Consider the following 57,671-nt stretch of genomic DNA (forward strand, 5'->3'; position numbering starts at 1 on the left):
GCTTGCGGGCACTGGTTGAAACGCTGAAGGATGTGAAGGCGGGCTGACTGGCAAGCGGCGCGGTTGCCGATCGCAGCAGTGGTGCTGGGTCGAGGTCCGCGGTGAGTAGTTTGCGCGGAGGCTATAACCGCGGCTGGACAAGCCAGATCCACAAGGCCACGGCGAATCCGATCCAGACCAGCACGATCACGACCGCAGCAACCCGGCTGCGCGGCTTTGAGCCCTGCGTCTTCACCCACTCATCGGCCCGTTTACGGCAATCGGCGAGCACCTCTGGGGGCAAGAGCCTGATGGTCAACCAAATCAGCCCCGGGAGCAGCAAGGCATCGTCCAGATATCCAAGCACCGGGATGAAATCGGGGATGAGGTCGATGGGGCTCAGCGCATAGCCCACGACGAAGAGCCCAAGCGCCTTGGCATACCAGGGTGTTGCCGGGTGCTTGCCGGCGAACCAGAGCGTCAATCCATCGCGCTTGATCCGCCTGGCCCAATTGTCGAGTTTGCCGCGCACTGTCATGCGCACAAGCATGCCACAGCGATTGGAATGATCACATCGATTGCAACGATCCGTCGGTTTGCTGACTGTCGTTTACCAGGGCCCGTCGAGGATCCGGGGAAAAGTATTGAGTTTTGCGAGCCGGTCCGTGTATGCCCTACCTGTCAGTTCTGACAGGGGGATGAGGGTTGTGATCGGAGCGATTTGAAAAGTCACAGGCTTTGGGAATTTCCAAAAGACCCGATGCTCATTCGCGAGTTTGTAAGGCGTAATAGGTATCGACGACCAGACAAGAGCAGTCATCGCCACACAAGGTTTGTCAGAACTGGTCAGCACTGGCAAACGCCAGCCGTATTGGCGAAAGGCTGTCCGGCTGGCCCGTGAGAAGAGGCAAACAATTCCTGGGGGAATCACCGCACCTCGAATGCAATTCACACATTCTGCTTACAGAAGTTTGAAGCAGGAATTCAGTGAATAGTTGCGTCAGCCTTCAGTGCAGTTCAGCAGCCAGGTCAATCAAGAATTTTCGGTACTAATTGCTCCTGCAATTGGAGGATGTGAGGGGGTGGCAATTCTCTTATGTTTGCGCTTCCAGGCACTCGGTTTCTTCTTGCTTCCTCGCGAAAGCAGGCAGAAGCCCCTGAAGTAGCCGCAATAAAACGGGGGATGTTGATGAGTGCAAGATTCGGCTTCCAGTTGCTGGGATCTTCGGAATCCCTGGCGAAAGTGCGCACGCAGATCGAGCGTGTCGCCAGAGTTGATGCGGCGGTTCTCGTCGAGGGTGAGACAGGCACCGGAAAGGAAATGGTGGCACGGGCCATTCACTACGGAAGCAAGAGGGCCGACCGCGCTTTTGTTCCGGTCAATTGCGGGGCGCTGGCCGAAACCCTGGTTGAAAGTGAGCTCTTCGGCCACGAGCGCGGGGCTTTCACTGACGCAAAAGTTGCCTCGCTCGGCCTTGTCAGCGAAGCCGGCGGCGGCACACTTTTCCTTGACGAGGTCGACGCGCTCAGCCTCAAGGCCCAAGCCGCATTGCTGCGCTTTCTGCAAGACGGCAGTTACCGCCGCGTCGGCGGGAGTTCGACCAAACAGTCTGACGTTCGTATCGTCGTAGCCAGCAACGCCAACCTCAACGAGCTTGCCGAAGCACGCCGTTTTCGCAAGGACTTGTTGTATCGCATCAACGTGTTATCAGTCTATCTGCCAACGTTGCGCGAGCGCGGCGATGACGGGATCGAACTCGCCAGGATTTTCCTGACGCGGCTCGGCCACCATCACGGAAGGCCGCAGGTTCGCCTGACGCCCGCATCTATCGCATTCATCCAGAGCTACACGTGGCCCGGTAATGTGCGTGAGCTCGAAAATGTTGTCCAGCGGGCTTTCTTGCTCTGCGACAGCAACGAAGTCGATATCAGCCAGGCAATGTCCCAGCCCCGCGGCGAGCGTTCCGCTGCCGCCGAACCGGCGGTCTTTCGCACAGCCAAGCAGCAGGCCGTCAAGGAGTTCGAGCGGCTGTATGTGAGCCGCTTGCTGATGCAAACCAACGGCAACCTGACTCAGGCGGCACTGATCGCGGGACAGGATCGCAGCGCTTTCGGACGGCTGGTGCGCAAACACAGCCTGAGCCCCAGCCGGGCCCAGGCCCCCATCGCTGCCCACACCGGTGAAGCCTGAGTCCGAGCGTGCTTGCGAAGTACGGACTTGTCCTGTTGACCCTGGTATTCGGCATGGTGGCCTTCGCCGCCGGGTTGCTTGCGCCTCCCTCATTCAAGGAAGGTGTGGCAAAAATAGCGCAACAAATCGGAGCAAAAATCCCGGGCCGCGCCGATCCCGGTACACCGGCGGCTTCTGCACCCGCCGCAACATCTGGCAGCACACCGGGCGCCGGTGCCGCTTCTGCAGCCGCTGCGGCCCCGGCAAGCGCGCCGGCCGTTGCGGCATCGTCACCCCTGCCAGCGGCCAGCCTGATATTGCCGACAGTGGCCACGGCTTCTCCCAGCTTCGCGCTGCAGGCGGCGCAGTTTTCGACGGCGCAGCCCGCCAGCCAGTTGGCTTCGTCAATACAGGCACAAGGTGTCACCAGCACGGTCGTGCTGATGGGCGAGCCCGAGGGCGGTTCATGGTCAGTGGTCACCGTCGGGCGTTTTGGCAGCGCGGACGAGGCACTGTCGCAACGCAACTACCTATCGCTCAAGCTCGGGCTGCCACCCAATATGGGCACCATCGCATTGCCGCCCCCACCCAAATAACAACTCAGCGCAGCAAGTGCGCTTGCGGGTGCCGCTGCTGTTTGTTAACCCAACCGGCCTGGCCGTAGGTGTCGACATAGCAGACCGCGAGCTGCGCCATGCCGAGCGAGCAAAAGTAGACGTACAGGTTCGCATCCTGCTTCGGGGCCATGTACCAAAGCCAGGGACGCGTGGCCAGGCCCCAACTGCCGACCCGGTGCACGAGAAGGTCGGCCTGACCGAGGTCACTGACGAGCGCGACACGGATGTCGGCGTCACCCATCGTGGGGGATTCATAGATGCGCGGCATGTATTTCTTTGTGGTCGGAGTTTTCCTGCCGCCGCCGGCGAGCGGTCTGCCGGATCGGGGTCATTTGTTTTTCAGACCGCCGGCGACTTCGGCACGGCACTTCACACAATACTCCATCGCGTGACCCGCACTGACCTCGCTGGTGGCGTGGTGGTGCACATTGGTCAGCGCGCCGTGCTGCTCGATGTCGTTCCAGGCCATGAACGACGACTCCTTCGCCGCGTAGTCATGCCAGCTGTCCATGCCGGTCATGCTTTTGGCAAGGCCGTCGAGCGTAGCCTGGCGTTGCTGCACGAGCGTGCCATGTTCCGCAATGCGGGTCGCCTCGGCCGCCTGGTACTTGCTCATGAGCAGGTTCTTGCGCGCATTTTTGGTGTTGGCGCCGAAGGTCGGTGCAGCTGCCGGCACATAAGCCGGTACGGCTGGTACCAGCCCGGCCGTGAACGCGTCGAGGTGTGCCGCCGCATGGGTGTTGCCGCGCTGGTTCAGTTCCTGGTGCGCAGCGAGAAGGCTGTGGCCCTCTGCACAGGACAGTCCGCGCTTGTCCTCAGCCGGAGTCTGCTGGACATGCCGGTCCATGAGTTTTTGTGCAAGCGGATGGTCCGCGTGGTTGGCCTTCATATAGGCCACGCGGGCCTGGTATTTCGGTACGCCGGCGCCTCCATGCGGGACCGGTGTTTTGGCCCAGGCGGTGTTTTTTCCAGTCACAGACAGCGAAGCATCACCGCCCGTCAGGCGCCCTCCGCCTGGCGCTGTGACCGTCATCGTCGCATGTACGAGATCTCGCGGCGGAGCAGCGGTGGAAGGCGATGCCGTACGCGTCGTCTTCGGGCCTGACTGCGCTGTGACCGGCTTGGACAGCGCTGGCGTTTGTCGTTTGGATGCCATGGTTTACTCCTTTGAAAGCCTGGGGATGGCCGGTGCCAGAACGCTGAAACAGCATTGACAGCCCGGCGAATGCGCGTATTTCATGACCGATCCACGCGGAACGGCTCTGATACGTATTGAGTGATGTCGCGCGCGCTCCCGCTGGCGGGGGGAGCTTTGGAGGCTTTCCCGCCAATCTGTGAACCGTCATAGCCGCCGCCGGCAACCGCATTTCCGGCTTCCAGCGCGGTACTCCTGCGCGGCGAGCTGGGCTGAGCAGGATCAAGCGTGCGCGTCCCGCCGACGCTGATTGCCAGCGCCTGGAAGTGTCGCCGCACGACGGCTTTTTCTGCCGGTTTGAGTGCACCGTGGACCTGGGCGAGGCGCTCCTTGGCCTGGTTACGATCATCTTCCCAGGTTCCAAGCGCGCGCTTATCCTTGAGTTTTTCTGCTCCCTCTGCCCGGCTGGCCAGCGCGCCGGGAGCCATTGTAAAAACCGTGGCGGCCGCGGCAGTCACCGCCATGGCGGCGGGCGTCATCTCCGTGTCCTGCAACGCGGCCATTGAGGCCGCCCGCAATACATCATGCGCGGCAGCCTGACCGGTGCTGCGGACCCCGGAACCGCTGTGCCCGGCAACGGAACCGCCCGGTCCACTCAAAATAGTACGAGCGGTATCTGTTCTCGCACCGTCACCCGCCTCCATCATTGGTCTTACATTGCTTTCCGGGAAGGTAACTTGAGAAAAAGCTTTCCAGGAGGCTTCTTCCATGGCCGGCATGGCTGACATGCCCTTGGCATGTTTCACCCGCTTTTGCAACTTGGGAGTCATGTCAGTCACGACGAACGCCTCGTGATAGCCGCTGCTGATCCCGTGGCTCGTCGGGTTGGAAGCGTAACGGAAGGCTCCTTTGGGAAACGCCTTCGATCCGACGACCATATCTACCACCTGGGGACGAAAGCCCCCCTTGGCCTGCATTGGTGTCAGCGTGCGATCTTGCGAGGCCTTATAGGCCATAACATTGCCAAGCCATTGGTCGGTGCCCTGACGCCAGCTCTTTTTAGTGGGCATACCCATGAGCGCCAGGTCGCCAAGCTTGCGGGGTTTTGCCTTGCCGACCCTCTGGATCGCCGCCAGTTTCGCCACCTTTGCAGCCTTTGCCTTTTGGGGGGAAGGCGGGCCCGGCAGATCGGGCAAGGTCTTTCTGGACTTCGTCAGTTTGGTCGGCTTAGGCATCAGGCACTCCCCGCGGTCAGGGCAGCGGACCTGACACCGCAGGCCCAGCTGTCGAGCTGCCGGCGATCACAACGGCTTGAAGCCCGTGTAATGGCCCTTCTTCCTGAGATCAAACTTCATAAGCGACGGACCCCCAATCTGCTGGCTGCCCGTGATCTTGCCCTGGCTCACTGTCGTGTGATGCACCTGATCGGTGTACTCGTGGAGCACATCGTTCTCGATGAAGGACTTATGAAGCGAATCTTTGGTTGAAACACCCGATGTATTGGCCGGAATTTTGTTGCCTGCTGCCAGCCGCCTCTGCGTCAGCTGCAAGGCATTCATCACCCCGCCGGGCCCTCCCACCGGAGTCATATGCTTGGTCAACGCGTTGACCATTGCCCGGATCTTGTCGCAACCCGTCAGACCAGTCCAGACTTGGGAACCTATTCGCTGTCTTGCCATGGTGCTACTCCTTGTGATTAAGAAATGATCTGTCGGGCTATCGCTGGCCGAAACCCAGAAACCCCAGCGCCCGACTCATGAGACTGGGTCCGCGTGGTCGGTGCTGTGTGAAGACATCCAGTGGAGCCTCGGGCGACCCCCCGAGAAAAGTGCTGGTTTCCCCGCTAGCGTAGACCGGGCCAAAGCGATGCACTTCTGCGCGGCGAACAATCCGCAGGTTGCGGCCCGGTGAACTCCGGTCACCGCCTTCTGCGTGCGTGGTGTCCGGATCATGGGCGACGTAATCACCTGACTGGTTGTGCCCCAGCAACACAATTGCATGTCCCTGGTTGCCGGTGTGCCACTCACTTCGCGGTGTAGTGGTGCCAGTTGCCCGCACAAATGCAGGATTGCCTTGTGCCAGCGCATCATCGTGCGCTTGCGTCCAGTCGTTTGACACGTGCTCGCGCACAGCCTCCCCACCTGAGGCCGCCTGTTGACGTCTGCGGATATTGTTGTAAACAGCTCGCGAAACCCCGTCGCACACACCGTGACCCTCTCGCTGGCTGGCTCCGTCACCGAGCTCCTGCATCATGGCCGAGTAGTGCTCATGCATCTGCGGCGTCAGGTTCTCGCGCATTTCAGTAGCCGACATATAGGTGCGCGCGCTGACGCGTGGACGAAAGCTGGCGACGGGGCGCGACAAAACCGCGCTGCGCGCAGTTGTACGGGATAGCAGTCTGGACAACATTAAAAGCTCCTTTTTAATTAATTTGGAATTCAGAAGGTCAGCGGCACGCCACTGCTTTCGCAAATTCGCGCGAGTCGTTGGGCAAGCTCGGTATCGGTGCAGCAAGCAGCACCGGCTAACGCCAGATGCATGAAGAGATAGTCCCCGTCGCTGCCGCGGGACTCGTGCGGGAGCACCGCAAACCCTAATTTTTCGAGGATCCGGCCTGAACGCAAGTTGGTCTTGAAGACGGCTGTAAAGACATGGCGAACTTCAGTGTCGGGCAGGCCGCATAGAAGCAATTGGACTGCGCGCGTGCCAAAACCGACACCCTGGTAATCAACACCTATCCAGAAGTGGATGTGCGCCATATCGGCATCGTGGTGCAGGCCAATTGCACCTACCAGCCCAAAATCCCGATGGACGACTGCGTATTCAACGCCGTCGCCATCGCCGACACGGGCGAGATATGCCATGGCTTCCGCCTCGCAAGCGATGGAGGGCAATCCGGCCATGCCGGCAATATTAGGGTCACGGTACTGGTGCAGCCAAGCTGATATATGCAGAGCATCCAAAGGCTCCAGCACGAGCTCGCCATCGCGCATCCCATCAGCCATATACCAGTTGCCAGCTTGCCAATTGGCAATTCGGAGCGCCAGCAGTTCGTGCATATCCCGTACGCCCTGATGATCTATGCCTTGGCGCAGGCAGCCCCGCAGCAGCCTGGAGGCGATAGTGCTGCGTCCAGTATCCGCCTCCAGGCGTGCACGTAACAGTACCCAATCAGCTCGATCAGTTACCGAGTGATCGCAGTCTGAGATTTCAACGAGTACTTCGCGAGCCAGCTCCCACTCACGCGAGTGAACCAACAAGCCAGCCAGCCGAAGACCCATGTCGCATCGCTCCGACGGAGTCATCTGCTTCCAGGTACACGCCAGGCTGCGGCGCAGTGTTTGTCGTGCAGCGTCGTCTGCAGCTTGCAGGCCACTGAGATCAAGACTGTCGAGAATCGACCGCAGGGTCCAGGCGTCATGGCCGGAGCAGCGCAGACGAAAATTGATTTCGTCGATGCTTTGTACGGGTTCATGGCTTGTGGCGTGCCACCAGCGCTCGGCTGGATGGACTTCATCGACTTTGTTGACCAGGCTTTCCCAGCTCGCGGGATCCATGCCGATCGCGTCATCGCGGCACGCTATATGCTGCACGCACCCTGATGCATCCGACTCACGGTTTGAGATACGCGCCCCGGCGCTTTCCTGATGCATGCCAAGCGCATGGAAATTGACCGGCAGTCCCAGTTCACCAGGAGCGAGTTGTTCAGGAAGCGCCATGCAGTTAAGCCTGATTTGCCGTTCATCGGCAATTCCCTGGTCCGCCGCCAGCAGCAAATAGCGCCCGGCAGAAAAATCGGCAAGTGCATCCAGCAGGGATAGCGCGGAGTCCGAGAGTAGAACAGTGGCACTGATCAGGCTGGCGCGGTAATGGCCCAGCAGCGCGGAAGCGGCTGAGGCAAGCTCATCCTCCGCCAGAGCCTGCCATTCAGAAGCCAGCGTAAAACGGCCTTCGCTGCCTGGCTGCGCCTGAATCCGCGCCTGCAATAGTTCGCCGTAGTGCACACCGTACAGTTCTGCCGGCAATGCGGAGAACCCGCCTGCCGTCATCGCGACCACCGGGTTGCGTGATCCGAACAGGGCAAAGCGGTTCGCACCGAGCAAAAGCGGGTGGCCGCGCCGAGCCTGCCAGCTTGCCTGGTCAAGCCAGCCGCGCACGACAAAAGGCTGAAGTGCCGGCTGTTTGAGCAGCGCCAGTGCCGGTTCTTCACCGGCCAGCGGGCACAGCACATACCGGACGGGCCAGCCGAGCATGCCACAGGCATGCATCTCATCGCGCAAAGTGGTCAACACCACCGCAGCCAGGGCGCCGTCATCCGGACCCATGTTCAGGATGTAGAGTGGTTGGGACAAGTCCAGGCCACCCAGGCGTTCAAGCCTGCTCCAGTACATAACTACGGCACGCGCCCAGGCCCGCCCCAGGCGCGGGCCGGTCAGGGCGGCAGCAATGCCCGAACGCTCCTTAAACAGAAGGGGCGGCAGTTCGCAAAGGTTTTTCCAGGCCGAAGCGGCAATATCCACCGCCACTGACGGGGTCGACGGATCAGTCCCCAGGGAAACCGGTACGAAAATCCCCTGGGGTTCAGATGATGCGATCATGTTTCCTCCCGCGCTGGGGGTGTTTCAAGCCCTACCAATTCGAAGATATTGAGTTGGCCGCCAAGACGGATAAACACTTCCTTGTAGAGCTCTGCGGTGTTGAGCCGTCCCCATTCGATCGCACGGCGTATCAGGTACGGCGCCGGACTGTGCGGATCCATCTTCAGCAGCGCCTCCACCAGTTGCTCCAACATTGCATAGACCTGGCGCCGGTCATCGATGGCCCACGTCTGGTCACCCATCATGGCCGTCTCATCGGCCCCCGCAACGGTGCCAGGCCCCGGATCGGATTCCCCGCTCACCGTCGCCAGCTTTATCCCGCGCCGCTGCAGCTCGGATTCGGCCAATGCGTGCAGTTGAGCCAGCAAGCCGGCCAGCGCCGACAGACTCGGTCCGTCCACCGCGAAGTGGTGGTCGATGCTGTCCCTGAGCAGTTGCATCGCTCCCAGCGCATCATTCAACTGCTGGTGCAGCGCCTGATACCAGGCCAGGGGCGTCGCGGCCATCGCTGCAGTGATCGTTTCCGTGCTGGCATGCTCCTCCTCATCAGCGCTGTTGGCTGCGGCCGCGGCGGCCGGGGCCAATCGTTCTCGGTGCATGGCAACTTCCCAATCGGCGAGGTTGTAATTGCGATGCATGCCCGTTGAAGTCATGGCGAGCTGCTTGAGCACAAACGGCAAACGGTTGTTGAGCGAACGCAGGATGTTGGCTCGGTGTTCGCCGCCGGAGTCAGCGTCCTGGGGGTAGAGATCGTCCCAGTAATCACGCAACAAGCCATCAAGCAGCAAAAGGCTGGGAGCTATCGCGGAAAACCCATGCTGGTTCACTTCGGCCTCAAGCAGCCAGGCAGCGACCTGCAGGTCCTTGGATTTGGAACAAAGGGCCTCGGTGGCGACACGGCTCACTACTGGCCAGTCCGCTCGCTTGAGCTTGTGCTCCCACGGACCCAACGGCAAGCTCGCATCGTCCTCGCGTCTGGCGTTCTGGATGGTGTTGTAGACACCATTGCCTTTGACCGAATAGCCGGCGGGATTGCCCGCATCGATCGGGTCGAGCAGGGTCTCGAGCGAACATCCAAGCCGTTCGCCGAAGTAACGCTGTGATCGGGTCATCAATTCAGTGTTCATGGTTTTGCTCGCTTTTGCGTGGAAACATCTTGCCGCTGCGGTGCAGACTTGGGAAAAGGTCCCGGCCAGACCAGGCTGGTACTGGCCTGGGACTTCGGATCGGTGCCAGACAGGGTCAAGCCGAGGTAGAACGTGGCCTGGCCCGTCGTGACTGCCGGGGCTGTTGTGGGTGTCGCCTGGGTCGTGCGCTGTATCGGCACACTGAATTCGAGCAACGCCTTGCCCGGCTTGAGGGGATCGGCCGGTCGTGCCGGCACAGGCTGGTAGCGCTGCAGCATGCGCAGCAACGCCCAGTTCCCGCTTTCAGTGAACGAAGCTGTGCTGCCTTCGACCCGGTAGCCACTTTGCACCGGGTATGCGGCCGGTCGCCAAACAGACAGCTCGGCCCAATTCAGATCAAGCGCGAGCACCTGGCCGTAGCTCCAGTCCACGGTCGGCGGCTTTCCACCCGGATAGCTCGCCACCCGTGAACCTGAGCTCACCACCCAGCTCACGACCTGTTCACTGCCAGGCGACTCCTGGGGTAGCGCACGAAAAGTGATGTCGAGCTTTAGAGGCTGCGGTGCTGCGCCTATACCCAAGCCTGGCCGCAGAAACTGATCGGCTGCATCGAGTTCACTGAGGAACCCGCGTGCCGAAACGACCCAGCCAGGGGTGCTCAGGCCGGACAGCGACTGTTGCAGCGATTCGCGTTGCGCGGCGTAGTCACTGAAGAAGGTCTGCACCTCCGCCAGCGAGGCGTCCGGACTGCTGGTCTCGCCGAACGGGAACCGCCCCTTGAGCCGGCTGTTGAAGCGTTTGGCCAGGGCATCGTAGGCACTGGTTGCCTGTTCGGTACGACGGTCGACACAGCGCAGGTTCAGTTGCGCAATCAGGTCGCGCCGCCTCTCCGAGAACATGTCGTTGCCGTAGTCGGCCGGCTGGTAGGCCGCCAGCACCTTGCCGCAGTTCGCATAGGTGAGATCGGCAATGGTCTTGAGGAAAAGCGTGTCGAGAGCGCCGACTTGCTTGCCCGGGTCCTTGAACTGCACGTAACTGGTGACCTCATTGATCGTATTACTCCAGTACGGCAAGGTTTGCGCGTTGTCACGCTGCGCATCGTTGACGCCGTCAGTGTTGCGCAACAGATTCACGAAAGGATCAGCGTAGCCAGCGAGTACCTGCGCGCGCGCAACCTGCCGTGCGAGGTAGTCGCGTATCACCGGTGTGGTGCCCAGGTTCACGAGCAGGCCGTCGGCAGGACCGGCCTCGGGGTCATAAAGCCGGCTGCCACTCACAAGGCCCGAGACGCGGCCCAGAGCATCCGACGAAAAGTCCCGCGCGCACTGTGAAACGCGTCCTGCGCTCGCTGTAAAGCCGAACTGGGTATAGAGCCGCAGGTTGCCGATCAGCGGATCCAGTGCGCGCGAAAAATCACCACTCTGCTGCAAAAGCTGCTGGTCTGCCGCCGAGACCGCGTCAAGCCCCTGAAGCACGAACGACTCATTTGCTGCCGACTGCGCCGAGCGCATCGCGTCATTCATGACCTGCTCAAGCTGCGCCCTCGCAAGCCGGTCGAACAGCGGCTTGCTGGTTGCCGGCGCACCGAGAGGCGGCAGTCCCTGGCCTGCTGCGAATCGCTGGTAATCAGCAGCGTAATTCATGGACCGGCCGAGGTCTGCCAGACGCCAGCCCGGCGCTGAACTCACGCAGGCGAAGGCCTGCGGGTTCCGGACCTGCATGAAAGTCTGCTGTAGCAGGCTTTCGAGGCCGCGTACCTCTGCCGACAGTGCCGGATTCATGACGAGACTCTGGCCCTGTGCGATGAGCAGAGGCCCGTAGGGCGAAAGCTGCATGCCGCGCAGCACCTGCATGGCCGGGTTGTAGCACCTTGCTTCATCAAAACCGCCGTCACCTGCCAACAGGTCTTTCGGATAGCTGTACTGCGTCACGAGGGGCGACAGCAGTTGCCGCAGTTCCTTCGCGTCATCGGCGCAGGGGTTGTTGTTCGGGTCCGATGGCACCCATGATTTGGCGACCCAGACCAGCCATGAGGTGAACCGCCTGGTGTTGTCAACAAGCGGCCCTTTTGCCGGATCAACCCTGGCCAGGAGGCTGGGGCCCATCGAGGCCTCGGCAAGCAAATCGACATGCAGTTGCCGGCTGGTATTCGCCAACTGGCGCGCCCAGTTGCCGCGCGAACGCTCCGGCACATTCACCACGCCGCTGTAAGGCACTTGCTCGAGCGAAGCGGCAACCACGCCGCCGGGCCGCGCCGCAGCAAGGGGCAAGCCCGCTCCGTAGACGTAGAGATAAATCAGGTTGAGATCATCCAGCTTGCGGACGGTGGATTCGGCGGGTATGGCAGTCAAGCGTGCGAAACGCTGGAGCTTGTCTTCCAGGTTGTTCACCTCCAGCGCAAGCACCTTCAGGTTGGCGCGGGTTTTGGCATACGCCGAGTTGTTGACTGTGATACCGGCAAGCGTTGGCTCGGACGCCGCGACCAGACCAGCGTCGAGCCGCGCGACCCGCGCCTGCAGGCCGCAAGCCAGTGCCGGAAACACCGTGCGCGCCATCACGGTACTGGAGACAGCCTGCACCGCGTTGTTGCTGGCACGCCGATCGACCCAGGACAGCGGCATCGTCGCGAACACCAGGTCGATATCGAGGGCCGAGGCCCGGGACAGCGCATCGTCAATCAATGGGCGGCCGGCGCAGCTCTCCTGTGCACCTGCCAGCGCCTGCGACTGGTAGAGCGCGGCGATGCTGCGACCCAGACCATCAACCTGGCGCTGCAGCCGCCAGCCCGATAACACCAGTGCCAACAGCAGCAACCCGGCCAGCACGATGCAGGCTTGCTGAAGCCGCAGCAGCCCCGGCTCACGCGACCAGAATGACGCCAGCGTGGCGCGCGCCAGCCCGCATTCCCCCATTGCCTTCTGCGTCAGGACGTCTTCGGCAAACGAGACATCGGCACGCGGCATGCCTGCTGACGCACCGGTGTCTTCGGTGCAGCCCGTGAAATAGACACCTCGGCACAGTGCAGGCTGCGTCGTCGCCGTGTCGTGAAAGACCTCGGCCAGGTAGTCGCGCAAGGGCGCATGCAAACGCTCGAAATGCCTCGGAAACAGAAAAAACGCATCAGCGTCGGCAATCTGCTCCTGGGCCGCAGCGGCCTCTACCTGGATTTCCTTGAGTCGTTCACCGATGTCAACAAATGCCTCGTCAATCCACTGGACCGGGCCGGACTGCAACAGGCCGTCGCGCGCCGACCAGCCAAACATGCCTTCCCTCTGCGAACGCCCCTGCAGACGCCAATACGGAGCAAATCCATCGACCGCGTCGCACTGACTGACGATCACGTAGACCGGCAAGGCCAGGCTGGTGGCGGCACGCAGGTCGTCGAGCTGTCGCCGGGCATCAAGCGCGAGTTGAAGCACACTCTCACGGCCCGTGCCCAGCAAGTTGCGGGAGGAAACCACCAACAGCGCCCCGTCAAGTGCACGTTCGGGGCGCAGGTGGACGAGTCCGCGCAGCACGGTTTGCCAGTCTGCCGCGTCGGGCCCGGTTTGACCGGCAGCGCTGAGCTTGCCTTGCGGGTCAATGAGTTCACCCTGTGCCAGGCTGTGCCAGGCTGTGTGGGGCACGCCGGCGATCGTCGCCGCCTGGGCGTCCGGCCGTTGCCGGACCTGTCGCAATGAGGCGATCAAGCTGCTTTTACCAGCGCCGGCCTGCCCGATCAGGATGATCCAGGTTTGCCGGTAACGCTCCCGTGCGGTTCTGGACAGCACGGTACGCAGCCCGCGCAACCAGGCCAGGAACGACTGCCAGCGCGTTCGCCAGAAACTCGCCGCCAAAACCGGCTTGATGGCGCCGGTGGCCACGATCAGTTTGGCCTGGCGCGAGCGCACGATCAGCCACAACACCAGAATGCCGAATACTGCCGCGACCGCAGCAAGCACGCCAAACCAGGTACTGCTGTTCATGCTGCTCATCTCAGACACCCGCTACCTTGACCAGCGGCTGGATCAGCCATAGCCAGAGCGCCGACGACATCAGCACAAAGCCAAGTGCATAACCCATTGCCAGACGCAACCACGGGCGCAGGGGCGCGACCCGCGCATCGGCAGTCGACTTGACCGTGTGTTCATAGGCTTGCACAAACAGCCTGCCGTCAGGCTCTGCCGGTCGGCCGTTGACAAAACGGTACAGTCGCTGGCGCAGCGTGTCCAGGAACAGCTGGCCCTGCGCCCCCCGGTGCATTCCCTTGAACCCAAGCTGCAACGCGAGCAGAAAGCAGGCAGCAAGATCGCGATGCAAATTGGATCGGGACACCACAGCCAGCACCTGCTCCGCCATGTCGAAGAAGCGTCGCCCAGCCTGGCGCGAACCGAACTGACGGTGCTCAAGCAAAACCTCGAGCCAGGCATCCTGCGCCGGCCACGAGAGTTCAAGGATGAAAATCTCGTCAGCCAGCACCACCATCACATAGCTGGCTGCCGTATAGGCGCGTTGCTGCGCTTCACTCGCTGTAGCTCGCATATCGCGTGCCTGGCCGGCCAGAAGGTCGGCCAGGCGCAGGCTCACACGGCCCGCGAGTTCGGCCGGCTCGGCCGGTGCCGCACCGGAGACCCCCAGGTAGGCTTGCAGCGACCCGCGTTCGCTTTCCTGCCGCACGCGCGCAACCTCCTCATAGAACTGCGCAAAGCAGCTCAGGAGCGGCATTTCGGGCAAAGCGACCGGCTGCATGGCTGCGTCTTTCAGGTCCGCGTGCCTGCGGCGCGCGCACGATAAAGCAGAATCATTGCGGGCGGGGTTCCCGGCGACTTCTTGTCACCGCTAATGACGAGGTTTTGCCCTGGGCCGAACAGCCTGGTATCGCCTTCCTTGAGCTGCAGGACCTGGTTGTCGATCGCGAACAACGCCGCTCCCGAACGCAGGTTGCGTTTCGCCAACTCCTCAGCGGTCAAGAGGTGCGGCCTCGCGGTCACGCGCAGCCGGGCTGCGGCAGGCAGCAACGCCTCGCTCGCGATGCAGGCGTCAAGCAACCAGCGTTCCATTGACGCGCGTCCATCGGCCCCCAGGCCCTGGCCACCCTGCGGCCTGAGTTCGACAAGCAGTTGTTCACCCGCGTCAGGAGGCAACACATGTGTAAAAGTGCCGTCGGCATGGCGCTCAAACGGCTGCAGCTCGAAACTGGTATTGATATAGCTGAGCTTGCGCACCACATAGTCCAGCGCACGCCGGAACTGCGGCGAACAGTCATCGTGCTGATAAGCGTCCAGCACCGGCGGGATGGGATTGGCGCCGAACGATGCCATCGCGCCAAGCAGGAGCGCCAGGCTATCGTAGACCGCGCGCGGACTCGACTCGGGGCGCTGCACGATGAGGCTGAACTGCGGCAGCACGGCAGCCAGCCGCCGGGCCATCTCCAGGTGCTTGCGGAAATGGGCACCCTGCAATTCATCGTCCTCGGGACCGTCGCTTTCCCGGTTAGCGCCCAATTCGCGCAGCTTGAGCCACAGCGCTTCATTGAGCAGCTGGAGCCGGTGCCGCAAGCCGGTTGCCTTGAGAAAATCGCCGGCCTGCCAGCACAGCATGGGCGGGTGGTAGGGCTTGAATTCGACATGCCTGTTTTCTTCGCGCCGGAACAGCTCGAACAAGGGGCAGACCTCGTAGCCGGTCGGGGCTGCAACTTCGGCCGACAGCGAGATCGCCGGCCGCAGGCGGTCGACCGGCACCGATCCGGTCAGAGTGTTCTCGTCAAGCGATACCAGGCCGTGCACAACCTCATTGCGTGCCGGTGTCGTATTCCAGTGATTGGAGGCGTTACCCCGCACGGGCATGATCAGCGACAACCGCACCCCATCCGGCGTGCGCTGCAACTGCCCGGTGACATCAAGTTCGAGCGATTTTCCGGTGTACGAGCCGGGAAACACAACCGGCGTGCCGTCGGGCATGATGCATTCAAGCCGTTTGATTGCGACGATACCGGCCTTGAGCTTCACCATATCCAGCTGCAGCAGGCTCAACCCCCAGAAATCCGGCGCGACGCACGATAGCCGGTACCTCAACTGCTCCTGCCAGTAAACATCGCTTTGCTGAAAATGCTGGGGTGATAGCAACATCCCTTCGATCCACTGAACACTGTCGGGCAAGGCCGGACCGGCCGCAGCTGAGAACAGCTTCGCTGCGGGCTGGGCGGCTTTAGGCGCTGAAATGGTTTCGGGCATGGGTTCTCCAATCATGAAAGGCAGCTCGTATAGCTGATCTGCGTGCTACGCAGGGTGATCAATGCGCATTTGTAGGCAGTGATGTCGGCGACCGCCTGACCGCCGGCGCTCACATAGCTTGCGTAGCTGTAGACATAGACGGCCTTGCCGTAACCGCTGGGCAGGGGCTGGTTGGTGACCGTGCTGCCAGGCACAACCTGCACGCCAAGCACTGCGATGCCGCTGGCCAGACCGGCTTGCAGCGCGTCGCGATTGGCAAACCAGTCGGGTGAAGTCTTCGGCAAGACGGCGGCCGCGTTCTTGTCGAAGACAAACACCAGGTCGACCTCGGTTCCCATATTCTGATTGGCATCGAGTTCGGCGACGATGTTCAGCGTCTTTAGCGGCGTAGTAGGGCTGTAGCCCAGCGCGTAGCTGATAAAACCGCAGCCGGAAACAGCCAGCAATGCCGCTGTGCCGAGAAAAGCGTTGACGATGCGCATGATCATCCCAGCACCATCACGCATACCTGCGAAGGTGTGATCGACATGCCGATCGCGTTGCCTATCATGCCGTTCTGCCCGACCACACTGGTCAGCCGTGTCGCAAACACACCGCCCATCGCGACCTTGAAGCTACCCATGAGGTATCGGTCCGGCCCAATTTCCATGCCCGAAACCACACCCAGGTTGACGCCGGGCTCGTCGCCGTTGCTCAACGTACCCTGCGTCACCAGGTTTTCAGCGAGTCCGCCGCCGACGATCACGCAGGCCTGCGAAGGAATGTGCGAGATCGTGATGACGATATTGGGAAACGGAATGGGCACCGGCCCCACCGGCGTAGGCACCAGACAGACGTCGGGAAACGCGAAATTGATGACGCAGAGGTTCGTGTTGGCGAACATGACTCATCCCAGGCTGATGCGTTCAGCATCGAGCTTGATATCTTCTTCGGCCGTGACCAACGCCTGCCGCCCATGGAGCCGCAGCAGCGCCGAGGCCTGCATGATCCCGTGCTCGACACGCGTTACAAGATGCCGTGCCGACTGCACCATGGTCTCACTGACGGATGCCAGGAAATCCCTTGCGTTGACGCTGACAGAGCCACTGGCCGACGTCAGCTCGACGTCACCAAGGCAACGCAGTGCGATTTGACGTGTGCAGGCCAGCTCAAACGCTGGCTGGGTGATCGCCATAAGCTCCGCGCCCGGCACGGAAAGCTCGGCGCGGCCTGCGCCCGGCGTGTCCGCTGCCGGCTGCGGGCGCAGCAAAATATGGGTCACGAACAAGCCTGAAGCACTTTGCAGCACGGCCACCGTGTCACCAGGCAGGGGCGTGAGCAGGCAGGAAACCGCTTGCAACGCAAGCCGGCCGTCCGCCAGCCGCCATTGCGCTTGTCCGAGCGACCGGCCTATGCTCGCCTCTCCCCAGCCGTGCACGGTTGCGGCGCGCACGGGAAGGTCAAGCTGTTGTGTTGCCTGTTTCATGCTGCTTCCATTTCAAGTGAACGTCTTTCGGCGGCAGCGCGCGCCTCCTGGGTGCCCAGTGCGGCGGCTATGTTGGCACCGGTGAAATCGGCACCGGTCCAGACTGCACAGTGAAAACTCGTACGATCGAGCTTGCAGTACCGGAAATCCATTGCCCGGCCATTCGCATGCGCGAACTGAGCAAACTGCAAGTCCGATCCCGCGAAAACGACACTGTCAAGCCTGCTGTGATCCCAGATCGTTTTCACCAATCCGGCTCCGCGCAGCGAAACTCCGTTGAGTTGGGCTTTTTGCAATACCGCACCCTCGAGTTGGGCGCCGTCAAGATTTACCCGGTCAAACTTCGCTTTTACGAACTGGCAGCGCGTAGCGTCAATGCCGTTCATCAGTGTTGCACTGAAGCGGGCTTCGGCACAATTCGATTCACGGATGCTGGCGCGGCTCAGATCAGCACCTGAAAAATCAGCACCCTGCAAAGTGCAGCGCAACAAGCTGGCGCCGGCCAGTTTCTGCCCGGCGAAGCTGGCTTTGATAAACAGGCTGGTGCTGGCACGCATGCCGGCGAGCCTGGCTTCCTGCAGTTGTGCTTCGTTCAGGCTTACCTGCTGCAATTCGGCACCTTGCCAATCGCTGCCGCCCCACTGGCAATCTGCAAATGCGCTGCGCAGCAAGCGCGCCTCAATCCAGAAAGAGCCGCCGATATCGCACTTCGTCAACATGGATTTCTCAAGGCTCGCACCGTCCCAATGACTTTGACGGAGGTCACACTGACTGAAGGCCAGCATTGTGCCGGCCGTACCACGCCAATCGCTGCCAGCGAGGCGGCTCTGGCAAAAAGCGGTGCGGCGTAATCCGGCATCGCGAAAATCGGCCGCGCCGAGTTCGCAATCAATAAAGGACGCTCCCTCCAGCTGGGCACCGGCCCAATGCGAGCCCGCCAGCTGGCAGCCGCTGAAAACCGCACCTGTGAAATCGTGGCCGCTTGCATCAAGTCCGGCCAGCATCTGGCCACGCACCGGACGGCCAAGCCGCACCAGGCGCTGGATCTCGGCCCAATCCTGGGCGGAGGCCTGGCTGTAAGTCCTGCTCATGCGAGCCTCCTGCGCGCATCCAGACGTACACCGCGTGTGTCCGCATCAACCAGGCAGACCTCAGTGAGTTCGGCTTCATACAGGCTGGCGTCGCGCAGATCGGCTTTTCCAAAGTCAGCCTTTCGCAACAACGCCTGGTAGAAGTCGGTGCCCACGGCACTCGCACCGGGCAGTTGAGCCTTCATCATGAGAGTGCGCGGCAGGCAGGCACCGTCAAGGCTGGCGGCACTAAGGTCAGCCCGACTCATATCGCACGCCATGATGAAAGCGCCGTCGAGCCGCGCACCCTGCAACTGGCTTTGCGTCCAGCTTCCGCGTTCAGCGCGCAATCCGGACAGGTCGGCGCCACGCCAGTCGCTGTCATTCCCCTGGACCTGGACCAGCCGGGCCTCTCTCCATTGACTGGCCGACAGGTCGGAACCGATCAGTGCACTTCTCTGCCATCGCGAACCCGAAAAATTGGCCCCCTGGGCCTGCAGCTTCCAGGCAACACATCTGTTGAACGAGGCACCGCACCAGCTGCTTCCAGCCAGTTTGGTCTGGTTGAAAATTGTTGTATCCAGCGTCGCGCGATCGAAGTTTGCGCCGCAAAGATCTGCATCGTCGAGTTGAGCGGCTGACAGGTCGCAATCGGAGCCGAAAACTTGTGTCCAGGACGCCTTGGAAGCACGGGCCGAACAAAGACTCGCCCCGCGAAAACTCGCTTCACATGCGTGGCTGCTGCAGAGATTCGCCTCATCAAGGTTGGCCTTATCAAGTAGTGCGCCATCGAGCCGCGCCTGCGTCAGTACAGCGCGGCGCAGGTTGCAGCCGCGCAGGTCCGCACCGCTGAGGTCGGCGTACTCCAGCATGCATCCGCCGAGGTCAAGGCCCGCAAGTACAGCACCGCGCAGGTCCGCGCCGGCAAGGTCGCGGCCGGCAAGCTTTTCTCCGGCCTTCGCCCAGGCCAGCACCTGTGCCCCCAATAGCGACGCGACAGCGGGCGGCAGCGCCTGCGCGGGCGATAGCGGGATTGGAGACGCATGGCGGGCTTTGCTTTTGAGTTGCGCGGCTGTCATGAGGTCGGCATGTTGGGATGGCGTCGCGGCCAGCGCGAGCGGCGCCAATGCCTCTCGTGTCGCCGTACCATCGGCGCGCTGCAACACCTCCGTCCAGAGCGGTCCGGACTCCGGAGCATTTCCGTGCTCCCCAGCGGGAACATCCGTCTGCCCCGTCAGCACCTGTAGCTCTGCTAGCTGGTGAGTAAGTGCTGCCTGCTGAGCGGCCGCGTTTTCGCGGGTACTGGCCACCAGCTTTTCGACGCTGTGCATCAGGCTGGTCAAGTCCATGTCGCCATCGGCCAGAGCCTTCGCCGACGGTGTCTGGAGCAGGGGCGGCCCGGCTTTTGGCGGCTCGTAGCCCGCGGGCGGCTTCATGCCGCTTTGCTGCCAAAATTCGCGCGTAACTTCGTCAAGCACGTCCTGGCGTTTTTTCAGCGCCGCTTCGGCTTCGGCGGCAGCCAGCGCGGGATCGACTGGATCGAGCGACGGCGCGAGCTGCGACTCGTTGAGCGCATGCAACGGTGCAGTCTTGGGGTCTAGGCGCAGCGTGAGCACCTCCGCGTAATGGTTCAAGGCACGCGGTGCTTCGCCTGCACCTTCGTAGGCCAGCATCAATACCCCAATGTCCAGTGCATCGCTGTCGGTGACCTGAATCTCGCCCCGCCAGGCCGCAATACCGAGCTGCTGCTCGGGGAGGAACCAGACCGTGTCCATGCGCAGCCCGATTTCAGTCAGTGAAGCGGGGGGAGAGTCCTTTTTAAGTGCGAAAGCCTTGACGCGCTGCTCAGGCAGTGCGCCCCGAATGGTCTCAATCTGTGGATGCATCCCCTGTAACAGGTAGGCTTCGCCGCCCGCGAAAGGATTCGTGATGCGCTGGTCGGCCGCTGCCTGGTTATAAAGCCGCCAGTCAAGATCTCGCGGCAAGCCAGGATAATCCTCGCGCAGCCAGCGTTCATCGTAAGTACCGGCATAGCGCTTGCGAGGCACCCAATCGATAGGCATGGGACCAAGGCCGGCAGGGGGATAGCGACGCCCATGGCAGGCAACGGGCTGGGCGGCGTACTCGACGTTCGGCATAACCCCTTCGTTCGCACCGGCTATAGCGGCGAACCGGTTACCGTCATGGCCACAGCCAACCGGATTATCTTCGTAACCTGGACCACCGAAGGCATGTGCGAAATCAAGCGGCATGTGTACAAATTCCGCAGGCTGCGAGATGCCAAAGAGCGGCAAGACGCCATAGCGCCATTGCCTGTCGCCGAAAACCGTCAGACGCTTGTCGATGGGACCGACTTGCAGCCGCGCTTCCATGCGACTCACCGGACGATTTCCCGGCGCGCAAGCGCGACCCAGCACCAGGGCTTCGGCCCCGGTCTTGGGCATCGCCTCGTCCAGCGCCTGTCCCGCCGGCAATGCGGCCAGTACCCGTGCCCATTGCGGGCCCTCCATGAGAAAGCGCTGCGGCCTGACTTCACCCAGCGGGAAAAAACCCAGCGCCGTCACCACCACGCGGTTTATGCCGGATTGCCGGTATGTCTTGTAGAGCAGGCCTAGGCTCAAGGGCTTGATGATCTTCATGGCGGCCTAGAGATAGATCTTCAGCTCGGTGATCGTCAGGCTCAGGCCCGTGATCTGCATCGTCGCCTGCAACGCGGTGAGTTGCACCAGGATGCCGGCCCCGGTCATTTCAATCGAGGTTGATGCGCCTTTCATCGAGATCGCCGTGGTGTCGCCCGACAGAGAGATGTCAGTACTCGACCCCAGAACTGAAACACTGTTGCTCTGGCCCGTGAGGCTGACCCGGCTGGACAGGCCGGTCAGGCTGACCTCGTTGTGAGCGCCAACCAGGTTCATCGCCGTACTGGCACCGGTCAGAGAGGTGCTGTTGCTGACGCCAACCAGATTGGTGCCCGTATCGACCAACGTCATCGAGACATGATCCGAAGCAAGCGTCACCGCAACGTTGTTGCTTGAACCGGTTGCGCTGGTCTGCATGCTCATGCCAACAACCGAGTCACTGTCGCTGAGGCCAACCATGCTGCTGCTGCTGCTCATTCCCTCCATCGAGCCCGACAGCCGCACCCCGGTCGCGCTTGCGCTGACAGCCATACCGACCGCCGAGGTCGAGATGTGCTGGCCGGTTACGTCGAGGTTGACGCTGCTGACCGTGAACGACTCGCTGGTTTGGCTCGCGGTCGTGGTTGTATTGAACACGACGTTTTGCGACGTCGTGTTACTGATCGTTCCCTGATTCGTACTGGTGTTGGTGGCGTCGCCGGTCACAATCGAGTGGTTGGTGGTCGTACCAAACTCGGTGCTGCTCCAGCTTTCCGCTCCCTTATGCGTGCTGTAGGTCGAACCGAAGGAGTCTGACTGGCTCAGCAGGCCGCTCGCGCCGTCTTCGGAGGTCGAATAGCCATAACTCGCGCCCTGCGAATACGATGATTCGCGGAACTTTCCACTGTCGTATTGCTGGCTAACGATGGCAACCGCGTTGTCCAGGTCAGCATCGGAGTGCAAGCCGAAACGGATGCTCTTGCCGTCGCCATAGGCCGTCGAATAGCTGCTGCCAACGTTGGTATTGGCCGTCCAGCCTGATGGCATGATGACCTTGGTGCCATTAGCCTGGATGATGCTCTGAATTTCAGGCAGCTCGGACTGATCCTGCGCCCGCGTGATGATGACGGTCGTACCGATCTCCGGCACGGTCTGCATGTGTGGCGCCAGCTTGACCCAGACCGGCTCCGCCGGGTCGGCGCCGTCCGGTGAAAAGATGTCCTGGCCTGTCGAGAACCGCACATAGACGCCCTGCGCTTCAAGCACCGGCGAAATACCCTCGCTGTCGACAATGCGGCTGGTCTCCGGGTCAAAGTTGTCTTTCTGCATATAGCGCCAGCCCACCGGCGCAACACCCTGGCTCCCACCCGAGACGACACTGGCGAGCACACTGCCCTGCTGGGTCTCCTGGATGGAGAACGGCGTGACCAGTCCCTGCGCGTCCGCCGCCTGGAACTTGTTGCTGTAGCTGCCGTCGAGCGTGGCTTCATGCTGAACCTGTGTTGCGACAAAGCTCCTGCCCTCCAGCTGAGGTCTGACCTGCAATGGCCATTGTCCTGAGCGCACTTCCTGCGTCACCGAGAAGCGGTGCCCGCAATGCAGGTAGGGGCAATAACTCGAACCACTGAATTGCTGGCTACCCGTATCCAGGGTGTCCTGCGTTGCATGGGCATAGTGATCGACCTCAACGTCGCTGCAGCCGTATTGATAGATCTGGTATTGGTTGAATGGCAAGGTACCAGGCGCTGGCTTGGTCTGAGCATGAAAGCTCTGAAACCCGGCCACCGCATCCGACTCCCAAGCCGCCTCTTCGCGTGTGAATACCGAGTTCACCGCGCTGCTGGCCAGGCTCTGCTGAAAGCTATAGTCGCTGATCATGTCAGGCTGAGCCAGGCCGAGAGCGTCTTCCTGGGTGCCGCAATAGCGTAGCGGCCTGCCATCGGGCAGGGCTTCCGGGTAAACAGGCCGGTTGGCGAAAACCGCTGTGTGACTGGTGCCGGTGGTCACATAGAAATAATAAATGTGCGCTTTCGACATGAGCCGCCGCACGAACTCATAGTCGGTTTCGCCGGCCTGCAGCCAGTCCTGCTGCCTCGCGACTGCCAGATTGCCTGAGCCAACCAGCGCCGCGACCGAAAAGTCAATGTTGTGCTTGCGCAGGACGCCCGCAATAGCATCACGCACATTCAGCTGGCGATGGATGCAGTAGTTGTTCGTGAGCGTAAGCTTCCAAAGTGCCGGCCGCATGGTCGCGCGATAGACGCCTGGCTGCTCCATTGAGAAGGATGCGACGATGCCATTGAACAGGGACAACCGCACGCCTTCGTCCTGGCCGTGTACGGCCTGGTCAAACCACTCGTTGGCTTCCTCGCGCGTCGGCTGCTGCTGGCCATCCAACACCGGGTAGTGAACCCCCACAGTGACCGGTCGCCCGAGCAGGTCATCAAAGGCCAGCTCAAGGCCGCTCTCGGGGTCCGAGTTTCCGTGCAACTCCAGTTCGTACTCAAAATGATCAGAAATGCTTTCCTGCCCTTTAAAACTGACCAGCCGGAAGCTGCCATCACCCAGGATGACGCCCGTCTCCAGGAACAGCGCGACATGCAGGTAGACGACCGGCGCCGGCGACAGCAGAGCCAGCGCGGTCGTCATGCCAGTGACGCGGTCGTTCACGTCATGGCTCCCGACTCATAGGCAGGGACCAGAAAGCGCGCAACGCAAACGCCCGAAACGCCAGCGGCGCCATCCGTCGGCCGCGACTTCAGCCATGCGTTAAAGCCCAGGCGCATACCGGAGAAGCCGGAGGCCTGAGTCGATACCAGCCGCGCCAGCGGCACCTCTTCTGCAAGCACCGAAAGTTCGATTTCGGCATCGTGGCGACGGTCAAGCATCAACCGTAGCAAGCCTTGCAGTTCCTCATACGAGCTGCGCACGGCAGGCGCTTCGCTGCCGATATCGACCTGGCGCTGCAGCCGTTGCCATTGACGCAGCGAACGCATTGGTTCTGTGTCTTTTTTCAGCGGCGGCAACAGCGCCTCCAGTTGGGAATAAGAAACAGGGCCTGCGGTCAGCCGGATGCGCGACTGCTGATCCCAAGTGCTGCGACCAAGCAGCATGTCAACGCCAAGCCGGTGACCACTGCGGCCCAGGCGGTGCTGATCGTCCGGATCGATTGCACGCCATGCGCCCACCAGGGGCTGCAGCTTGACAGGAAATCCAAGCTGCGCCGAGAGCACCTGAACCAGCCCGGCTGCCGACCGCCGGCCGTTCGCCAGCAAGTCCCCGATGCCGAGCCACTGGCGCTGGGGCATCGGGATTTGCCCGGCCTGCTCGGCGTTGTCCACCCCCATCAGCGCGCCAAGGTATTCGGCGAGCTGGCTGCGCTCAGGCAGCTCGTTGTTCAGCCCAGGCTCAAAGCCGGCGCGGGTTTCATAACGCAGCAGATTTAGCCGGTTATTGAAAATGTCGAGAAATGCGCGCGTCGCGGATTTTCCTGCGCGATCCAGCTCGCGCATCCACTCGAGAAAAGGTTCGGGCAAGGGACCGAGCGCACTGCCAACACAGAAGTCCGGGGTGGTGATCGCCAGCATTTGGGGCCGGTCATGCAGATCGCCTTCAGCTTCAATCAGCACCGGAACCGCAGACGACCCGGATGCAATGGCCTGCACACGCACGGCGCTCGCCGCGCGCGCGGGAAAGCCCGCGTCAAGGTCAGCCTCGAAACGCACGGTCTGGCCTGACCCGCCGGCACGATCATCCGGCTGGCGCAGCCACAGACGGATCATCTGCAGGAAATTGAACTCCCCAAAACGCTGCTCGAGCCGACGGCTCAAAGAACGATCTGGGCCCCAACCATTGGCGGCCATCTTTTGAGTACTCCTTTCTCGTCAGTGGTTTCCAGGCTTACGCAGACCATGTTGTTGACTGTTGAGTAGAGCGCAAGAAAATAGCGCAGCACCGACGCAAATAGCAGCATGCTGGTCGACTCGAATTGTTTTCGATTCAGCGTAAGGGTGATATAGAGACATTGCACATAGCCTCGCACTCCATCGCGTATCGTGTAGCGCATGCCGGGCCGACATTGCAGCGCCTGAATTCCTTCAATGCTGCGGAAAGCCTGTGTCTGCAGAGGATCGATGTGGTCGCGCAGCATGCTTTTGAATGCAGCGAGCGCCTGCGGTCCCTCTGCCATCGACAAGTGGCTCATGCCGAGCTGGGACACCAGCGACCAGGGACGTCGCCCTATCAGTGCGGGAGTGATGTGACGCGAAGGCCGGCTTATCACTTCGAGTACCGTGATCGGTCCCGCCCCTTCGAGCTGCAGGGGTTGCTTGACCAGCAGCTGTTCTGCCAGCTTGCGATTGGTGCAAAGCGCCCGCCCGCCAACAACTTCTGCCGGCGGCAGTGCCATCTGCTGCCGGACGTCCAGAAAAGATATGAACACCTCAGTACCGGCAATACCGCCAAGCTGGTTTTCCTCGCGCCGCATGACATAAAAATAGTCGTCGGTGCCACGCGTCTGCGCGTTTCCAAGTTCGAAGTACGGCGCCAGCTTGCGTTGACTGCCGTCGGCGCTAATGGAAACCAGCTCCTCAATGCTGTAAATCTCGCAGTTTTGGCGGTTCTGCACGTCTGCGGTTAGCTGATATTCGTACTGCGTGTGGTCTAGCGCCAGGGGTTCCATGCGCTGACGATAGAGATTCACCATCGGGACGCAGTTGAGCTTGAGCGAACGTGACGAGAGCTGGCGATCCTTATGGGAAGCCACGTCAAACTGGAACAACAAGTCAAAACCATTCTCAAACGGAGCGAGGTCAAACTCGCCGGTTTCGAAAAACATGAATTTTTCCGGAAAGGAAAAATATTCCTGAAGAAGCCTGTGTCCGGGATGCATGTTGCTTCGGACCGGGAGAGCGGCCTCTTCGTCCTCAAACCCGAGCCAGTGGACGGCGCTCTGGTTTGCGCCTGGCAGCGGCTCACCACCAATCTGTGCGATGTCAACGGCATGCAGGTGCAGGCCCAGCATCTCCTGCAAATACCAGGCGTCTTTTTGGCTGGTGTCGATGTAAAAACGCATCCGGGATTTCTTGAGCGCCTTCACCGGGTCGATACCCAGGCTGCGCACCCGCACACGCAGCACCGACAGGCAACGTTCGTCGCTCAGCCCGACCGGAAAATCTCCCGCCTGCAGCATTTCAATCTCGACAATGCCCAGCGGCACCAAAGGCAAGTCGCAGGTTGTCGTAAAGCGGCAGACGCTTTTCCGGCCCCGGGCGTCCTCAGCCGTCACACTGGCCTGCCGCCCGCGCTCCAGAACCGCGCCGGCCGCGTCGTCCGGCTTGACGCGAACCTGTGCAATCAACATGGACGGCACGGGTGCCGCCAGGTGCGGATAAAGGTAACCGAGGAGTACGTTCGGGATCAGCGCCTTGCTGACTTCGGACTCATATTGCACACGGCCGGTCAGGAAAGCAAAGGACTGCAGCAGCATTTCCACGTGAGGATCGTGCGAGCCGGTGCGATCGAGTTTGAGCGCCTGCGCCTCTGTCGGATAGGCCTGCGCAAATGCGGCGGCGTCGTTGCGCAGCCCTGCCAGTTCGCGCTGGTAGTAGTCCTTGAGTTGAGTTCCGTAGACTTGCATGGCCTGGAAGCGCCTAGCGGCGCGGCAACCCGAAGCTGAAGGTCTCTGTCAGCGGCTGGTCGGCAAGCTTGCCGGTGACGACTACCTGGAAAGGCATGACGGAACTGCGCGTTTCCTCAACAGTCACACGTACGCCCGTCAGCCGTGGTTCGTGACGCACGATCATGTCGCGGATGCCCAGCGAATAGCGCTGTATGTCATCTTTTTGGGCATAACCGGCGCCGGTCAGGGAAGGCAGGCCGACGCGCATGAGCTCCAGACCGGTCGAACCAGCCCAGACGTGCGAACTAACCAGACGCTGAATCTGCAGCCGCACGGCATCGCGCAGATTGAAGCTCTGGCCGCTTTGCGCCGGCGCCGCACCCGCAAACTCCAGGCGCTCAAGCAAGAACTGCATGTTTATCCCCTTGGGCCGGCGCGCCACAACAACGGCACGCCATCTCAAAACAACGAAAAACTACGGCGCCCGCAGGGCCGCAACAAGGCTCAAGTGAACGCCGTCAAAGGCCTGTTCTGCGCCAGGCTCCAGCCGGCAGTGACGTTCCCCTTGACCTGCATGTCCGGCGTCTGTACAGCGTAGGTCCAGACGATCTCTGTGAAGTTGAGCTTGAACTGCTCGGTCGGCATGTCGTCAGGATGTGACTGGAATTGAATTTCGCTGATAAGCGCGTCGCGCAGCATGAAGGTAATGATGTTGCCGACCTTGTCGCCCGAGTTGCGCAGGATGTAGATGTACGAGGGCTTGGCCTTGTCGCCCAGCGACTTCGCGCGCAAACAGAAGTCGTAGAGCTTGACCGAAGTCTTGTCGACATATTTGACGCAGGTGAACTCCGTGATCACCGGCCTGCCAGAGGTGCGCGCCGAATTGCTGACGTCCGTCGTCACCTGCTGCTTCATACCCTGGTGCACCGACACCAGTTCGATGCATTGGCCGAGCTTGAGTTCCTCGTTGGCGGTCCAGTCGGCGCCGGTCGAAATCAGGCTGCCGCCCGTGGCCCAGTCATTGCTGGTTGTGGGGAACACAGAAGTGTCGCCGGGTTGTAGCAGTATCAGATCCATGGCTTGTCTTTCGTTGGTCTATGTTGGGTGGGAAGTGAATGTGTCACTTCGGCAGATTCGCCACAAGGCGGATCGAGGTTGTCAATTCCTCAAGCTGGAAGTGCGGCCTGAGGAAGACGACCGCGTTGTAGGAACCCACGGCGCCCGGAACATCCTTCACGATCACGTTCGCCTGGCTCAAGGGAAAGCTCGCTTTTGCGTCTTGGGAGGCGTTCTCATCGAGCAGCACATAGTTCGATATCCAGGTGTTCAGGTAGGCCTCCACGTTGCCCCGCGTCAGGAAGCTGCCTATCTTGGCGCGCATGATGACCTTGATGTAATGCGCGAAGCGCGAGGCCGCGAGCATGTAAGGCAGCAGCGCGGAAATCTGTGCGTTGGCATTGGCACTGTCGGAAAAATACTTCTTCGGCTGGTTGCTGGTCTGCCCGCCAAAGAATGCAGCTTGCCCCTTGCCCTTGCAATGGCACAGCGAGATGAAGCCCAGATCGTTAAGCTCCTTTTCTCGCCGGTCGGTGATGGACACTTCAGTTGGACAAAACAACTCCTCGGCCCCGGAATCGGTGCGGTAGCTGTAGGTCGGCAGGTCCTCAACCAGTCCACCACCTTCAACCCCGCGTATCGCTGCCGTCCAGTTGTACTTGGAGAAAGCGTTGGTCACGCGCTGCGCCAGCATGTAGGCCGCATTGCCCCACAGGAAGCTGCCGCTATCGGGTGAACTGCTGGAAGGCCCGACAGTTTCCTCGAAATCCATGCCGTCAACCGGCCAGCTGTTCTTGCCGTAAGGCAGGCGCAGCAGCACATGCGGCATCACCAGCGTCACATAGCGGGAGTCCTCGCTTTCGCGGAATTCCTGCCAGCCGGCCAGCTCAATGCTTTCAAAGATTTTTTCCAGGTCACGGGGCTTGGCGAGGTCGCGAAAGCTGTCGAGTCCGAACAGCGACGCCGAGGCCGCGGTGATGTATGGCGCATGGGCGGAGGCCGCAACTTCCGCGATCTTGCGCAGGAATTCGATATCCTTGGCGCCGCGCCCCACCTCGTAGCCGCCAATCAGAAGACTGTAGGGCAAGCCACCGAAGGTGCCGTACTGGTCTTCGTAGATCATTTTGAAGAGTTTGCTTTGGTCCTTGTCGACCGCCTTCTCCATGTCGTCCAGCAGCTCGTCCCTGGTGGCGTTGAAGACACTGAGCTTGAGCATCTTGCCGGTTTCGGTGTTTGACACGAAATAGTGCAAGCCGCGCCAGGTCGCTTCGACCTCCTGGAACTTCGGCGCATGCATGATCACGCTCAATTGCCTGCTCAACCAGCCGTCGATGTCGGAAATGTGCGAGTCAATCGCAGTTATCGCGGCCACCGGCGCATAGGTGGAACCTGGAGCATCTAGCCGCGCCAGCACATCCGTCGCAAAGAAACCGATCGGGCCGAGGAATTTCTGCCTGTCCTCGTCGGTTTTCAGGCCAGCCGCATCCGTGAGAGCGAAGACCGCATCAATGTTCTGCCTGGCTTGTTTTTTTGTCGGAGGCACCGGCTTTGCTTTCGGGTCAGGCGTGTCGGTAGCGCCGCTGAGAACCAGCAGCATATTGTTGGCCACCCTGCGATTGACCGCGTCATGCTTCTGCTCGGCCACTGTGCGCACTTGTGCGGCGTCGGCCGGCATCGCAATCGAATCGCTGTCATCGGTCTGCTGCATACCGAGCACAGACAGAGCAGCCCTTTTCGCGTCGGCATCGATCTGGCCGTCTTTGGGTGCGAGCGCTGCCAATAGCGCTGTGGCGTCTGCAGCGAGCTTGGTCTGCGTCGCGGTCACAGTGGGGTCGGCGCCGAGATTGCTGGCAATCGCATTGCGTTCCAGCTGGATTTTGGAAGACAGGCCGGCATCCCACTGCGTAAGTTGCTGCAGCTGGGCTGACACTGTCTGCAGGTTCTCCGGCGTGTCGGGGGTCGCAAACACCCCCAGCAGCCTGCGCAGCGGCGCCAGGGTTGCATCGGGGTCAACCACCGACTTGCCGTCCGTACCCACGTTGCTGACTGTGTCGTATCCCCAGTCGGTGGCAGCCTTGAGCTTGGCCGCCTGATCGGCCTTGCCCATCACCATGGCCAGGTCGTACAAAGAAGATGTGGCCTTTTTGAGTTCGCCAGGCGCCTTGTCCATATCTGCTTTGACGACGCTGTTGCGGTAGTCCGGCCCGGCCAGCACCTGAAGTTGTGCTCGCCCGGCCTGGCCGTCCGGCGTTTTGGCAATCAACAGATTCAGCTGGTCGTTGAGCCGGTCGCTCGACTCCGCCCGCGACTGCAGCATGCGGATGTTGCTGCGTACCCGATAGAGCTTGTTGAGGTCAGGAATGGCGCGCACGATGGCGATCGGGTCGAACGCATCCAGCGAACTGAAAGTAATGTCGCCGGACAGATTGGCCGATTCGACGGCTCCGATCTGCATTGCACCAGGTGGTGACGGGATACGCGGAACGCGGCCCAGAGCCACACGCGGCAACTGCGTCTTCATGACGTCGTTGAAGAGGTCCCGGTCAATAGGCACCATCTGCCGCTGCTTGTACGGCGGAAATTCCACGTCGGGATCGCGATCGCCGGCCAGGTCGGCGAACACTCCAACGATGAAGGGGAGCTCCTGCTTTTCGATGGCGCCGCCAGTCTCCACCTCGTAGGTGATCTTCACCCGGGGCGGACGATTACGCTCCAGCCATTTTTGAACACTTTCAGCCATTTTTAGCCTCTCATAGTCAATACCGCACGCACTTGCAGAAACGCTCGCCAAGCCACGAGGGCCGCGGGCGGAATTTCTCCCGCACTGTTTTCGCAAGCGGCATGCCAACCTTAAAAATCTCTTAACGCATTGATTCGTATGAGTATTTTTTTCACCTCTGAAGGTGAGGGGGACTAATTTGCACTGCTCTTTTTTCAGTTGAGCGAAGGCATCGCATACCGAAAAAGCGTGCCGGTCGAAGGCCCTCGACATCTGTCCGTGCTTGTGCAACCAGCAGGACAAAAATATCCATGCCTTGGTGCAGATATGTCCCGTCACTTTGAAACTCGCGGAAATTTTCCAAAGAATGGAATGCCACTATTGCGAATAGTTAGTTTCCAAAGAAAATGATTGGTTTTGAGCTGACCGGGACAATAATGAAGTTATCTATTGCGAAGAAACTGCAGAACAAGCGCTTCGAACACATTGCGGCATGCAGTAGTGCCTGGCATGCACACGCTTAATGACACGCAGCGGCATCCCCAAAAAACAAGCTTGCTTGATGAACAAACAACTGGTCGATTTCGCCGTCCTCTGTATCCGCAGAAAGCTCGAGAGTGCCCCGCACTCAGTCGATACGGCCATAGGAATCCACTCGTTCTGGATCGATTGGGAAGAGCCCGTCCCTCCGGAAGCTACAACACTGGAGGCGCTGGAAAGACTCGAGAGCGACGGAGTGGTAGAACGTGTCGCGCTGGACACACAGGAACTCTGGATGATGAAGAAGGAGTCTCAGTTGCCCTCATCGACGTGAGCCCGGAGCCAGGAATATGACCCGACCCATTTCACTCGCCGCCCTGACCGTGCTGGAATTGACGCCGCCTGAAATGGTGACCTGCGCCTTTGATGCCGGTTTCAGCCATGTCGGCATCCGCTTGCTGCCGGCAACGCCGACCGAGCCGCAGTACGACATCGTGGGAGACACGCAGATGCTGCGCGAAGTCGAACATCGCCTGGCGGACACCGGCATCAAGGTGCTTGATGTCGAAATCTTTCGCATCAGGCCTGATACCCTGGTCGGCGGCTACGAGGCCGCAATTGCCACCGCCGCCCGGCTCGGTGCGAGCGAGTTGCTTGTGGCCGGAAACGATCCCGACGAGGCCCGGCTCACCGATACCTTCGCCGCATTCTGCGATCTCGCCAACAGCTACGGGCTGGCAGCCGCCCTGGAATTCATGCCCTGGACCGACGCGAAGGATTTGACCCAGGCTGCGCGTATCGTTGAGCGCACCGGCCGCAGCAACGCCGGTGTCCTGATCGACCCCTTCCATTTGAGCCGCTCGCGTAGCCGCATCAAGGACATTGCCGAAATCCCGCCGTCGCGCATGCGCTTCATGCAGTTTTGTGACGTGCCCGCAGCCATTCCGCCGACGACGGACGCGATCCTCGCCGAGGCCCGCTCCGAGCGCCTGTTTCCTGGCGATGGCGAAGTGGACCTGCTCGGTCTTCTGCGTGCTGCGCCGCGCAACATCCCGCTCAGCCTCGAAGTGCCAACGCACACGCTGGCACTCACTGTCGGCGCCACCGAGCGCGCACGCCGAACCCTTGCCGCCACACGGCGCGTGCTGGCGCAACTCGACACATGAACGGACGCTGACAACTGGGCTCGTACCAGGAATGAAAAGAAGCGGGATGAAGGCAGGTGTTACCCGACACTGCAATCCGAACGTTCTGAACCATTTTTATTCAGGTCGAACAAGCCGTCTATCTGGCAAGGCATTGATCTAAAACAAGCTTCTCGTGGCACACCACTCGCATAGTCAGAACTGCCGAATCGGCACAAAGACCAAGGAAACGCCACATGAAACGGACTCTCTCCCTCGGCGCCATCGCCGCCGCCATCGGTATCCTCGCCACGGCTTTGTCCGTGCAGGCGCAGCCCGCCGCGCACCCGGCGCATACCACTGCCGCGTCCGGCAGCACTTCAATCGCAGCGGCACCCGCCCGGATCAAGCGCTACGAACTCCACACCAACATCGTCGACGGGAAAATGGTATTCGTCGACGACAAAGGACAGGTGAATCCGACCCTTGCTGCCAACGTGGACGACACAATCGAGATCGTGCTGGAGAGCGGCGAAGGCGCGGAGCACGACCTGGTGATTCCCGAACTCAACGTCGCATCGTCCAAGTTCAGCCCCGGCACCGGCAAGACCACTCTGCGGTTCAAGGTTCCGCGCTCTGGTACGTTTACCTACTACTGCTCAATCCCCGGCCACCGGCAGATCGGCATGGAAGGCCGGCTGCAAGTCACCGGCCCCGCCGCGGCCCAAGCGACTGCGCCCGCTGGCAGCGACTCCAGCCAGGCCGCACTTGCACTCTACACCCCAGCTCCCGTGCCACAGCGCGCGGCCGACCCGTCCGCAGTCAGCGTGGCTGCCAACCCGGCCACGGTGCCGGCTGCCGTAGGGGGCCGGGCTCCCAAGACCCTGAAGTACCGCATGGAGACGGTCGAGTTGCCCGGAAAGCTCGACGACGGCACGAGCTTTACCTACTGGACTTTCAACCGCCAGGTGCCCGGTCCGATGCTTCGCGCCCGCGTAGGCGACACCATTGAGCTGACGCTGGCCAATGCCCGTGACAGCAAGATGATCCATTCGATCGACCTGCATGCGGTGACAGGCGGCCATGGCGGCGGCGAACACACGCAGGTTGCTCCGGGCCAGGAAAAGACCATCACCTTCAAGACGCTCAACCCGGGCCTGTATGTGTACCACTGTGCCACGCCCTTGGTGCCGCAGCACATCGCGGCCGGTATGTACGGAATGATCCTGGTCGAGTCCGCAGGCGGTTTGCCTAAGGTGGACCGCGAGTACTACGTGATGCAGGGAGAGATGTACACCGGCCGTCCACACGGCGCCAAGGGACACCAGGAGGCCGACCTCGAGAAGATGGCCAATGAACTGCCCGACTACTACGTCTTCAACGGCGAAGTCGGTGCACTGAGCAAGACCCATAAACTTCAGGCCAAGGTAGGCGAAACCGTGCGCATCTACTTCGGCGTCGGTGGCCCCAACAAAATCTCGTCTTTCCACGTTATCGGTGAGATCTTCGATACCGTGTACAGCGAAGGCTCCTTCACGGGTCTCAAGCACGACGTACAGACAACGCTGGTGGCACCCGGCGGCGCGACCATCGTCGAAATCAAGGTCCAACACCCCGGAAGGTATTTACTGGTGGACCACGCCTTGTCACGCGCAGGCAAGGGCGCGGTCGGCGTGCTCGAAGTCACCGGCGAACCGGTACCCGGCGTCTACAAGGCCGGTGTGTTGTAACCCTGGACAGGGCCGCGCCACGCGAGGCAGCGTAAATCTGCCCCTCTGCAACTATGCCTCCAGGCGTACGACGACTTTGCCGGAGTGCCGGCCCTGCAGCAGGTCTGACAGGGCGGCGGGTGCTTGCAGAAGACCATCCACAACGTGCTCCAACGCCTTGACCTGTCCACCGTTGATCCATTCTTCCATGTCACTGCGGAACACGTCAAAGCGCGCACCGTAGTGGTCAAGAATAATGAAGCCCTGCACCCGTAACCGTTTCTGCAAGATGGCGGCCAGGAACTGCGGCAGCTGACTGATGCCGGGCAAACCTGCCGAGTCGTTGTAATGTGCGACAAAGCCGCACACAGGCATACGGGCGCCAAGATTGAGGAGCGGAAGGACTGCCGCCAATACGTCGCCTCCGACGTTTTCAAAGTACACGTCGATGCCCGCCGGGCATGCGGCAGCAAGCTGTTCCCCCAACAATGGCCCGTGCCTGTCGACGCAGGCATCAAAGCCCAGATCGTCGACGGCCTGGCGGCACTTTTCAGCACCGCCGGCGATGCCTACCACGCGGGCGCCCTTGAGTTTCGCGATCTGGCCGACCATGGCGCCCACCGCACCGGTCGCCGCTGCAACCACAACAGTTTCACCAACTTTTGGCTGGCCGATGTCCAACAGACCGACATGCGCTGTAAAGCCCGGCATTCCGAGCGCGCCAAGCGCAAGGGATGGTCGGGCCATATCACCAATCAACAGCAGGTCGCTCCCATCGCTCAGAGCGTAGTCCTGCCAGCCAGCGTTGGCTAGCACGAGATCACCAACGCGATATTTGGGATGCCTGGAGTCGACGATGCTGCTGACTGTGCCGCCCGGCATGGTGCCGCCCAATGGAACGGGTGGTGCGTATCCAGGCCCGATTTTGTCCATCAGGTTGCGCATGTATGGGTCCAGCGAAAGGAACTGCGTCCGTAACAGCACCTGGCCTTCACCCGGGCGCGGCACGGAGTCGGCCACGAGATCGAAGTCAGAGGCAACGGGCAGGCCGCGCGGGTGCGCCGCCAGTATGAGGCGCCGATTGGTGTTCAGGTCCGGTTTGGGATTTGTCATGATGGCCTCTGTGCTTCAGTCGCGGCGGGATCCGGGACCGCGCTGCCAAGCCAGCAGGCCACCCAGGGCCACGGCCACCATGGCGAACGCAGGAGCCCCGAGCGCTCCAGTCCAGTCAACGATGAGGCCTCCCGCGATGGCCCCCGTGGCAATGGCGATCTGGAACGCTGCCACCAGCAAGCCGCCCGCGGCCTCTGCCTGGTCTGGTGCGGCGCGCACGATCCAGGTCTGAAAGCCGACCGGAAACGCGCCGAATGCGAACCCCCACAGCGTCACCGCGACAGCGGTGACCACGGTGGAGCTGCCGCCAACGAGCAGCGCAGCCGCAAGCACGGCGATCATTGCGCTGCCTGCGACGATCGCGTATCGCTCACTGCGCCCCGCCAGCCAGCCCCCGGCAAAGTTCCCGAAGAAGCCGCCGATGCCGTAGCCCAGCAGCACAGCGGAAATCGCCGCCACTGGCAGCTTCGTCACGTCTTCAAGCACGGGCCGGATGTAAGTGAAGCCCGCAAAATGGCCGGATATCACGAGCAACACGGCCAGCAGCGCAATGCGTACCGGCCCCCGCGTGAGCAGATCGCGCAGGCCCTTCAGACTGGCCTGATCGCGTGGCGGCAGGGGCGGCAACGCGACCAGCTGCACAACGAAAGCCAGCAGGCCGACGGCACCTGCCGCGACAAAAGCACTACGCCATCCCCAAAGATTGCCCATCCAAGCGCCGACGGGCGCCGCGCAGACGGTGGCAATGGACACGCCCGTCAACACGAGCGACATTGCGCGCGGAAAAAGCCGTTCCGGCACCAGGCGCATGGCCAGCGCCGCCGCCATCGACCAAAAGCCACCGAGCGCGATGCCAAGCACCACGCGCGCGACCAGCAGCACCGCGAGCGAGGCGGCTGTCGCCGCCAACAGGTTGGATACGAACAAAAGGGCTGTGAGCGTCAGCAACACCCGCTTGCGATCGAAGCGCGCCGTCAGCAAGGGAATGGTCGGCGCGGCCACCGCGCCGACAAGCGCGGTGGCCGTGACGGCCTGACCCGCAGCGCCTGCCGTGACGTGCAGGTCGGCCGCCATGGCGGTCAGCAGGCTGGCCGGCAGGAATTCCGCCGTGACCAGGCCGAACACGCCCAGGGACAGTGAAGCGACCGCCGCCCAGAGCGCGGCGGCCTCACCGGGCGGATCATTGACAGGAGTTACACCAGCGGCCAGCGGATCGAGACAGGCAGAACAGGAAGTTGATGACATGAAATATGAAGCCTTGTTGAGGACAGGGTTGCCAGCTTAGGCCTAGCATCGACACCTTTCCATGGCGAAAGAGCCGAAATGCTTGACGATTCCTCCAGAACTTTCACGCCCGTCGTTCAGCCTCCTCAAGAAGACGGGGGCCTGCCTGCCGCCGGGCCCGATCCCCTCACCAAAGTCCTGCTGGGCCTGCGCCTGGAAGGCGTTGAGTACGGCCGCTGCCTCATGCATGCGCCGTGGGCGATTTCCTTTGCCGCGCAACCGGCCGCACGTTTTCACTTCGTCGCCAGCGGAGATTGCTGGATGCATACGCAGCAGTCCGGGTGGATGGAACTGAAGGCCGGTGACGCGGTGCTGCTGCCGCGCGGCACGACCCACACCTTGGCCAGTTCACCCGAAGTGCCGCAGGTAGACCTCGCGACCTTTGATCGCGAGCGGGTCGCGGACGACATCTACCTGCTGCGGGACGGAGCTTCTATGGCGCAAGCACCCTCCCACGTCATGTTCTGCGGCAGCATGACCTTCAACCTCGACCCGCTGCACCCCTTGCTGGCCATGATGCCGGAGGTGATACGCGCCGGCGACCTGGCCCAACGCGACCCGGGCGTGCCCATGCTGCTTGACGCGATGGAACGTGAAGCATCGCTCAACCGCATCGGCGCCTGCGGCATCCTGGCCCGCATGGCCGACGTGCTCGCCGCGAGCATCATCCGCGCCTGGGTGGAATGCGCTTGCAGCAACTCGACAGGCTGGATCGCAGCGCTGCGCTCGCCCGGCGTGGGCAAGGTGCTTGCCGCCATTCACGCGACGCCGGAGCAAGACTGGAGTGTGCCGGAGATGGCGAACATCATGGGCGCATCGCGATCACGTTTTGCCCAGGCATTCAAGGATTCGGTGGGCGAGAGCCCGGCCAGGTACGTGGCCCGCATTCGCATGTTCCAGGCCCGCAGCTGGATCGCGCAGGACGGCATGCGTGTCACCACCGCCGCCGACCGGCTGGGCTTCGACTCCGAGGCCTCGTTCAGCCGGGCGTTCAAGCGTGTGATTGGACATCCGCCGAGCAAGGCGCGCAGCTCCATGTGACCAGGGCGTGTTGTGGTGCTGTGGCGCTGGACTGCTCAGTTGGGCTTTGGTGCGCATTTGCAATACGCCCGGCGCACAGAGCAATGAGCGCCGGCAAGGCCTGGGTGAAGCAGGACATGGCTATCGGCAATTCGTGAATCGCCCAGCTAGTCCAGCACGCGAGGCTGCACGCCGACTACTGCGCAATGCCGGTAGTAGTCCGAGATCCGGCCGGCGGCAGTTATCCGCTGCAGTACGCTGTGGTGCGCTCCGAGGTATTCGACACTGCCCTTGACGACGACGTGCACCAGCAGATCCTCGTCCCCTACAGCTTCCCACCAGTCCACATTGCCGGCAGGCTCGTGAATGTAGTCCCCAACGCCCACCATGCGACCGTCGTTCAGGCGACGCTGGCCAACCAGGGTCAGGGCGTGAACCTCGCCAGTGTGCCGGTGTAAACCCAGCCGCGTGCCCGGCTTGAGCCGCATCAACTCGACCCAGCCCGAGCCGTCTGGCAGGAACTGGATCGGAAGTGACCACTTCCCTTCCCCTTCCGGAATCCAGGAGTCAAGTCCGGCCCGGCGCATGGCCGTGGCGACGATAGTGTTTGCTAGTTCCATGGCTCTGCCTCTTACTGGTCTGGATGTTGATGGCGATATTCCTGGGTGCGCCCGCCATAGCCGTACGCGCTGCCGCGCACGTCTTGCACGTACACGTAGCTTTCTGGGTGCAGGTCTCCCAGGATGCGCCCGAACGCTTCAAATGATTCGGCGACAAACCGGGCCTTTTCGGCCTTGGTGTTGGTTTCGTCCACCACCTTGATGTCGAAGTAGAAGCTGGTCATCTTCAGGTCGGCCAGCGATTTTCCGGCGACAAACCAGTCGCGCGGGTCAACATAATCGATCACCACAGCGGTGAGGTCACGTCGCTTTCCGAGCAAGCGGCTGGAAAGGTCCAGCAGCGTGTCGGTGACGAGTTGCGAGAGTTCCGGCGTGCGGTTCGCCGATATCTTGACATTGAGGATAGGCATGGTTGTTTCCTTTGTTGGGGTTGGTGTGTTCACTTTAGGGCGAGCCCCTACAGCCGGAAACCACCGTCCCGCATAATCGGTTTTGCTCCAAACGCAAAGGCAAACCCGATGAAACACTTTCTGCCAGACCCTGCGGACCTGCGGTGGCTGGTTCGCTCACTCGACCTCAATTCGTTCTCTGCGGCCGCCCGGGAGCTGGACGTGGCAGTCTCGGTCGTTACCCGGGGAGTCAACCGGCTCGAAACGGGGTATGGGGTCACTTTGTTGCGCCGGTCCACGCATGGGCTGTCAGCAACCGCCGAAGGCCTTGAGTTGGCGCAGGAAGCGCGTGAACTGCTGGCGCGGATGGAGGACATCTCTGCCGCAGTGTCGAAACAGCGAAGTCGCGTGGCAGGCGCGCTGCGACTGGCTTCAAGCCAGGAGATTTGCGAGGAACTGGTTCTGCCGCAGCTGGGCGCGCTGCGCGCGCGATACCCGGAGTTGCGCATCGAGGTGGTGGCCGATGACCGGGTTGCCGATCTCGTGACGGACGGGATCGATGTGGCCCTGCGCACCACAGTAGGCAATAGCGAGGCTGTGGTCGCCCGTGCCCTTGGCTCCTTTGAACGCCGCCTGTACGCCTCGCCTGAATATTTGCGCCAACATGGAGAACCTGCCAGCCCGGAGGAGCTGGGCAGGCATCAGACGGTAACCCATACCGCGCAGGGGCCCGTTGTGACATGGGCGTTCCGCAAGGCCGGACGGAAGGTCGAAGCCACTGTCAGGTCACAGCTCGCCATGAATACCACGGCCCTGGTGCATCACGCCCTGGTGGCCGGGGCGGGCATCGGCATGCTGTCGGTTCCATTGGCGGCGGGGGACGTGGCCAAGGGCCTTTTGAAGGAGGTCTTGTCGCCTTACGCTTCCGGTGTTACCCACACGATGTTCGCAGTGTCCCTGCCCAACCTGCGCAACGCGGCGCGCGTACGGGCTGTGATCGACTTCCTTCAGGCGGCCGCCCGCAGGCAGTGGACCATGACTTGCACCTAGCGGGGGCCGGCCTTGAATTCCAGCACCAGGAATGCTGCGCTTAAGGTTTGTTTTGATTCCCCATAACCTGCCCAAGAAGGGATGCAGACAAATGGACTATCAGGAGGTAGTTCACGTATTCGTGCCAAGACAGGATTCGAGCGGTCGAGCTCTACACCAAGTCCGGAAAACCCGTGAGCCAATCATCCGTCAGCTGGGTTGCATGAATAAAGTCCTTCAGTTGGTGCTTTGAGCGAGCGCCGGCATGCGCATGCCCTCATCCACAATCGTTAGCGGCAGTTCACCGGCACAGTTGCCACGACCCGCCAGCGGGATACACGCAGAAAGCGGCCTGAACTCAGGCGCTGGCAGCGGCGTTTGCGCTTTTGCCTGCTGGTAGGGTGTGCCGCCGGTCGACCCTGCAGCCTGACCAGGCAGCAGTCCGGCCGTGATCAACAAGGTGCCGGGCGTGTAGTTGATCGTGTAGTTGCCATTGGCTGCCAGCAAACCCTGGTTGATCGCGTAATTGCCAGGCTGCTCGCCCGCCACACGCTGCAACGCACCGCTCAGTACAGAGGCCGCGCTGTCGCCGGCCGCAAACGGCCCGGTGCGGTAAGTCAGCAAAGGGTCGGGCGTATAGACCTGTTTGGCCTGGTTATCGGCGATCACCGAAAGTGACGCTGGCGTAATGACACCGCTGTTGTTCGCGGCATAGCTGACGCTGTAGTTGTTGCCGCCATTACCGTCGTTCATGACCAGTCCGGCGGCAGTCAGCGTCTTGCCGCTGCCGGCACTTTTGTTGTCGAAGGTCTGCGTGGCTGCGCTGGCAACTGTGTCGTACAGCGCGCCGGTGACCACGGGCGCTGCTGCCGACGCGGTGGTGCCGTCGTAAACACGGTTGTCGGCCTGCGCGGTCACAGTCAGCGCGGCCGGGGTGATGCTGGCCGTGGCCGCCGCCTGACCGGTGATGGTGTAGTTACCCACGTCGGCGCCTGTGTAGCTGCTGCTGAGGGCGACGGCTTTCCCGCTGCCCACATGTTTGTCTGCGAAAGCGCCTGTGGCAGTTACCGCGAGATCGTCGTTGGTGATCAGGCCAGCGTAGCTTGCACCAGCAACGTTGACAGTGGCGGTCGTGCTGCCGTCGTAGACCTTGTCGGCAGCCGTAATGCCGCTGACGGTCAATGCTTTCGGTGTGATGTTCGCCGTCGTCGTAGCCTGGCCGGTGATGGTGTAGTTGCCGACGTCGGCGCCCGTGTAGCTGCTGGCGAGCGTGATGGTCTTGCCGTTGGCCACGTTTTTGTTGCCGAAGGCGCCATTGGCAGTGACCGCGAGATCGTCATTGATGATCAGGCCAGCGTAGCTTGCGCCAGCCACATTGACGGTGGCGGCGTTGTTGCCGTCGTAGACCTTGTCGCTGGCCGTGATGCCGCTGACCGTCAAGGCCTTGGGTGTGATGTTGGCGGTGGTGGTGGCCTGGTCCGTGATGGTGTAATTCCCCACGTCGGCACCGGTGTAGCTGCTGGCCAGCGTCACCGTTTTGCCGTTGCCTACGTTTTTGTTGCCGAAGGTGCCGGTGGCGTTGACTTCGAGTACATCGCCGCTCACCAATCCCGCGTAGCTTGCGCTGCTGATGTTGACGGCAGCGGTCGTGTTGCCGTCATAGATCTTGTCGCTGGCCGTGATACCGCTGACCGTCAGCGCCTTGGGCGTGATGTCGGCCACCAGCCCAGCCGGATTGCTGACGCTGTAGTTGCCGGCATCGGCGCCCCCCAGCAGGCCGGTACCGTTCAAGGTCACCCCTTTGGCATTGCCGACCTTTTTATCGGCGAAACTGCCGGTGACACCACTCAGGTTCAGCGTTACGTCCTCAAGGCCGATCACGCCTGACAGCGCCGCCACACCGGTGTTCAGCGTAGCGGTGGCATTGCCGTCGTACACCTTGTTGTCCGCAGTAAGGCCGCTGACCGCCAAGGTTTTAGGTGTGATGCTGGCGACCACCGCAGTCGGGCTGCTAACGCTGTAGTTGCCCGCATCGGTGCCCGATAACAAGCCCACCCCGCTTACTGTTACTGCTTTGGCATTGCCTACATTTTTATCGGCAAAGTTGCCGGTAGCGCTGCTCAAATTGACGGCAACGTTATCGCTGCCCAGCACGCCAGACAACGTTGCCGCGCCGGTATTCAACGCGGCGATAGTGTTGCCGTCGTAGACCTTGTCGCTCGCCGTCACGCCGCTCACGGTGAGTGCCGCCGGCGTGATGGTCAGCAGGCCGCCCACAATATCCAGCCCCTGCTGATCGGAAAACGCGGTGTAGGTGCCGACGTTGCGGCCACTGGCGGCAGTGCCGGTGCGCGTGCCCGAGGGCGCCACCACGCTGCCGGCCTGCGTCGCCGCGTTGTAAACCGTGTTCACATTGGCCACGTTTTGCGCCACCAAAAAGTTGCGCAGCAGCGGGCCGGTCATGCCTTCGTAGATGCGCCAAACGGTGGACGTGCCGCCTGTGGCACCCACGTCCCATCCGGCAAAGGTGGCCTGCTGGCGCATCTGCGCGGTCGTGCGGCCGGTGCCGGCAGCGCTGGCGGCCTGCCCGCTCGTGACGGTGTCCCAGTAGCTGTTGGTGACCGTGCCGGAGGCCGAGCCGGCCAGCCCGCCCAGGGCGCTGGTGCCGCTGACGGCGCCGGTGGCGTAGGTCTTGTCCACCGTGCCGGCCACCACATCGCCGATCAAGCCGCCGACCTGGCTGCCACCGCTCACGCTGCCGCTCGCATAGGCGTCGCTGAGCGCGCCGCTGTTGCTGCCGATCAGGCCGCCCACCGCGGTGCCGGTGCCGGTGACGGCCCCCGACGCGTAGGCGCCGCGAATCACGCTGGCAGCGTCGGTGACCCCGACCAGGCCGCCCACGCCGCCGGCACCGACCACCTCTCCCGTGGCATAGACGTTCGAGGTGGGAACACCCCCGGTGCCGACGCTATGCCCGATCAGGCCGCCCACCCGGCTGCCGGCACCCTCCACCCGGCCGGTGGCGTAGGCATTGCTGAGCGCCGCCTCAGCCGAGCCGATCAGGCCGCCGGCATCGCTGTTGCCCGTGTCGGTCGCCCGCACGGTGCCTTCGGCGTGCACGTTGCTGATGACGCCCATGGTTTGCCCGAGCAGTCCGCCGACGTTCGTGAGGCCTTGCACGTTGCCGGTCGCCACCGCGTTGGAAAGCTGTGCGTCGGCGTTGCCGATCAGGCCCCCGACCGACCTGCGGCCCGTGACGTTGCCGGTGGCCCGGACGTCGGAGATCGTGCCGCCGGCGTACCCCGCCAGACCGCCGACGTTCGCGCCGGAGACGAGGCTGTCGCCCGCGACCGCGCCGGTCGAACTCGACCGCGTCAGCGAGGTCCCTTCGAAGTTGCCGACCAGGCCGCCAACAAATGAATAGCCGCTCACGTCACCCGTCGCTTCCCCCTGGTCGATCGTCCCGCCGGCGACCCGCCCCACCAGGCCGCCGACGTTCGCGCCGGCATTGCCCACGGCGTTGCCTGTGTTGGTGACGGAGCCGGTGGCTGTGACGTTGCTGAGGTCGGCTCCCGTCGATCTGCCGATCAGCCCGCCGCTGTACTGCCGCTGGCTGGTGACGTTCGCGGTGGCGCGGGCGTTCTGGATGGCGCCGCCGCTGTGGTCGCCGATCAGTCCGCCGGTGTAATTGCCGGGTCCCTGCACGGTCACGGCGTCGGAGCGCGCGTCCGTCACCGCACCGGTGTTGCGTCCCACCAGGCCGCCCGTGTAGTCCCCGGTGGCGCTCACGTTGCCGGTCGCATAGACATTCGACAGCGCGCCAGTACTGTGCCCGACCAGCCCGCCGACGTACTGCGTGACGCCGGTGAGTCCCGTGGCCGTGACGGAGCCGGTGGCATACGAATTGGTGATGTCCCCCGAGTAGTTCTGGCCGACGAGGCCGCCAACCCCGGTATAGGTGGTGGTCGCGCCGCCGTCGGCCACCACCGCTCCGGTCGCGCTCGCCTGGGAGATGTTGCCGAAATTCCAGCCCACGAGGCCACCCACGTTGCGGGCCGCTCCGTTCACACCCTGGCCGCCGAGCCTGCCGATGCCGTTGACGGTGCCGCTGGCGCTGACGTTGGTCAGGGTGGTGCCCGCGGTGAGCGCGTCGGCGTTGCCGTTCGCGCCCAGCAGCCCGCCCACGTGGGCGCGGCCCGTGACCGCGCCCGAAGCCCGCGCATTCTGCACGGTGGCGCCGCCGCTGAGGCGGCCCACCAGCCCGCCCACATAGTCGTAGTTGTTGCCCCCGTTGACCGCGCCGGAGGCCGACACGTCACGCAGCGTGGCCCCGTTGATGGCCTCGCCCACCAGGCCGCCAATCACCATGTCACCGCTGCTGGTCATGTTGATGGCCACCTGGGCGTGCGCATCCTGCAAGGTTCCGCCACTCATGAAGCCCACCAGTCCACCGACGCTCGACCCGGGACCTGCCAGCGTGCCTGAGGCACGCAGGTTGTGCAGCGTGGCATTGTTGGCGTCGCTGGCCAGTGCGCCTGCACCCGTAAAAGCATTGCCCGTCACGTTGACGAGGTCCAGGTTCCTGACCGTTCCGCCGATCACCGAGAACATGCCCGTCATGCTCGTCGGCACCCAGAGCTTCAGGTTGCTGATGGCGTGGCCCAGGCCGTCCATCACGCCGCCCAGCCCCGTCAGCGGCGAGGCACCCTTGTTGCCGTTCCAGCCCGCGGTCGCGCTGGCGTCGATATCCGCGCCCAGCGCGTAGCGCAGGCCGCCGTCGAGGTTGATGGACTGCAGCCCGTCGGTGGAGCCTTCGGTGCCGAGGGTGTTGATGACGATGTAGCCCTCGCCGTTGATCGTCAGGAAGCCCGTGCCCGCCCGGTCGAAATTCACGCGGCCGGCGAAGCCTGTCACCGGGTCCACCGGCACCTTCACCTTGCCGCCCGCGACGCCCGCATCGGTGCCGTTGGCGGTGCCGGTGTTCATGACCAGGGCCGAAGTGCCGGTGGCGTCCATCACGGCGCGGATGTTGATGTCGCGCGCAGCGGTCAGCGTCAGCGTGTTGGCGGCCCAGCTCACGTTGTCGTTGACGTGGATGTCGCCGTTGCCCGCCGCGTTGCTGCCGCTGCTGGACAGGATGGTGACGTCGCTGTTGGCCAGGTTGGCGGAGAGCGTGGCGCCGCTGATGTCGCCGCCGCTGGCGGCGATGGTGAAGTCCGCCGGGTCGATCAACCAGGTGCCGGTTTTGCCCTGCGCGGCGCGCGTGCTGACGCGTGTGCCTTCAGCCACTTTGACATGCGCGCCCGAGGTGTCGACAAAGCCTCCGTCGCCGCCGGTGGGCGCGGAAGCGTCCAGCGTGCCGCCCACCTGCACCGTGCCGCCGTTGAAGCCGCCCAGCAGCTTGATGACACCGCCGCGGTTTTCCAGCGTGCGCGCCTGGATGACGCCGGTGTTGTTGACCACGGTGCCGGCCAGCGCGTCGGCGGCTTTGGCGGTGAGCAGGGCGGTGCCGCCGTCGGCCTGCATCAGCCCGCCGTTGTGCACCAGTGCGTTGACCGCGCCTTCGTCCACTGCAAGCTTGAGCAGCCCGTCGCCTGCGAAGTCGAGCGTGACCTGCTTGCCGGCGGCCAGCGCCACCGTGCCCAGGTTGGCCACCAGCGTGCCGGTGTTGCTGACCTGAGCGCCAATCAGCGCGATGCTGCCGCCGTCGGCCGCGCGTATCGAGCCCTCGTTGCGCACGCTGCCGCCACCACTGCCGCTGGCGCGCAACACATAACGCCCGGCCATGAAGTCGGTATCGCTCATGCCCAGGGTCGAGGCCACCAGCCCGCCCACGCTGACCTGCGCGCTCTGGCCGAACAACACGCCGTTGGGGTTGAGCAGGAAGACCTGGCCGTTGGCATTGAGCCGGCCCAGGATCTGGCTGGCCTCAGTGCCCAGCACGCGATTGAGTGCAACGGCATTCGATCCGGGCTGCACGAAATTGACGGTTTCGTTGCCGGCGATGCCGAAGCCCTGCCAGTTGATGGCGAGTTTGGGTGTGGTCTGGGTAATGGTGGTGGTGGTGCCGCTTTGCGTGATGCCACCCTGGCCCGCGCTGACCTGGCCACCCATGGGAGCGGCCAGCGCCTGCGCCGCTGCCAAGCCGGCGGCAAGGGCCAACGCGCGGAGCTTGCGTTCACGCTTGCCCAGGCTGCGTTTGCCCTTGCCGCTGGCTGTTTCGGCCACGGCTTCAAAGCAGGCACCGGCTTCGTTCCAGATGACGCGGTAGGTGTGGTTCATGGCGGTTTTTCCTTCGGTTGTGAATCAAATCGGGCTGCAGCCCTTTCAGGACGTGCGCAAGCAGCTATCAAATATGTAGCGCGAAATAGGCGGTGCGTTGGCCACTCAAAAACTCCTGGACACCTGCAGCCACAGCCGGCTGCTGCGATCCGGCTCGGCGGTGGCCGGACCGCCGTGCAGCTTGCGTGCGTAAAAGAAGCGTGCGCTCCAGCCGTCGGCATGCGCCCAGTTCAGGCCCAGACCGGCACCCGACAGGCTTCGCCGGTTTGACGCGCCAACGCCGGACAACGGCTGCTCATTGCCGTAGCCAACGGCCGCGTCGTAAAAGCCGACCAGCTGCCAGCCGGCGCCCAGCGGGTATTGCAGTTCCAGCGTCAGCAGGCTGGCGCGGTCTGACGGCGCTTCGCCCTGCGGGTAGGCGCGCACGGCGCCAGCGCCGCCAAGCGGCAGCTTTTCGGACGAGTCCAGGTTCTTGCTGGGCCACTGGCCGGTATAGGAGACCAGCAAGTTGGCCTTGCCGACGCTTTGCTGACGCATGGCCAGCAGGCCCAGCTTGCCGAAGCTGCCGGCGCTGCGCACGGTAGCCTCGTCGATGGCCAATGCGTCGGCACTGTTAATGGCCAGCTGGCCGCGCGTATAAGTGGCCGAAAACCCCCAGACGCCACCGCCACCCCAGCCGTCGCGTGCGTCACCGGAAAGGCCCAGATTGAGCAGGTTCAGATGCTTGTCATCGGCCGAGCCGACGAGGTCGATGCGGTCACGCAGGCGCTTGTGCTCGGCACTGACTTGCGCGTTCAGGTTGTGCAGGCGTGAGCGCAGCACCGGGTGCGCGGCGAACAGGGTGGCTATGGAGGCGTCGCCATGCGCCTCCAGGTTTGCAAACTCCCCGCCCAGGCGGTACCTCATCACCGAGACGGCAGCGCCCGCACGCGTGCCGTTACCGCCCACCGGTAACTGCCACCCCAGGCGTGCGTAGTTCATATCGCTCCCGGCGGTCAATGCGCGCAGGGACACCAGGTCGCCCAGGCCGGCCGGGTTGTTGAAGTACAGGCTGGCGCCTACCCGTTCGCGGCCGGTGGCGCGGCTGCCGAAATTGTCGGCCTCCAGCAAGCCAGTGACAGCCGGCCCCCGCTCAACGTCCACCACCAGTTCGCTGGTGCCCACCGACGCGCCGGGCTGCAGGGTCGAGCGCACCGCGATGCCGGGCACGTCGGCTGCCAGCAGCAGCGAACGCTCCAGCGCTGCGTCGCTTACCAGCTCACCCGGCACCAGTGCGGCCAGCGGCAGCGGCGCGGGCAATTCGCCCTGCGGCTTCACGGTGATGGCGCTGTAACGGCCCTCCACAATGGCGATTTTCACCACACCATCCTGGATGTCCTGCTGGGGCAGGTAGGCGCGCGCCACCGTATAGCCGTGCTGGCGATAGAAGCGGCTCAGGCGCACCGCCAGTTCCTCGAGCCCGGCGAAGTCAAGCTCACGGCCGATGGCGTCCTGCACCACCGTGAGCAGGTCTGCTTCAGAAAAAGCGGTGGCACCCGAAATTTTTATCTGCGCCACCCGCACCTGGAGTGCAGCATCCCCCGGTGATGCCTGTGGCATCGGGGATGCCACGGCCGGTGCTGCAGGCAGAGCAGCCGGTGCATCTTCGCGAGGCACGGGAGCCGCAGGCCTGAGTTGCTGCAACACATTGCCGGCATCGGGAGGGCTGGCCGCCGCTGCCGGCTCCAGCCCGGTCAGGCACACGGCTCCGCACAACAGCGCCGCGGCGCGGCGCACGGGCCATGAAGAGGCGTAAAAGCCCTGACGCAGCGGCAGCGAAGCGCCTGTCGTGGATCGGGTAGTGGTTTGCATGCCGCGTATGGTGTCGGGCCGGGAAGGCAATCGCCTCCCCTGATTCGGGGAGACGGACCGAATTTTTTTGCGGTCAAATAGGCACACCCACTAAGATTCACGGCGGCGTCAGCCCCAACAACAATTGAAGGAATCAAGCGCATCCATGTCCATCCTGACCGTGACCCTGGTGGAAGACGACACACCAATCCGCGAGGAATTCGCGCGCATGGTGCGTGAAGATGTTGGCCTCAGGCTGCTGGAGGCGGTGGGTTCCTGCGCTGAGGCACGGCGCAGCTTTTCATTTGCCCAGCCGGACGTTGCACTGATTGATTTGGGCCTGCCCGACGGCGACGGCACCGAACTGATCGCGGACCTGGCCCGCCGCTCGCGCCACACCAGCATCCTGGTGGTGACCATCTTCGGTGACGAGGCCCACGTGGTGCGCGCCCTGCAGGCGGGTGCCCACGGCTACCTGCTCAAAGACACACCGACCGCGGAATTCGGCCGTGCGATCCGCGCCGTGAGCGAGGGCGCAGCCCCGCTTTCGCCGCAGGTGGCGCGCTATCTCCTGCGCAGCTTCGCCGCACCGCGGACAGAGGCACAGCGCTGGCTGATGGAGCCGCTGACGCCTCGCGAAAAAGATGTGCTGACGGCCGTCTCGCAAGGCCTTTCGGTTCCCGAAACAGCGCGGCACCTCGACGTCGCGCCGTCTACCGTGGCCGCCCATATCAAGAGCATTTACGGCAAGCTGGCCGTGCACTCGCGCGTCGAAGCCGTGAACCAGGCGCGCGCCCGGGGACTCATCTGAATGCGATTGCAGGGCGTATGGGCCGCGCTATGCGCCTGCGCCACGCTGATGCTGGCGCCGCCGTCCTGGAGCGCCACGGCGGCCACCCTGGAACGGGCGGTGGTCGTAACTGTAGACGCAGGGCGCCCCGCCGAAGTCGATTTCAGCAAGGCTTCGCCCGTCACGCTGCCCGACAACTGGCGCCGCAGCCGCCCTGGTTTTGACGGCGTCGCCTGGTATTCGATCGCGCTCGACGCCCCTCTGAAGGCCGCCGGCGCTACCGGCCCGGAGCATGAACTTGTGCTCGTCGTGCCGCGTGTGGCTGACCTGGGCGAGTTCTGGCTCAACGGCGAACGGCTGGACCTTGGCACGGGCAACGGATTTACCCGCAACCGCGCGCTGTGGGTGCCCCTCGGAGGCCACGTACTCAAACCCTCAGGCAACCTGCTGCAGGTACGCGTCAGCGGCAGCGCCGACACCCGCGGCGGACTTTCGCGCATGAGCCTGGGAACCACTGCGGCCGTAGGGCCGGCCTTCCAGGTGCGCCGTTTCCTGCAAAGCATCGCCCCCACGATGCTGATGTTCGCGGTGCCGATCTGCCTGTTCGGCGCCATCCCGCTGTGGTTCAAGACGCGCCGCTACATCCACCTGCTGTTCGTGCTGCTGTGCCTGAGCTGGATGCCGCGGGCACTGGTGATGCTCGCGCCTGAAGCCGGGCCGCCCGGCCCCGAATCCCTGCTGTTCGCGCTGGCCAGCACCCTGGTGTCCAACACGCTCATGATCATGCTGCTGCTGGAGTACAGCCACTGGACCAGCCCGCCCTGGAAGCGCTACCTCAAAGTGCTCTACGGGGTCATCGCGCTGTCTTTCGCAGCGGGCGTCGCCGCCTACCTGAAGGGCGACATGCGGCCCAACGTCGCGGCCGTGCTGCACTGGCCGTATTTCGCCCTGACCATCGCCGTGGTGCTGGCCCAGGTTCACAGGGCTTGGCGCACACGCCGGCGCAACGAGCTGTTCCTGGCCGTGACGCTGGTCCTCTGGTGGGCCGCGGTGCTGCAGGACCTGGCCATTCCCGCCGACCTGAACGCCTTCGACAGCTTCTTCATGGCCCCGGTGGCCGCACTACTGGTGCTGGCCACCCTGGTCGCGCGCACGCTCGAGGGCCTGGCGCTGCACAGGGCCAGCGCCGAAGAGGAGATCAACCTTGCGGTCGCCGGCGTAAGCACAGCGCACGGGCAGGCCCTGGAAGAAATGCGCGCGGAATTCGACCGCCGCAAGGCCGAGGAGCGCCAGGCCGTGATCGCCGCCGAGCGTACCCGGCTGCTGCACGACCTGCACGACGGCATGGGCAGCCAGCTGATCACCGCGCTGCGGATGACCCGCCGCGACGAAGTGCCGCGAGAGGAAGTCGCGCGCGTGATCGAAGACTCCCTGGAAGACATGCGGCTCATCATCGATTCGCTGGACCTTGAGGAAAGCGACCTGCTGCCCCTGCTGGCCAACTTGCGTTATCGGCTGGAGCCGCGGCTCAACGCCATCGGGGTTGGTTTGCAGTGGCAAGTGGGGCCGTTGCCGGAGATGGACTACCTGACACCCGAGACAGGCCTTTCCATCCTGCGCACGCTCCAGGAGGCCATCAACAATGCAGTGCGCCATGGCGCGGCCAGAACCATCACAGTTCGCGCGCGCGATACCGCCAGCACACTGGAACTGTCCGTCACAGATGACGGCTGCGGCTTCGACACGCACGCCGTTCCCGCACCCGGCAAGACCCAACGCGGCCTGGCCGCGATGCGAATGCGCGCCCAAAAACTGGCGGGCCAGGTCCGCATTTCCAGTGGCACACATGGAACCTGCGTGACGCTGGAGCTTCCGTTAAGACGTTGAGACGGCACCCTTCAACCGCATACACAAAACTTTGGTACGAAGCTTGAGTCGCCCTCTTCTTACGACACTCTTGTGGGCTGCGAGTCCGGCGCCTTGACCGACGCGAGCACGCGGTCGACCATCACGCCTGCCTGGCCCAGGTTATTCATCGGATCGCAGAACGAGGCCAGCTGCTCCCGTGTCACGTGCTTCTTGATTTCGGGATGCTCCGCCAGCAAATCGATCAGTGGGCGCTTTTGCTGGAGGGCGTCACGGCAGATGTCGTAGACCAGGTCGTGCGCGTATTCACGCCCGATGTAGGGGCCCAGACCCATCATCACGGCCTCCGACATCACGAGGCCGTGGGTCATGTCGATGTTGCGGCGCATCTGCGCGGCATCGACTTCCAGACCCGCGAGGATGAACTTCGTCTGCTTGAGTGCGCCCGAGATCAGACAGAAAATCTCGGGCATCGCCACCCATTCGATTTCCCAGGGGCCTGTGGAGCGCTCGTGGTCAGCCACCATGGCATCCATCAGCGATGCGGCCAGCTGGCGTACCACGGAGATGTTGGCGTGGATATAGAGGCAGGAGATCGGGTTGCGCTTTTGCGGCATGGTTGACGAGGAGCCGCGCCCGGGCGCGAAAGGCTCGAACACTTCCGCGACTTCGGTCTGCATAAGCAGCTTCACGTCCATCGCGATCTTTCCGAGAGATCCACCGACGATGCCGAGGAAGGCGCCAACTTCGGCGAAGTTGTCGCGCACGGTGTGCCACGAAATCAATGGCTGCCCGAGGCCGAGTTCCTTCATGAGGCCAGCCTGGGTTTCCATCGCACCTTTTTCAAGCGAGGACAGGGTGCCCGACGCGCCGCCGAACTCGCCGACCAGCACCCGCGGCTTGAGCTGCGTGAGGCGCTCGCGGTGGCGCTCGATGCCCGCGAGGATACTGGCCATCTTGTAGCCGAAGGTGATGGGCGTCGCCTGCTGCAAGTTGCTGCGGCCGATGATCGGCGTATCGCGGTGGTCGCGCGCGAGCTTGGCGAGCGAGGCCGAGATGTCCGCGAGGTCAGCCTCGACCAGCGCGAGGCCCTCGCGTATCTGCAGCACGGCGGCCGTGTCGGTGATGTCCTGCGTGGTGGCGCCCCAGTGGCAGTATTCGCCCAGGCCATCCTTGCAATGCGCGTTGATCTGGTTGACCACGGCGATGATCGGGTAGCCGATCTGCTCGGTCTTGGCCTTGAGCTTGACCCAGTCGATCTGGCTGGGCTCGCAGTTCTTCACGATCTCTTCAGCCGCCTCTTTGGGAATGATGCCGAGGGCACCCTGGACCTTGGCGAGCGCGCGCTCGATGTCCAGGTATTTGGCAGTGCGATTCTCGTCCGACCAGACATGCCGCATGGCGGCATCGCTGAACATGTCGCCGAAAATTTTTGAGTCGATGATGGTTGCGGACATAGGTTCTCCGTTGGGTTATGTTGGGTTATTTATCTTGTGAAAATCAGGGGGTGCGTGCAGCCAGGGCCACGATACGCTCGGCTTTGAGGACAACCGGGCGATCGACCATCTTCCCGTCGAGCTGGATGGCGCCGCCGCCGGCTGCGCGCGAGGCGCTCAGGATGCGTTGTGCCCAAGCCAGCACTTCGGCGTCAGGCCGCAGCGCTCGATGCACTGCGGCAACCTGCACGGGGTGTATGCACATCTTGGCGCCGAAGCCGAGGCTGCGTGCCTGCACCATGTCGGCGGCAACGCGGTCCGCGTCGATGTCTGGCGTGACCCCGGCCACGGGCGAGGGCAGGCCCGCGGCGCGTGAAGCAATAGCCAGCTGAATCGCGGCGTGCTGCAGGGCCGGGCTGTCGGCGGGAAGATCAAGGTCGGCCATGTAGTCGAGCGAGCCGAAGGCCAGACGCGCAATGCCCGGTGCGGTGGCAAGGTCGAAGGCGGCCAGCAGGCCACGCGCTGTTTCGACCAGCGGCAACACGGTGGTACCTGCATCGAGCGAACCAAGAACGTCAGCCACCTGCCGTCTGCTTTCGCATTTGGGAAGCATGACGCAGACTGCCCGGACCTGCCGCAGTAGCTGCAGATCGTCTGCGTACCAGCCCGTGCTCGCGTCGTTGATACGGATCAGCAGCTTGCCGCGAATCTCCTCGTTGGCGGAGGGTATCCACGCTGCGATGGCTTCGCGCGCGGCAGCCTTGTCGGAGGGCGAGACTGCGTCTTCCAGGTCGATGATGACGCGGTCCGCACCCGAAGCCAGCGCCTTCGCGAATCGCTCCGGCACGTTTCCCGGCACGAACAGGTAGCTCAGCGGCACGACGGGTGACATGCTCATACCGCGCCTTCCTTGCGCAACTGGGCAATCTGTTCGGTGCCGTAGCCGAAGTGGCTCAGGATCGCGTCGGTGTGTTGGCCCAGCGCGGGCACGGCGTCCATGCGCGGGGCGCCATGTTGCCAGGAACCGGGCGGCAGCATGGCGGGCACGGCGCCGGCCGGGGTATCGATTTCACGCCAGCGCGCGCGCGCTTGGAGTTGCGGATGTTTCCACAGCTCGCTCATGGTGTTGACTTGCGCGTTAGCGATACCGGCGGTTTCCAGCCGCTCGACAACTTGCGCGGCGGTCAGGGTGCTGAAGGCTTCAACGATGATTGACGAGAGTTCGCTCCGGGCGGCGCTGCGCTGTGCATTGCCGGCGAAACGCGGGTCACTGGCAAGCGCGGGCCGCAGCAGCACTTTTTCGCAAAACACCTTCCACTCGCGTTCGTTCTGCAAGCCCATCATCACGGTCTTGCCGTCACCGGCCAGAAACGGGCCATAGGGGTAAATGGTCGCGTGGCTAGCACCCGTTCGCGGGGGCGGCGCCGCGCCTTCAAAGGCGTAATAGAGCGGGTAGCTCATCCACTCCGACAGCGACTCGAGCATCGAGATGTCGATGCGCTGACCCTCACCGGTCTGCCGACGGTGCATGAGCGCGCCCAGGATGTTGGTGTACGCATACATGCCGGCAGCGATGTCGGCGATGGATGGACCGGCCTTGGACGGTGTGTCGGGCGTACCGGTTACCGAGACGAAGCCAGCCTCGCTCTGGATCAGCAGGTCATAGGCTTTTTTGTCGCGGTAAGGACCGTCATCGCCGTACCCCGAGATGTCGCACACGATGATGCCGGGCTTGCGCTTGGCCAACGCTTCGTACGACAGGCCGAGCCGTGCTGCAGCGCCCGGCGCGAGGTTTTGCACCACGACGTCGGCCTCTTCAATGATCAGGCGCATGAGGATTTTCTGCGCCTCCTCGTGCTTGACGTCCAGCGTCAGGCTTTCCTTGGAGCGGTTGGTCCAGACGAAATGCGATGCAAGGCCCCGCACGCGACTGTCGTAGGCCCGCGCGAAATCGCCCACACCGGGGCGCTCAACCTTGATGACCCGCGCGCCCATGTCGGCCAGCTGCCGTGTGGCGAAAGGCGCCGCGATGGCGTGTTCGAGCGTGACGACGGTGATTCCCTTGAGTGGTTGCATGGCGTCTCCTCAACCCAGCGTGGCGGTGGCGTCCATCGTGAGCCAGCCTTCATGGTCACGCCCCCACAGCCGCACGCTCTTGCCGTCGGCCGAAGGCTGCCCGTGGATCGAGAACGGGTTGACGTCGAACGTGGGCCGGACCGCCTTGAACTCAAATTTGCGCACCGTGGCGTCGGGCATGTGCCGGCGCAACAAGTCCATGAGCAGCGTGGCGATCAAGGGGCCGTGCACGATGAGGCCCGGGTAGCCCTCGACCTCGGTGACGTACTTTCGGTCGTAGTGAATGCGGTGCCCGTTGAACGTGAGGGCCGAGTAGCGGAACAGCAGCACGTCGTCGGCGACGATGCGGCGCACCCACGCGAATTCCGCGGGCGCTGCCTGCGGCGGCGGAGCCACGTCGGCCGGCGTCGGCGCCGCACGGTAGACGATGTTGTGGTGCTCGGTCAACGCTACGCCCGCAGAACCGTTGCGGCGAAGTTCATGGCGCACCTTCACGAAAACCAGGCTGCCGGTGCGGCCGCTCTTTTCCGTCACATCAACGATGGTTGAGGTGCGCGCGAGCGCGTCGCCGACACACAGCGGCTCGTGGAACTCAAAATCGCTGCCGGCCCACATGCGGCGCGGAAGCGGAACGGGCGGCAGGAATCCGCCTCGCCGCGCATGGCCGTCCGGGCCGATCTCCGATTGCGCGTGGATCGGCAGGAAATACAGCCAGTGCCAGAGGTAGGGCAACGGCGTGCCGGGCGCGGGGCGCGAGGTGTCGGCGCGGTCGAGCGTGGCCGACAGCGCTGCGTACGGCGTGGCAGTGGCGGTGTCTTCCACTGTTTCGCTGCGGCCTGTCCAGTCTTGCAAGTTCATGCGCGTACCCTCCTTTCAGTAAAACTTGCGCGACTCAGTCGAGCTTGATTTTTGCGGTCGCCACAACGCCCTTCCAGCGCGTGACTTCCTTTTGCACCAGGGTTTTGAGTTGCGCAGGCGTGCTGGTTTCAACCTCGGCCCCCTGGTCTTCAATGAATTTCTGTACGGTTTTTTCGGCCAGTACGCGATTGATCTCCTGGTTCAGCCGGTCAACCACCACCTTGGGGGTTTTAGCGGGGGCGAACATGGCGTACCACTGCGACATGCTGACGTTGGGAATTCCCTGCTCGGCCAGCGTCGGAACGTCGGGCAAGACGGGAGATCGCTTGTCACCGGCGATGCCGAGCGCCTTGAGCTTGCCGCCCTTGATTTGCGGGTACGCGGTAAACAAGCTGGGAAACATGTATTGCGTGATGCCGGAGATAGTGCTCATCACGGCGGGCGCTGAGCCTTTGTGGGGAATTCCGATCACGTCCACCCCTGCGGACAGCTTGAACAGCTCGCCTGCGATATGCGGTGCGGTGCCGTTCCCCGCCGTCGCGAAGCTGAAGCTGTCGGGCTTGGCCTTGATGAGCTGCACCAGTTCTTTGGCGGTCCTGGCCGGCACTTCCGGGCTGACGACCAGCACCGTCGGAGATGCCGCCACCATGCCGATGGGTTCAAAATCGGCGACCGGGTCGTAGCGCAGCTTTTGCAAGGCCGGGTTGATGCCGTGGGTAGCGATGTAGCCGAACATCAGGGTGTAGCCGTCCGGCGCGGCGCGGGCCACGAACTCGCTGGCAATCGCGCCGTTCGCCCCGGCCCGGTTGTCCACGATGACCGGTTTGCCAAGCCGTGCGCTGAGTCCTTGGGCCAGGACGCGCGCCATCGCGTCATTGGCGCCGCCGGCGGAGGTCGGCACTACGATGGTGATCGCTTTTTCGGGCCAATTTTTTGGCGTCGCCGGACTGGTCGCCGCCATGGAGAAGCCGGCTGCCAGCGGCAGCAAGCTCAGCATCAGCAAAGTCCGGACGTGGTGTTTCGGCAGCATGGTTTGTCTCCTGTGGATGTTCTGGTTGCCGGATCTTCGGCGAATGCGTGGAATCCGTGAAGTGCAACTTTTGTTAGTATTGGTGCATGGCACGCATCAATTTCGATTTACAGCAACTCGAAGCCTTCGTGGCGGTGGCCGAACGCGGGAGCTTTCGCGCAGCAGCCGACCACATCCACCTTTCGCCACCCGCTTTAAGCCGGCGCATCGACAAGCTCGAGACCATCCTGGGTGCGCGGCTTTTCAACCGCACCACACGAGAGGTCGAACTGACGGCCCTCGGGCACGTTTTTCTTGATCGCGCACGCGCCGCGCTGGACGACCTCGAGTCCGCCATGCTCGGCATCACCGACATCGCCGGTAGCCGGACCGGCCGGGTCACGGTGGCTTGCGTGCCTTCCGCGGCCATCCATTTCCTGCCCACGGTCGTGAGCTCTTTCTCCGAACGCTACCCGCTGATCCGCGTCCGTGTGATTGACGAAGCCGCCGGCGCGGTGATGGCCAGCGTGGTGTCGGGCGAGTCGGACTTCGGCATCAGCTTCATGGGCAACCAGGTGCCCGGGGTGGACTTCGAGCCGATCCACACCGACCCCTTCGTGGTGGCCATGCCGCGCCGCCACGCACTCGCCGGCCGCAAGACGCTGTCCTGGAAGAACCTGGAAACCGAGCGCCTGATCGCGGTATCGCGTACCAGCGGGAATCGGCAACTGCTGGACGACGCGCTGGCCAAGGCGGGCATCAACCCTTCATACCGTCTCGAAGTGAGCCACATCGCGACGCTGCTCGGCATGGTCGAAGCGGGGCTCGGGCTTGCGGCGGTACCGCGCCTGGCCTTGCCGAAACGGCATCCGTCGATCATCGGCGTTGCGCTCGTCGCGCCGGCGGTGTCGCGTGTACTGGGCCTCACCACCTTGCGTGGCACGACGCTGCGCGCACCGGCAAAGATGTTCTACGACTACCTGCACACGGCGCTGAAAGAGCGTCGCTAAGGCAGGTGCCAGAGGCCGGCACTGGTGCAAGCCAGGCGCCAATGCGGGGCAGCATTTGCCGCTCTATACAGGTTGTGATGAAACTCGAGCGCCACGAGCGATGGGTAGTGGAGCAACTCCCGCGCCCACCTCTGCCTTCCACCCGAACGAGGAGCAGCCAGCACGGCGGCGCGAGCCGAAAGGATCGGCTGCGCCTGTTGCCATTCGTCTGCCAATTTGGTTATTATAAATAACTATTATTGCAGCTCCGTAGCAACCAGTAGAAAGGGCGTATGACCTATCAACCCGCTGTGCAAGATACGCAATTCATTCTTTTCGACGTGCTGGACGCGGGTGGCCAATTGCGACCGATCGAGTGCTTCGCCGATGCCGACAACGACCTGCAGCGGCAGGTTCTGGAGGAAGCGGCAAAGTTCGTCGCCGAGGTTGTGGCGCCGCTGAATGCGGCGGGTGACAACCCCGGCTGCCGCTTCGATGCGGGCGTGGTCACAACGCCTCCGGGATTCGCATCGGCCTACAAGGCCTTCTGGCAGGCCGGTTGGCCCGCGCTTTCCTGCGCACCCGAACACGGCGGGCAAGGCCTGCCCTGGGTGCTGGAAGGCGCGCTGTACGAATGGCTGAGTGCCGCCAACCATGGCTGGACCATGGCGCCCGGCCTCCTGCACGGAGCTTACGAGTGCCTGGCCTATCACGGCAGCGACGAACTGAAAGCGGCCTACCTGGGGAAACTGGCCTCCGGCGAATGGCTGGCCACAATGTGCCTTACCGAAGCGCATGCCGGCAGCGATCTCGGACTGGTGCGCACCCGCGCGACGCCGAAGCCGGACGGCAGCTACCGTGTTAACGGCAGCAAGATCTTCATTTCCGGTGGTGATCACGATCTCACCAGCAACATCCTGCATCTCGTCCTCGCGCGCCTGCCGGATGCACCTGCCGGCCCCAAAGGCCTGTCGCTGTTGCTCGCCCCCAAGCTGCTGGCGGACGGCAGCCGCAACCATGTCTACTGCGATCGCATCGAAGAAAAGATGGGCCTGCACGGCAACCCCACCTGCGCCATGCGCTTCGATGATGCGACAGCCTGGCTGGTAGGCCAGCCGGGCGAGGGCCTGAACGCAATGTTCGTGATGATGAACGCGGCGCGTTTGCACGTGGCGCTGCAGGGCATCGGCCTGCTCGACTCCGCATGGCAAAAGGCCGATGCCTATGCGCGTGAGCGCAGGCAGATGCGCGTGCCCGGACCACGCACCAGCACCGAGCCCGCCGACTTCATCATCGGCCACCCGGCGATGCGCCGCCTGCTGGACACGCAGCGGGCCTGGATCGACGGAGGGCGCGTGCTGGCTTACCAGACAGGACTCGA

The 57,671-nt window shown here is 62.9% G+C and carries 45 protein-coding genes (2 of these 45 running past the window's edge); 12 read left to right on the top strand and 33 right to left on the bottom strand.

What is annotated here, in order from left to right:
* Positions 1 to 47, top strand: partial view of a type II 3-dehydroquinate dehydratase gene (locus AC1D1J_RS10280; RefSeq protein WP_477669963.1) — the 3' end only. It extends 400 nt beyond the left edge of the window; the window shows 47 of its 447 coding nt (coding positions 401–447); its start codon lies beyond the left edge, outside the window; it ends in the stop codon at positions 45 to 47.
* A 74-nt stretch (positions 48 to 121) separates the two neighbouring features.
* On the opposite strand, the gene AC1D1J_RS10285 is transcribed toward AC1D1J_RS10280, so the two are convergent.
* The gene (locus AC1D1J_RS10285; RefSeq protein ID WP_477686280.1) at positions 122 to 517 is read right to left on the bottom strand and encodes a YkvA family protein; all 396 of its coding nucleotides are present in this window, start codon (positions 515 to 517) and stop codon (positions 122 to 124) included.
* 651 nt (positions 518 to 1,168) lie between these two features.
* Here AC1D1J_RS10285 and AC1D1J_RS10290 point away from each other — a divergent pair.
* Both AC1D1J_RS10290 and AC1D1J_RS10295 read left to right on the top strand, forming a co-directional pair.
* Positions 1,169 to 2,170: a sigma 54-interacting transcriptional regulator gene (locus AC1D1J_RS10290; RefSeq protein ID WP_477686160.1), complete on the top strand. Its 1,002-nt coding sequence runs from the start codon at positions 1,169 to 1,171 to the stop codon at positions 2,168 to 2,170.
* Positions 2,171 to 2,205: 35 nt separating this feature from the next.
* Positions 2,206 to 2,745 (top strand): SPOR domain-containing protein, encoded by a 540-nt coding sequence (locus tag AC1D1J_RS10295; RefSeq protein WP_477694619.1) that lies wholly within the window; start codon positions 2,206 to 2,208, stop codon positions 2,743 to 2,745.
* A 4-nt stretch (positions 2,746 to 2,749) separates the two neighbouring features.
* Here AC1D1J_RS10295 and AC1D1J_RS10300 read toward each other — a convergent pair whose 3' ends face one another.
* The 21 genes from AC1D1J_RS10300 to tssC form a co-directional block, all read right to left on the bottom strand.
* Complete coding sequence (locus AC1D1J_RS10300; protein WP_477694620.1) at positions 2,750 to 3,034, bottom strand: 7(1) septoil knot domain-containing protein; 285 nt, start codon at positions 3,032 to 3,034, stop codon at positions 2,750 to 2,752.
* Positions 3,035 to 3,094: 60 nt separating this feature from the next.
* Positions 3,095 to 3,922, bottom strand: a complete 828-nt coding sequence (locus AC1D1J_RS10305; RefSeq protein WP_477694621.1) for a hypothetical protein — start codon at positions 3,920 to 3,922, stop codon at positions 3,095 to 3,097.
* An 80-nt stretch (positions 3,923 to 4,002) separates the two neighbouring features.
* Entirely contained in the window at positions 4,003 to 5,136 is a 1,134-nt protein-coding gene (locus AC1D1J_RS10310) for a hypothetical protein (protein WP_477694622.1), read from the bottom strand.
* Between the two features lie 66 nt (positions 5,137 to 5,202).
* Positions 5,203 to 5,580: a hypothetical protein gene (locus tag AC1D1J_RS10315; protein WP_477694623.1), complete on the bottom strand. Its 378-nt coding sequence runs from the start codon at positions 5,578 to 5,580 to the stop codon at positions 5,203 to 5,205.
* Positions 5,581 to 5,617: 37 nt separating this feature from the next.
* On the bottom strand, positions 5,618 to 6,310 hold the full coding sequence (locus AC1D1J_RS10320; RefSeq protein ID WP_477694624.1) for a hypothetical protein: 693 nt from the start codon (positions 6,308 to 6,310) through the stop codon (positions 5,618 to 5,620).
* 29 nt (positions 6,311 to 6,339) lie between these two features.
* Positions 6,340 to 8,499 (bottom strand): GNAT family N-acetyltransferase, encoded by a 2,160-nt coding sequence (locus AC1D1J_RS10325; RefSeq protein ID WP_477694625.1) that lies wholly within the window; start codon positions 8,497 to 8,499, stop codon positions 6,340 to 6,342.
* Complete coding sequence (tssA, locus tag AC1D1J_RS10330; RefSeq protein ID WP_477694626.1) at positions 8,496 to 9,626, bottom strand: type VI secretion system protein TssA; 1,131 nt, start codon at positions 9,624 to 9,626, stop codon at positions 8,496 to 8,498. Before tssA ends, AC1D1J_RS10325 begins: the two co-directional genes overlap by 4 nt.
* A complete protein-coding gene (locus AC1D1J_RS10335) occupies positions 9,623 to 13,591 on the bottom strand; it encodes a type VI secretion system protein (protein ID WP_477694627.1) in 3,969 nt (1,322 codons plus the stop codon). The genes tssA and AC1D1J_RS10335 overlap by 4 nt, the downstream gene beginning before the upstream one ends.
* Positions 13,592 to 13,601: 10 nt before the next feature.
* Positions 13,602 to 14,354 carry a DotU family type IV/VI secretion system protein gene (locus AC1D1J_RS10340; protein WP_477686170.1) on the bottom strand — a complete coding sequence of 251 codons (753 nt, stop codon included), beginning with the start codon at positions 14,352 to 14,354 and terminating at the stop codon, positions 13,602 to 13,604.
* 11 nt (positions 14,355 to 14,365) lie between these two features.
* Positions 14,366 to 15,838: a type VI secretion system baseplate subunit TssK gene (tssK, locus tag AC1D1J_RS10345; RefSeq protein ID WP_477686171.1), complete on the bottom strand. Its 1,473-nt coding sequence runs from the start codon at positions 15,836 to 15,838 to the stop codon at positions 14,366 to 14,368.
* Between the two features lie 11 nt (positions 15,839 to 15,849).
* Positions 15,850 to 16,320 (bottom strand): hypothetical protein, encoded by a 471-nt coding sequence (locus AC1D1J_RS10350; RefSeq protein WP_477686172.1) that lies wholly within the window; start codon positions 16,318 to 16,320, stop codon positions 15,850 to 15,852.
* Positions 16,321 to 16,322: 2 nt separating this feature from the next.
* Entirely contained in the window at positions 16,323 to 16,721 is a 399-nt protein-coding gene (locus AC1D1J_RS10355; RefSeq protein ID WP_477667394.1) for a DUF4150 domain-containing protein, read from the bottom strand.
* Between the two features lie 3 nt (positions 16,722 to 16,724).
* Positions 16,725 to 17,303 (bottom strand): DUF3540 domain-containing protein, encoded by a 579-nt coding sequence (locus AC1D1J_RS10360; protein WP_457282542.1) that lies wholly within the window; start codon positions 17,301 to 17,303, stop codon positions 16,725 to 16,727.
* Positions 17,300 to 18,394: a pentapeptide repeat-containing protein gene (locus tag AC1D1J_RS10365; protein WP_477694628.1), complete on the bottom strand. Its 1,095-nt coding sequence runs from the start codon at positions 18,392 to 18,394 to the stop codon at positions 17,300 to 17,302. Before AC1D1J_RS10365 ends, AC1D1J_RS10360 begins: the two co-directional genes overlap by 4 nt.
* Positions 18,391 to 21,012, bottom strand: coding sequence for a DUF2169 family type VI secretion system accessory protein (locus tag AC1D1J_RS10370; RefSeq protein ID WP_477694629.1), 2,622 nt, complete (start codon positions 21,010 to 21,012; stop codon positions 18,391 to 18,393). Before AC1D1J_RS10370 ends, AC1D1J_RS10365 begins: the two co-directional genes overlap by 4 nt.
* A 6-nt stretch (positions 21,013 to 21,018) precedes the next feature.
* On the bottom strand, positions 21,019 to 23,661 hold the full coding sequence (locus tag AC1D1J_RS10375; RefSeq protein WP_477686175.1) for a contractile injection system protein, VgrG/Pvc8 family: 2,643 nt from the start codon (positions 23,659 to 23,661) through the stop codon (positions 21,019 to 21,021).
* Positions 23,658 to 24,854, bottom strand: a complete 1,197-nt coding sequence (tssG, locus tag AC1D1J_RS10380; protein WP_477686176.1) for a type VI secretion system baseplate subunit TssG — start codon at positions 24,852 to 24,854, stop codon at positions 23,658 to 23,660. The genes AC1D1J_RS10375 and tssG overlap by 4 nt, the downstream gene beginning before the upstream one ends.
* On the bottom strand, positions 24,818 to 26,629 hold the full coding sequence (tssF, locus tag AC1D1J_RS10385; protein WP_477686177.1) for a type VI secretion system baseplate subunit TssF: 1,812 nt from the start codon (positions 26,627 to 26,629) through the stop codon (positions 24,818 to 24,820). Before tssF ends, tssG begins: the two co-directional genes overlap by 37 nt.
* Before the next feature lie 13 nt (positions 26,630 to 26,642).
* Positions 26,643 to 27,026 carry a GPW/gp25 family protein gene (locus AC1D1J_RS10390; protein WP_477686178.1) on the bottom strand — a complete coding sequence of 128 codons (384 nt, stop codon included), beginning with the start codon at positions 27,024 to 27,026 and terminating at the stop codon, positions 26,643 to 26,645.
* Between the two features lie 89 nt (positions 27,027 to 27,115).
* Complete coding sequence (locus tag AC1D1J_RS10395; RefSeq protein ID WP_348049164.1) at positions 27,116 to 27,688, bottom strand: Hcp family type VI secretion system effector; 573 nt, start codon at positions 27,686 to 27,688, stop codon at positions 27,116 to 27,118.
* Between the two features lie 43 nt (positions 27,689 to 27,731).
* The gene (gene tssC, locus AC1D1J_RS10400; RefSeq protein WP_477686179.1) at positions 27,732 to 30,725 is read right to left on the bottom strand and encodes a type VI secretion system contractile sheath large subunit; all 2,994 of its coding nucleotides are present in this window, start codon (positions 30,723 to 30,725) and stop codon (positions 27,732 to 27,734) included.
* A gap of 223 nt (positions 30,726 to 30,948) precedes the next feature.
* On the opposite strand from tssC, the gene AC1D1J_RS10405 reads away from it, so the two are divergent.
* From AC1D1J_RS10405 to nirK, 3 genes are all read left to right on the top strand, one after another.
* The gene (locus tag AC1D1J_RS10405) at positions 30,949 to 31,200 is read left to right on the top strand and encodes a hypothetical protein (RefSeq protein WP_477686180.1); all 252 of its coding nucleotides are present in this window, start codon (positions 30,949 to 30,951) and stop codon (positions 31,198 to 31,200) included.
* Positions 31,201 to 31,216: 16 nt separating this feature from the next.
* Positions 31,217 to 32,032 (top strand): sugar phosphate isomerase/epimerase family protein, encoded by an 816-nt coding sequence (locus AC1D1J_RS10410; protein WP_477694630.1) that lies wholly within the window; start codon positions 31,217 to 31,219, stop codon positions 32,030 to 32,032.
* 215 nt (positions 32,033 to 32,247) lie between these two features.
* Positions 32,248 to 33,720: a copper-containing nitrite reductase gene (gene nirK / locus AC1D1J_RS10415; RefSeq protein WP_477686182.1), complete on the top strand. Its 1,473-nt coding sequence runs from the start codon at positions 32,248 to 32,250 to the stop codon at positions 33,718 to 33,720.
* Positions 33,721 to 33,771: 51 nt separating this feature from the next.
* Here the strand turns inward: nirK and AC1D1J_RS10420 are convergent, their stop codons facing one another.
* Both AC1D1J_RS10420 and AC1D1J_RS10425 read right to left on the bottom strand, forming a co-directional pair.
* A complete protein-coding gene (locus AC1D1J_RS10420) occupies positions 33,772 to 34,812 on the bottom strand; it encodes an NADP-dependent oxidoreductase (RefSeq protein WP_477694631.1) in 1,041 nt (346 codons plus the stop codon).
* Between the two features lie 15 nt (positions 34,813 to 34,827).
* The gene (locus AC1D1J_RS10425) at positions 34,828 to 36,057 is read right to left on the bottom strand and encodes an MFS transporter (protein ID WP_477694632.1); all 1,230 of its coding nucleotides are present in this window, start codon (positions 36,055 to 36,057) and stop codon (positions 34,828 to 34,830) included.
* A gap of 78 nt (positions 36,058 to 36,135) precedes the next feature.
* Between AC1D1J_RS10425 and AC1D1J_RS10430 the strand changes: the two genes are divergently transcribed.
* Positions 36,136 to 37,137: an AraC family transcriptional regulator gene (locus AC1D1J_RS10430; protein ID WP_477694633.1), complete on the top strand. Its 1,002-nt coding sequence runs from the start codon at positions 36,136 to 36,138 to the stop codon at positions 37,135 to 37,137.
* Between the two features lie 146 nt (positions 37,138 to 37,283).
* Here AC1D1J_RS10430 and AC1D1J_RS10435 read toward each other — a convergent pair whose 3' ends face one another.
* Both AC1D1J_RS10435 and AC1D1J_RS10440 read right to left on the bottom strand, forming a co-directional pair.
* Complete coding sequence (locus AC1D1J_RS10435; RefSeq protein ID WP_477694634.1) at positions 37,284 to 37,736, bottom strand: cupin domain-containing protein; 453 nt, start codon at positions 37,734 to 37,736, stop codon at positions 37,284 to 37,286.
* Positions 37,737 to 37,747: 11 nt separating this feature from the next.
* Positions 37,748 to 38,146, bottom strand: coding sequence for a tautomerase family protein (locus AC1D1J_RS10440; protein ID WP_477686187.1), 399 nt, complete (start codon positions 38,144 to 38,146; stop codon positions 37,748 to 37,750).
* 108 nt (positions 38,147 to 38,254) lie between these two features.
* Here AC1D1J_RS10440 and AC1D1J_RS10445 point away from each other — a divergent pair, with 108 nt between their 5' ends.
* Positions 38,255 to 39,175: a LysR family transcriptional regulator gene (locus AC1D1J_RS10445; protein ID WP_477694635.1), complete on the top strand. Its 921-nt coding sequence runs from the start codon at positions 38,255 to 38,257 to the stop codon at positions 39,173 to 39,175.
* Positions 39,176 to 39,391: 216 nt separating this feature from the next.
* Here the strand turns inward: AC1D1J_RS10445 and AC1D1J_RS10450 are convergent, their stop codons facing one another.
* Positions 39,392 to 45,436 carry a YDG domain-containing protein gene (locus AC1D1J_RS10450; RefSeq protein ID WP_477694636.1) on the bottom strand — a complete coding sequence of 2,015 codons (6,045 nt, stop codon included), beginning with the start codon at positions 45,434 to 45,436 and terminating at the stop codon, positions 39,392 to 39,394.
* Positions 45,437 to 45,541: 105 nt separating this feature from the next.
* A complete protein-coding gene (locus AC1D1J_RS10455; protein WP_477694637.1) occupies positions 45,542 to 47,287 on the bottom strand; it encodes a ShlB/FhaC/HecB family hemolysin secretion/activation protein in 1,746 nt (581 codons plus the stop codon).
* A gap of 145 nt (positions 47,288 to 47,432) precedes the next feature.
* Here AC1D1J_RS10455 and AC1D1J_RS10460 point away from each other — a divergent pair, with 145 nt between their 5' ends.
* Both AC1D1J_RS10460 and AC1D1J_RS10465 read left to right on the top strand, forming a co-directional pair.
* On the top strand, positions 47,433 to 48,077 hold the full coding sequence (locus tag AC1D1J_RS10460) for a response regulator (RefSeq protein WP_477669996.1): 645 nt from the start codon (positions 47,433 to 47,435) through the stop codon (positions 48,075 to 48,077).
* Positions 48,078 to 49,943 (top strand): sensor histidine kinase, encoded by a 1,866-nt coding sequence (locus AC1D1J_RS10465; RefSeq protein ID WP_477694638.1) that lies wholly within the window; start codon positions 48,078 to 48,080, stop codon positions 49,941 to 49,943.
* A gap of 59 nt (positions 49,944 to 50,002) precedes the next feature.
* On the opposite strand, the gene AC1D1J_RS10470 is transcribed toward AC1D1J_RS10465, so the two are convergent.
* From AC1D1J_RS10470 to AC1D1J_RS10490, 5 genes are read right to left on the bottom strand one after another with little or no spacing between them, the layout of a single operon-like run.
* Positions 50,003 to 51,379, bottom strand: coding sequence for a class-II fumarase/aspartase family protein (locus AC1D1J_RS10470; protein ID WP_477647609.1), 1,377 nt, complete (start codon positions 51,377 to 51,379; stop codon positions 50,003 to 50,005).
* 43 nt (positions 51,380 to 51,422) lie between these two features.
* On the bottom strand, positions 51,423 to 52,256 hold the full coding sequence (locus tag AC1D1J_RS10475) for an HpcH/HpaI aldolase/citrate lyase family protein (protein WP_477694639.1): 834 nt from the start codon (positions 52,254 to 52,256) through the stop codon (positions 51,423 to 51,425).
* Complete coding sequence (locus AC1D1J_RS10480; RefSeq protein WP_477686195.1) at positions 52,253 to 53,434, bottom strand: CaiB/BaiF CoA transferase family protein; 1,182 nt, start codon at positions 53,432 to 53,434, stop codon at positions 52,253 to 52,255. The genes AC1D1J_RS10475 and AC1D1J_RS10480 overlap by 4 nt, the downstream gene beginning before the upstream one ends.
* 9 nt (positions 53,435 to 53,443) lie before the next feature.
* Positions 53,444 to 54,292, bottom strand: a complete 849-nt coding sequence (locus AC1D1J_RS10485; protein WP_477686196.1) for an HTD2 family dehydratase — start codon at positions 54,290 to 54,292, stop codon at positions 53,444 to 53,446.
* Between the two features lie 34 nt (positions 54,293 to 54,326).
* The gene (locus AC1D1J_RS10490; protein WP_477694640.1) at positions 54,327 to 55,322 is read right to left on the bottom strand and encodes a Bug family tripartite tricarboxylate transporter substrate binding protein; all 996 of its coding nucleotides are present in this window, start codon (positions 55,320 to 55,322) and stop codon (positions 54,327 to 54,329) included.
* Positions 55,323 to 55,408: 86 nt separating this feature from the next.
* On the opposite strand from AC1D1J_RS10490, the gene AC1D1J_RS10495 reads away from it, so the two are divergent.
* Together AC1D1J_RS10495 and AC1D1J_RS10500 are read left to right on the top strand one after the other, a co-directional pair.
* Positions 55,409 to 56,311, top strand: a complete 903-nt coding sequence (locus AC1D1J_RS10495) for a LysR substrate-binding domain-containing protein (protein WP_477670003.1) — start codon at positions 55,409 to 55,411, stop codon at positions 56,309 to 56,311.
* A 272-nt stretch (positions 56,312 to 56,583) separates the two neighbouring features.
* Positions 56,584 to 57,671 carry the 5' portion of an acyl-CoA dehydrogenase family protein gene (locus AC1D1J_RS10500; RefSeq protein WP_477694641.1) on the top strand. The gene runs 619 nt beyond the window's last position, so 1,088 of the gene's 1,707 nt are visible here — the first part of the coding sequence; it begins with the start codon at positions 56,584 to 56,586; its stop codon lies beyond the right edge, outside the window.

The organism is Polaromonas sp. P1_F8 (genome assembly GCF_056405635.1).

What these genes read in the sequence shown, in the direction of transcription:
- tssF (WP_477686177.1), bottom strand. Translation starts at nt 26,629, where the DNA reads ATGCAAGTCTACGGAACTCAACTCAAGGACTACTACCAGCGCGAACTG.
- nirK (WP_477686182.1), top strand. Translation starts at nt 32,248, where the DNA reads ATGAAACGGACTCTCTCCCTCGGCGCCATCGCCGCCGCCATCGGTATC.
- AC1D1J_RS10290 (WP_477686160.1), top strand. Translation starts at nt 1,169, where the DNA reads ATGAGTGCAAGATTCGGCTTCCAGTTGCTGGGATCTTCGGAATCCCTG.
- AC1D1J_RS10395 (WP_348049164.1), bottom strand. Translation starts at nt 27,688, where the DNA reads ATGGATCTGATACTGCTACAACCCGGCGACACTTCTGTGTTCCCCACA.
- AC1D1J_RS10340 (WP_477686170.1), bottom strand. Translation starts at nt 14,354, where the DNA reads ATGCAGCCGGTCGCTTTGCCCGAAATGCCGCTCCTGAGCTGCTTTGCG.
- AC1D1J_RS10450 (WP_477694636.1), bottom strand. Translation starts at nt 45,436, where the DNA reads ATGAACCACACCTACCGCGTCATCTGGAACGAAGCCGGTGCCTGCTTT.
- AC1D1J_RS10480 (WP_477686195.1), bottom strand. Translation starts at nt 53,434, where the DNA reads ATGCAACCACTCAAGGGAATCACCGTCGTCACGCTCGAACACGCCATC.
- AC1D1J_RS10370 (WP_477694629.1), bottom strand. Translation starts at nt 21,012, where the DNA reads ATGAAGATCATCAAGCCCTTGAGCCTAGGCCTGCTCTACAAGACATAC.
- AC1D1J_RS10285 (WP_477686280.1), bottom strand. Translation starts at nt 517, where the DNA reads ATGACAGTGCGCGGCAAACTCGACAATTGGGCCAGGCGGATCAAGCGC.
- tssG (WP_477686176.1), bottom strand. Translation starts at nt 24,854, where the DNA reads ATGGCCGCCAATGGTTGGGGCCCAGATCGTTCTTTGAGCCGTCGGCTC.
- AC1D1J_RS10360 (WP_457282542.1), bottom strand. Translation starts at nt 17,303, where the DNA reads ATGAAACAGGCAACACAACAGCTTGACCTTCCCGTGCGCGCCGCAACC.
- AC1D1J_RS10320 (WP_477694624.1), bottom strand. Translation starts at nt 6,310, where the DNA reads ATGTTGTCCAGACTGCTATCCCGTACAACTGCGCGCAGCGCGGTTTTG.
- AC1D1J_RS10405 (WP_477686180.1), top strand. Translation starts at nt 30,949, where the DNA reads ATGAACAAACAACTGGTCGATTTCGCCGTCCTCTGTATCCGCAGAAAG.
- AC1D1J_RS10465 (WP_477694638.1), top strand. Translation starts at nt 48,078, where the DNA reads ATGCGATTGCAGGGCGTATGGGCCGCGCTATGCGCCTGCGCCACGCTG.
- AC1D1J_RS10435 (WP_477694634.1), bottom strand. Translation starts at nt 37,736, where the DNA reads ATGGAACTAGCAAACACTATCGTCGCCACGGCCATGCGCCGGGCCGGA.
- AC1D1J_RS10455 (WP_477694637.1), bottom strand. Translation starts at nt 47,287, where the DNA reads ATGCAAACCACTACCCGATCCACGACAGGCGCTTCGCTGCCGCTGCGT.
- AC1D1J_RS10310 (WP_477694622.1), bottom strand. Translation starts at nt 5,136, where the DNA reads ATGCCTAAGCCGACCAAACTGACGAAGTCCAGAAAGACCTTGCCCGAT.
- AC1D1J_RS10470 (WP_477647609.1), bottom strand. Translation starts at nt 51,379, where the DNA reads ATGTCCGCAACCATCATCGACTCAAAAATTTTCGGCGACATGTTCAGC.
- AC1D1J_RS10420 (WP_477694631.1), bottom strand. Translation starts at nt 34,812, where the DNA reads ATGACAAATCCCAAACCGGACCTGAACACCAATCGGCGCCTCATACTG.
- AC1D1J_RS10315 (WP_477694623.1), bottom strand. Translation starts at nt 5,580, where the DNA reads ATGGCAAGACAGCGAATAGGTTCCCAAGTCTGGACTGGTCTGACGGGT.
- AC1D1J_RS10300 (WP_477694620.1), bottom strand. Translation starts at nt 3,034, where the DNA reads ATGCCGCGCATCTATGAATCCCCCACGATGGGTGACGCCGACATCCGT.
- AC1D1J_RS10460 (WP_477669996.1), top strand. Translation starts at nt 47,433, where the DNA reads ATGTCCATCCTGACCGTGACCCTGGTGGAAGACGACACACCAATCCGC.
- AC1D1J_RS10350 (WP_477686172.1), bottom strand. Translation starts at nt 16,320, where the DNA reads ATGCGCATCGTCAACGCTTTTCTCGGCACAGCGGCATTGCTGGCTGTT.
- AC1D1J_RS10365 (WP_477694628.1), bottom strand. Translation starts at nt 18,394, where the DNA reads ATGAGCAGGACTTACAGCCAGGCCTCCGCCCAGGATTGGGCCGAGATC.
- AC1D1J_RS10410 (WP_477694630.1), top strand. Translation starts at nt 31,217, where the DNA reads ATGACCCGACCCATTTCACTCGCCGCCCTGACCGTGCTGGAATTGACG.
- AC1D1J_RS10425 (WP_477694632.1), bottom strand. Translation starts at nt 36,057, where the DNA reads ATGTCATCAACTTCCTGTTCTGCCTGTCTCGATCCGCTGGCCGCTGGT.
- AC1D1J_RS10490 (WP_477694640.1), bottom strand. Translation starts at nt 55,322, where the DNA reads ATGCTGCCGAAACACCACGTCCGGACTTTGCTGATGCTGAGCTTGCTG.
- AC1D1J_RS10440 (WP_477686187.1), bottom strand. Translation starts at nt 38,146, where the DNA reads ATGCCTATCCTCAATGTCAAGATATCGGCGAACCGCACGCCGGAACTC.
- AC1D1J_RS10475 (WP_477694639.1), bottom strand. Translation starts at nt 52,256, where the DNA reads ATGAGCATGTCACCCGTCGTGCCGCTGAGCTACCTGTTCGTGCCGGGA.
- AC1D1J_RS10335 (WP_477694627.1), bottom strand. Translation starts at nt 13,591, where the DNA reads ATGAACAGCAGTACCTGGTTTGGCGTGCTTGCTGCGGTCGCGGCAGTA.
- AC1D1J_RS10305 (WP_477694621.1), bottom strand. Translation starts at nt 3,922, where the DNA reads ATGGCATCCAAACGACAAACGCCAGCGCTGTCCAAGCCGGTCACAGCG.
- tssA (WP_477694626.1), bottom strand. Translation starts at nt 9,626, where the DNA reads ATGAACACTGAATTGATGACCCGATCACAGCGTTACTTCGGCGAACGG.
- AC1D1J_RS10390 (WP_477686178.1), bottom strand. Translation starts at nt 27,026, where the DNA reads ATGCAGTTCTTGCTTGAGCGCCTGGAGTTTGCGGGTGCGGCGCCGGCG.
- AC1D1J_RS10495 (WP_477670003.1), top strand. Translation starts at nt 55,409, where the DNA reads ATGGCACGCATCAATTTCGATTTACAGCAACTCGAAGCCTTCGTGGCG.
- AC1D1J_RS10445 (WP_477694635.1), top strand. Translation starts at nt 38,255, where the DNA reads ATGAAACACTTTCTGCCAGACCCTGCGGACCTGCGGTGGCTGGTTCGC.
- AC1D1J_RS10430 (WP_477694633.1), top strand. Translation starts at nt 36,136, where the DNA reads ATGCTTGACGATTCCTCCAGAACTTTCACGCCCGTCGTTCAGCCTCCT.
- AC1D1J_RS10485 (WP_477686196.1), bottom strand. Translation starts at nt 54,292, where the DNA reads ATGAACTTGCAAGACTGGACAGGCCGCAGCGAAACAGTGGAAGACACC.
- AC1D1J_RS10325 (WP_477694625.1), bottom strand. Translation starts at nt 8,499, where the DNA reads ATGATCGCATCATCTGAACCCCAGGGGATTTTCGTACCGGTTTCCCTG.
- AC1D1J_RS10355 (WP_477667394.1), bottom strand. Translation starts at nt 16,721, where the DNA reads ATGTTCGCCAACACGAACCTCTGCGTCATCAATTTCGCGTTTCCCGAC.
- tssK (WP_477686171.1), bottom strand. Translation starts at nt 15,838, where the DNA reads ATGCCCGAAACCATTTCAGCGCCTAAAGCCGCCCAGCCCGCAGCGAAG.